The organism is Arthrobacter sp. Soil764 (assembly GCF_001428075.1).
GTDB lineage: Bacteria > Actinomycetota > Actinomycetes > Actinomycetales > Micrococcaceae > Arthrobacter.
Window position 1 is genome coordinate 306 of record NZ_LMSI01000008.1, and the last position, 56,328, is coordinate 56,633.

The 56,328-nt window shown below is 65.4% G+C and carries 58 protein-coding genes (1 of these 58 cut by a window edge); 28 read left to right on the top strand and 30 right to left on the bottom strand.

The annotated features are described in order from the left end of the window. Positions 1-682: 682 nt before the first annotated feature. On the bottom strand, positions 683-1,402 hold the full coding sequence (locus ASG86_RS06620) for a PASTA domain-containing protein (RefSeq protein WP_200946181.1): 720 nt from the start codon (positions 1,400-1,402) through the stop codon (positions 683-685). 64 nt (positions 1,403-1,466) lie between these two features. Beyond that, positions 1,467-2,732: a GmrSD restriction endonuclease domain-containing protein gene (locus tag ASG86_RS06625; RefSeq protein ID WP_056331796.1), complete on the bottom strand. Its 1,266-nt coding sequence runs from the start codon at positions 2,730-2,732 to the stop codon at positions 1,467-1,469. A gap of 389 nt (positions 2,733-3,121) precedes the next feature. On the opposite strand from ASG86_RS06625, the gene ASG86_RS06630 reads away from it, so the two are divergent. Continuing rightward, the gene (locus ASG86_RS06630) at positions 3,122-3,514 is read left to right on the top strand and encodes a VOC family protein (protein ID WP_056331798.1); all 393 of its coding nucleotides are present in this window, start codon (positions 3,122-3,124) and stop codon (positions 3,512-3,514) included. A gap of 79 nt (positions 3,515-3,593) precedes the next feature. On the opposite strand, the gene ASG86_RS06635 is transcribed toward ASG86_RS06630, so the two are convergent. Genes ASG86_RS06635 through ASG86_RS06650 form a run of 4 tightly spaced genes read right to left on the bottom strand, consistent with a single transcriptional unit; the run spans position 3,594 to position 7,522 of the window. Continuing rightward, a complete protein-coding gene (locus tag ASG86_RS06635) occupies positions 3,594-4,613 on the bottom strand; it encodes a LacI family DNA-binding transcriptional regulator (RefSeq protein ID WP_056331800.1) in 1,020 nt (339 codons plus the stop codon). Between the two features lie 36 nt (positions 4,614-4,649). Continuing rightward, positions 4,650-5,381 carry a cupin domain-containing protein gene (locus ASG86_RS06640; RefSeq protein WP_056331801.1) on the bottom strand — a complete coding sequence of 244 codons (732 nt, stop codon included), beginning with the start codon at positions 5,379-5,381 and terminating at the stop codon, positions 4,650-4,652. 3 nt (positions 5,382-5,384) lie between these two features. Then, positions 5,385-6,365, bottom strand: coding sequence for a PmoA family protein (locus tag ASG86_RS06645; protein ID WP_056331803.1), 981 nt, complete (start codon positions 6,363-6,365; stop codon positions 5,385-5,387). Positions 6,366-6,391: 26 nt separating this feature from the next. Next, on the bottom strand, positions 6,392-7,522 hold the full coding sequence (locus ASG86_RS06650; RefSeq protein WP_056331806.1) for a Gfo/Idh/MocA family protein: 1,131 nt from the start codon (positions 7,520-7,522) through the stop codon (positions 6,392-6,394). Between the two features lie 263 nt (positions 7,523-7,785). Here ASG86_RS06650 and ASG86_RS06655 point away from each other — a divergent pair, with 263 nt between their 5' ends. Next, entirely contained in the window at positions 7,786-10,164 is a 2,379-nt protein-coding gene (locus tag ASG86_RS06655) for a glycoside hydrolase family 3 N-terminal domain-containing protein (RefSeq protein ID WP_056331808.1), read from the top strand. Here the strand turns inward: ASG86_RS06655 and ASG86_RS06660 are convergent. The 7 genes from ASG86_RS06660 to ASG86_RS06690 all read right to left on the bottom strand — a co-directional run bounded on the left by ASG86_RS06660 (position 10,161) and on the right by ASG86_RS06690 (position 18,002). Beyond that, positions 10,161-10,850 (bottom strand): DUF624 domain-containing protein, encoded by a 690-nt coding sequence (locus tag ASG86_RS06660; RefSeq protein ID WP_056331809.1) that lies wholly within the window; start codon positions 10,848-10,850, stop codon positions 10,161-10,163. The genes ASG86_RS06655 and ASG86_RS06660 overlap by 4 nt on opposite strands. A 49-nt stretch (positions 10,851-10,899) precedes the next feature. After that, positions 10,900-12,534: an ABC transporter substrate-binding protein gene (locus tag ASG86_RS06665; RefSeq protein WP_056331811.1), complete on the bottom strand. Its 1,635-nt coding sequence runs from the start codon at positions 12,532-12,534 to the stop codon at positions 10,900-10,902. A gap of 6 nt (positions 12,535-12,540) precedes the next feature. Next, positions 12,541-13,410: a carbohydrate ABC transporter permease gene (locus tag ASG86_RS06670; protein ID WP_235565120.1), complete on the bottom strand. Its 870-nt coding sequence runs from the start codon at positions 13,408-13,410 to the stop codon at positions 12,541-12,543. Between the two features lie 83 nt (positions 13,411-13,493). Continuing rightward, positions 13,494-14,474 (bottom strand): ABC transporter permease, encoded by a 981-nt coding sequence (locus tag ASG86_RS06675; protein WP_056331813.1) that lies wholly within the window; start codon positions 14,472-14,474, stop codon positions 13,494-13,496. Positions 14,475-14,483: 9 nt separating this feature from the next. Next, positions 14,484-16,538 (bottom strand): beta-galactosidase, encoded by a 2,055-nt coding sequence (locus ASG86_RS06680; RefSeq protein WP_235565118.1) that lies wholly within the window; start codon positions 16,536-16,538, stop codon positions 14,484-14,486. Positions 16,539-16,836: 298 nt separating this feature from the next. Further along, positions 16,837-17,439, bottom strand: coding sequence for an SOUL family heme-binding protein (locus ASG86_RS06685; protein WP_056331818.1), 603 nt, complete (start codon positions 17,437-17,439; stop codon positions 16,837-16,839). Positions 17,440-17,498: 59 nt separating this feature from the next. Then, the gene (locus ASG86_RS06690) at positions 17,499-18,002 is read right to left on the bottom strand and encodes a DUF3592 domain-containing protein (RefSeq protein WP_056331923.1); all 504 of its coding nucleotides are present in this window, start codon (positions 18,000-18,002) and stop codon (positions 17,499-17,501) included. Between the two features lie 134 nt (positions 18,003-18,136). On the opposite strand from ASG86_RS06690, the gene ASG86_RS06695 reads away from it, so the two are divergent. Together ASG86_RS06695 and ASG86_RS06700 are read left to right on the top strand one after the other, a co-directional pair. Next, complete coding sequence (locus ASG86_RS06695; protein WP_056331820.1) at positions 18,137-18,598, top strand: MarR family winged helix-turn-helix transcriptional regulator; 462 nt, start codon at positions 18,137-18,139, stop codon at positions 18,596-18,598. Further along, entirely contained in the window at positions 18,595-19,851 is a 1,257-nt protein-coding gene (locus ASG86_RS06700) for an MFS transporter (RefSeq protein ID WP_056331822.1), read from the top strand. Before ASG86_RS06695 ends, ASG86_RS06700 begins: the two co-directional genes overlap by 4 nt. A gap of 71 nt (positions 19,852-19,922) precedes the next feature. Here the strand turns inward: ASG86_RS06700 and ASG86_RS06705 are convergent, their stop codons facing one another. The 9 genes from ASG86_RS06705 to ASG86_RS06745 form a co-directional block, all read right to left on the bottom strand. Beyond that, entirely contained in the window at positions 19,923-20,165 is a 243-nt protein-coding gene (locus ASG86_RS06705) for a hypothetical protein (protein WP_056331823.1), read from the bottom strand. A gap of 104 nt (positions 20,166-20,269) precedes the next feature. Then, on the bottom strand, positions 20,270-20,623 hold the full coding sequence (locus tag ASG86_RS06710) for a cupin domain-containing protein (protein ID WP_056331825.1): 354 nt from the start codon (positions 20,621-20,623) through the stop codon (positions 20,270-20,272). 152 nt (positions 20,624-20,775) lie between these two features. Further along, complete coding sequence (locus ASG86_RS06715; RefSeq protein WP_056331924.1) at positions 20,776-21,165, bottom strand: VOC family protein; 390 nt, start codon at positions 21,163-21,165, stop codon at positions 20,776-20,778. Between the two features lie 242 nt (positions 21,166-21,407). Next, positions 21,408-21,731, bottom strand: a complete 324-nt coding sequence (locus ASG86_RS06720) for a hypothetical protein (protein WP_056331827.1) — start codon at positions 21,729-21,731, stop codon at positions 21,408-21,410. Between the two features lie 114 nt (positions 21,732-21,845). Next, positions 21,846-22,190 carry an iron chaperone gene (locus ASG86_RS06725; RefSeq protein ID WP_056331829.1) on the bottom strand — a complete coding sequence of 115 codons (345 nt, stop codon included), beginning with the start codon at positions 22,188-22,190 and terminating at the stop codon, positions 21,846-21,848. Positions 22,191-22,198: 8 nt separating this feature from the next. After that, the gene (locus ASG86_RS06730) at positions 22,199-22,666 is read right to left on the bottom strand and encodes an SRPBCC family protein (RefSeq protein ID WP_056331831.1); all 468 of its coding nucleotides are present in this window, start codon (positions 22,664-22,666) and stop codon (positions 22,199-22,201) included. 31 nt (positions 22,667-22,697) lie between these two features. Further along, entirely contained in the window at positions 22,698-23,615 is a 918-nt protein-coding gene (locus ASG86_RS06735; RefSeq protein WP_056331833.1) for a 2-hydroxyacid dehydrogenase, read from the bottom strand. Beyond that, positions 23,612-24,394, bottom strand: a complete 783-nt coding sequence (locus ASG86_RS06740; protein ID WP_056331835.1) for a DeoR/GlpR family DNA-binding transcription regulator — start codon at positions 24,392-24,394, stop codon at positions 23,612-23,614. Before ASG86_RS06740 ends, ASG86_RS06735 begins: the two co-directional genes overlap by 4 nt. A gap of 70 nt (positions 24,395-24,464) precedes the next feature. Further along, positions 24,465-25,607, bottom strand: coding sequence for a Gfo/Idh/MocA family protein (locus ASG86_RS06745; protein ID WP_056331838.1), 1,143 nt, complete (start codon positions 25,605-25,607; stop codon positions 24,465-24,467). 138 nt (positions 25,608-25,745) lie between these two features. Here ASG86_RS06745 and ASG86_RS06750 point away from each other — a divergent pair, with 138 nt between their 5' ends. The 12 genes from ASG86_RS06750 (at position 25,746) to ASG86_RS06805 (ending at position 38,056) form a co-directional block, all read left to right on the top strand. Then, positions 25,746-26,651 carry a carbohydrate kinase family protein gene (locus ASG86_RS06750; protein ID WP_056331840.1) on the top strand — a complete coding sequence of 302 codons (906 nt, stop codon included), beginning with the start codon at positions 25,746-25,748 and terminating at the stop codon, positions 26,649-26,651. 32 nt (positions 26,652-26,683) lie between these two features. Beyond that, positions 26,684-27,568, top strand: coding sequence for an aldolase (locus ASG86_RS06755; protein ID WP_056331842.1), 885 nt, complete (start codon positions 26,684-26,686; stop codon positions 27,566-27,568). Positions 27,569-27,657: 89 nt separating this feature from the next. Then, entirely contained in the window at positions 27,658-28,947 is a 1,290-nt protein-coding gene (locus ASG86_RS06760; protein WP_056331844.1) for an ABC transporter substrate-binding protein, read from the top strand. Continuing rightward, positions 28,944-29,900 carry a carbohydrate ABC transporter permease gene (locus ASG86_RS06765; protein WP_056331846.1) on the top strand — a complete coding sequence of 319 codons (957 nt, stop codon included), beginning with the start codon at positions 28,944-28,946 and terminating at the stop codon, positions 29,898-29,900. Before ASG86_RS06760 ends, ASG86_RS06765 begins: the two co-directional genes overlap by 4 nt. A 4-nt stretch (positions 29,901-29,904) precedes the next feature. Next, positions 29,905-30,720: a carbohydrate ABC transporter permease gene (locus ASG86_RS06770; protein ID WP_056331848.1), complete on the top strand. Its 816-nt coding sequence runs from the start codon at positions 29,905-29,907 to the stop codon at positions 30,718-30,720. A gap of 64 nt (positions 30,721-30,784) precedes the next feature. Beyond that, on the top strand, positions 30,785-32,224 hold the full coding sequence (locus tag ASG86_RS06775) for an NAD-dependent succinate-semialdehyde dehydrogenase (protein WP_056331850.1): 1,440 nt from the start codon (positions 30,785-30,787) through the stop codon (positions 32,222-32,224). Beyond that, positions 32,225-32,968, top strand: a complete 744-nt coding sequence (locus ASG86_RS06780) for a sulfite exporter TauE/SafE family protein (protein ID WP_056331852.1) — start codon at positions 32,225-32,227, stop codon at positions 32,966-32,968. A gap of 38 nt (positions 32,969-33,006) precedes the next feature. Then, a complete protein-coding gene (locus ASG86_RS06785) occupies positions 33,007-34,281 on the top strand; it encodes an AGE family epimerase/isomerase (RefSeq protein ID WP_056331855.1) in 1,275 nt (424 codons plus the stop codon). A gap of 219 nt (positions 34,282-34,500) precedes the next feature. Further along, entirely contained in the window at positions 34,501-35,742 is a 1,242-nt protein-coding gene (locus tag ASG86_RS06790) for an MFS transporter (RefSeq protein ID WP_056331857.1), read from the top strand. Positions 35,743-35,944: 202 nt separating this feature from the next. After that, positions 35,945-36,601, top strand: coding sequence for a hypothetical protein (locus tag ASG86_RS20485; protein ID WP_056331858.1), 657 nt, complete (start codon positions 35,945-35,947; stop codon positions 36,599-36,601). 97 nt (positions 36,602-36,698) lie between these two features. Beyond that, entirely contained in the window at positions 36,699-37,244 is a 546-nt protein-coding gene (locus tag ASG86_RS06800; RefSeq protein WP_056331926.1) for an RNA polymerase sigma factor, read from the top strand. Beyond that, positions 37,244-38,056, top strand: a complete 813-nt coding sequence (locus ASG86_RS06805) for a hypothetical protein (protein WP_056331860.1) — start codon at positions 37,244-37,246, stop codon at positions 38,054-38,056. Before ASG86_RS06800 ends, ASG86_RS06805 begins: the two co-directional genes overlap by 1 nt. Before the next feature lie 143 nt (positions 38,057-38,199). Here ASG86_RS06805 and ASG86_RS06810 read toward each other — a convergent pair whose 3' ends face one another. Then, positions 38,200-38,535 (bottom strand): cupin domain-containing protein, encoded by a 336-nt coding sequence (locus ASG86_RS06810; RefSeq protein WP_056331862.1) that lies wholly within the window; start codon positions 38,533-38,535, stop codon positions 38,200-38,202. Positions 38,536-38,683: 148 nt separating this feature from the next. Between ASG86_RS06810 and ASG86_RS06815 the strand changes: the two genes are divergently transcribed. Both ASG86_RS06815 and ASG86_RS06820 read left to right on the top strand, forming a co-directional pair. Next, on the top strand, positions 38,684-39,919 hold the full coding sequence (locus ASG86_RS06815) for a mechanosensitive ion channel family protein (protein WP_235565119.1): 1,236 nt from the start codon (positions 38,684-38,686) through the stop codon (positions 39,917-39,919). Between the two features lie 54 nt (positions 39,920-39,973). Then, positions 39,974-40,726, top strand: coding sequence for an ArsR/SmtB family transcription factor (locus tag ASG86_RS06820; RefSeq protein WP_056331864.1), 753 nt, complete (start codon positions 39,974-39,976; stop codon positions 40,724-40,726). A gap of 64 nt (positions 40,727-40,790) precedes the next feature. Here the strand turns inward: ASG86_RS06820 and ASG86_RS06825 are convergent, their stop codons facing one another. Both ASG86_RS06825 and ASG86_RS06830 read right to left on the bottom strand, forming a co-directional pair. Continuing rightward, on the bottom strand, positions 40,791-42,137 hold the full coding sequence (locus tag ASG86_RS06825) for an alpha-L-fucosidase (RefSeq protein WP_056331866.1): 1,347 nt from the start codon (positions 42,135-42,137) through the stop codon (positions 40,791-40,793). Between the two features lie 14 nt (positions 42,138-42,151). Further along, positions 42,152-42,919: a FadR/GntR family transcriptional regulator gene (locus ASG86_RS06830; RefSeq protein WP_056331869.1), complete on the bottom strand. Its 768-nt coding sequence runs from the start codon at positions 42,917-42,919 to the stop codon at positions 42,152-42,154. Positions 42,920-43,085: 166 nt separating this feature from the next. Between ASG86_RS06830 and ASG86_RS06835 the strand changes: the two genes are divergently transcribed. The 8 genes from ASG86_RS06835 to ASG86_RS06865 are packed head-to-tail and all read left to right on the top strand — an operon-like array spanning position 43,086 to position 49,075. After that, positions 43,086-43,514 carry an RbsD/FucU domain-containing protein gene (locus tag ASG86_RS06835; protein ID WP_056331871.1) on the top strand — a complete coding sequence of 143 codons (429 nt, stop codon included), beginning with the start codon at positions 43,086-43,088 and terminating at the stop codon, positions 43,512-43,514. A gap of 10 nt (positions 43,515-43,524) precedes the next feature. After that, complete coding sequence (locus ASG86_RS06840; RefSeq protein WP_082566700.1) at positions 43,525-44,400, top strand: amidohydrolase family protein; 876 nt, start codon at positions 43,525-43,527, stop codon at positions 44,398-44,400. Positions 44,401-44,402: 2 nt separating this feature from the next. Beyond that, complete coding sequence (locus tag ASG86_RS06845; protein ID WP_056331873.1) at positions 44,403-45,374, top strand: aldo/keto reductase; 972 nt, start codon at positions 44,403-44,405, stop codon at positions 45,372-45,374. Between the two features lie 42 nt (positions 45,375-45,416). Further along, positions 45,417-46,262 carry a fumarylacetoacetate hydrolase family protein gene (locus ASG86_RS06850; RefSeq protein WP_056331876.1) on the top strand — a complete coding sequence of 282 codons (846 nt, stop codon included), beginning with the start codon at positions 45,417-45,419 and terminating at the stop codon, positions 46,260-46,262. A gap of 27 nt (positions 46,263-46,289) precedes the next feature. After that, positions 46,290-47,048, top strand: a complete 759-nt coding sequence (locus ASG86_RS06855) for an SDR family NAD(P)-dependent oxidoreductase (RefSeq protein WP_056331878.1) — start codon at positions 46,290-46,292, stop codon at positions 47,046-47,048. A gap of 52 nt (positions 47,049-47,100) precedes the next feature. Next, positions 47,101-48,396 (top strand): hemolysin family protein, encoded by a 1,296-nt coding sequence (locus tag ASG86_RS06860; protein ID WP_056331880.1) that lies wholly within the window; start codon positions 47,101-47,103, stop codon positions 48,394-48,396. A gap of 25 nt (positions 48,397-48,421) precedes the next feature. Further along, positions 48,422-48,592, top strand: a complete 171-nt coding sequence (locus ASG86_RS20090; RefSeq protein ID WP_200946183.1) for a hypothetical protein — start codon at positions 48,422-48,424, stop codon at positions 48,590-48,592. A 30-nt stretch (positions 48,593-48,622) separates the two neighbouring features. Next, the gene (locus ASG86_RS06865; protein WP_056331883.1) at positions 48,623-49,075 is read left to right on the top strand and encodes a hypothetical protein; all 453 of its coding nucleotides are present in this window, start codon (positions 48,623-48,625) and stop codon (positions 49,073-49,075) included. Between the two features lie 15 nt (positions 49,076-49,090). Here ASG86_RS06865 and ASG86_RS06870 read toward each other — a convergent pair whose 3' ends face one another. The 5 genes from ASG86_RS06870 to fdhA all read right to left on the bottom strand — a co-directional run bounded on the left by ASG86_RS06870 (position 49,091) and on the right by fdhA (position 54,110). Then, positions 49,091-49,834, bottom strand: coding sequence for a dienelactone hydrolase family protein (locus tag ASG86_RS06870; RefSeq protein WP_056331885.1), 744 nt, complete (start codon positions 49,832-49,834; stop codon positions 49,091-49,093). A 64-nt stretch (positions 49,835-49,898) separates the two neighbouring features. After that, a complete protein-coding gene (locus ASG86_RS06875; RefSeq protein ID WP_056331888.1) occupies positions 49,899-51,260 on the bottom strand; it encodes an MFS transporter in 1,362 nt (453 codons plus the stop codon). Positions 51,261-51,329: 69 nt separating this feature from the next. Next, a complete protein-coding gene (locus ASG86_RS06880; RefSeq protein WP_056331890.1) occupies positions 51,330-52,280 on the bottom strand; it encodes a serine hydrolase in 951 nt (316 codons plus the stop codon). A gap of 145 nt (positions 52,281-52,425) precedes the next feature. After that, on the bottom strand, positions 52,426-52,779 hold the full coding sequence (locus ASG86_RS06885) for a GNAT family N-acetyltransferase (protein WP_056331892.1): 354 nt from the start codon (positions 52,777-52,779) through the stop codon (positions 52,426-52,428). A 113-nt stretch (positions 52,780-52,892) separates the two neighbouring features. Continuing rightward, positions 52,893-54,110 carry a formaldehyde dehydrogenase, glutathione-independent gene (gene fdhA / locus ASG86_RS06890; protein WP_056331894.1) on the bottom strand — a complete coding sequence of 406 codons (1,218 nt, stop codon included), beginning with the start codon at positions 54,108-54,110 and terminating at the stop codon, positions 52,893-52,895. Between the two features lie 314 nt (positions 54,111-54,424). Here fdhA and ASG86_RS06895 point away from each other — a divergent pair, with 314 nt between their 5' ends. Together ASG86_RS06895 and ASG86_RS06900 are read left to right on the top strand one after the other, a co-directional pair. Further along, a complete protein-coding gene (locus ASG86_RS06895; protein WP_056331897.1) occupies positions 54,425-55,399 on the top strand; it encodes an aldo/keto reductase in 975 nt (324 codons plus the stop codon). 206 nt (positions 55,400-55,605) lie between these two features. Then, positions 55,606-56,328, top strand: partial view of a RecQ family ATP-dependent DNA helicase gene (locus ASG86_RS06900; RefSeq protein WP_056331899.1) — the beginning only. It continues 984 nt past the right edge of the window; 723 of the gene's 1,707 nt are visible here — the first part of the coding sequence; it begins with the start codon at positions 55,606-55,608; its stop codon lies off the right edge, out of view.

Below are 56,328 nucleotides of genomic sequence, written 5' to 3' on the forward strand. Positions count from 1 at the left end.
AAAATCGGTATCAACAAACTTGGCACACTATTGAGTTCTCAAACAACAGACACACCCGGCACCACCCAAACATTCCGTTCAGGATCGCTCCGGAGCAACTTTTCAAACTTACCCGGTTTCAAGGAGCTTCGCAAATCAGCGTTTCCGCGATCATCTCTGCTCTGGAACCGGCCCCACCCACGTCCGGCACGCCAAGAGGCGAACCATTTTCAGGCTGTTCGGTAAGGGGTTTGGCCGCTATCTTTCCGCTTCAGCGGCGGCGACTCAGAAAACAATACCCGCCCCCACGTCCGGCACGCCAAGAGGCGAACCATTTTCAGGCTGTTCGGTAAGGGGTTTGGCCGCTATCTTTCCGCTTCAGCGGCGGCGACTCAGAAAACAATACCCGCACACAACCCCCACCGCAAATCGACCTTTGGGGACAAAAAATCCGCGGAATTCCGGGCAGGAACGGCCACTACGGCACTCATGCCGCCTCCCGCCGTCGTAATTCCGTTCTGTGTGCTGCAACACAGAACGCCTGGCCCACGTTTCCCTCTCCAAATGCTGTCCCGCAGCAGCTTTTAAACCAGACGAGCCGCGGACACCTCACAGAAGGAGGCACCGCGGCTCGTCCTATTGCCCGTGCCTGTGACGCAGCGTTCAGACTCAACGGACTACTGCAGCCAGCAGGGCGTTTCGGCTATTTGGCAATGCCGCCGTGCCTGCTGCAAGCGCCCTGACGTGTAGTCCCAGGCCAAACATAGCCGTCGTTGCAGATGATGGCGCCACCGCTGTTGGGCACGGCAGGCGCGGGCGCTGGTGCCGGCGCTGCCTGCTGGGCAGCCGCTTGATCAGCAGCAAGTTTCGCAGCAGCGTCCCGCGCAGCCTGGTCAGCTGCAGCCTTCGCGGCGGCGGCCTGATCCGCAGCGGCTTTATCCGCTGCGGCCTTCTCAGCGGCAGCCTTCGCCGCGCCCGCCTGATCGGCTGCAGCCTTCTCAGCCGCAATCTTGGCAGCTGCCGCCTTTTCGGCAGCTGCCTTCTCGGCGGCCACGTCGTCCAGGTTCTTGACGTCCAGATGCACGGTAGTGCCCTTCGCTGCCCGTGCACCGTTGGCAGGATCTTGGGAGATCACCTGCCAGTTCTTCTTGACCATGATCGACTTGCCGTGGGCGGAGTCCACAGCATCAACCTTGAACCCGAGCTTTTCCAGCTGCTCCGTCGCCTTGTCCAGGGTCAGGCCGGTTACGCCGGGAACGGCAACATTCTCGGCAACCGCAGCCACAGGGGTTGCGGCTGCGGTCGCTGTGGTCTGGGTTGCCGCCTGCTGGCCCCCGCAGCCTGTCAGCAGGACGCCGGCCAGCACAGCCAGAGCCAGCGTCTTGTTCATCCTGGTACGTGCAGGACTGGAATTTACTTTCATGATTCCCCCTAGGAATGCGTGATGGTGTTAAAAGTGCGTCCGGAGAATCCGGGCAAGGGTGGGCTTATTCGCAGGCGATGCCGTCGGAGTCCCGGTCCAGGGCGGGCCGGTAGCCGGGCTGGCCGGCGAAAAGGGGTGCCGCTCCAGCAGCTCTCGCCGCGGTGCAGTTGGCGTAGTAAGCGGCGGCAGGTGCGGGTGCAATGGGAGCAGGTGCCACTGGAGCCGGCGCGACGGGCGCAGGTGCAACGGGTGCAGCTGGAGCAGGAGCGAACGGTGCGGGAGCAGGAGCGACCGGTGCGGGAGCAGGTGCCGGTTCAGCCACGGCCGGTGCTGGAGCCGGAGCCTGCTGGTTTGTCGGGGCCAACTGCCCGGAGCAATCGCCGAGGATGCGCGCCATCGCGTCGTGCTCCGCCTGCGTGACCCACAGCCCGTATGTTGCTTTCACCGAGATTTGCCGGGCCACGTACTCGCACCGGAAGGCCTTGTTCGGTGGCAGCCAGGTGGCTGCGTCGCCGTCGCCCTTTTGCTGGTTGGTGGGCCCGTCCGTGGCCTGCAGGTTCAGCGGATCGTTCGCAAACGCCGTCCGCTGCTCCGTGCTCAACTGCTGGGCGCCCTTTTGCCAGGCATCGCTCAGCGCCACCACATGGTCAATCTGGACAGCAGTGCTGGTACCCGAGCCCCGGACGAAACTGATGGTCTTGCCCGTGTAGGGATCGGTCAGGGTCCCCGTCTGAACCTTGCAGGGAACACTGTTCGTGTAGGTGATACCGGTGAGGTCGCGCTTGAGGATGTCGTTGCGGGTATCGCAGCCGTTCCGGTCCACGTCCGCCCACGCCTGGCCGAACTGCGCCCGGTCATAGCCGGTCTTCGGCGCCCGGCCCTTGATGGGAAGGGTGGCCAGCAGATCGATCGCTTTTGTCGCGTAAGCGGGCTGGGCGTTGGGCGCGGTGGCGGTGACGCCGGCCGCAAGAACGTAGGGGTTCTCCGGGTCGAGGGGCTCCGCCGTGCTGTCAGCGGTGGGAGTTGGCGTGGACGACGGCGATGCCTTCACTGTTGCGGTTGGGCTGGCTTTGGCGGGCGCTGCCTTGGCAGTGCTCTCCGCGGAGGCTGTCTCCAGGTCCGCACTCGCAACGTGCGGCAATGCGACAGCACCGGCAACGAAGAGGGCGAAGGAGGCGGCGATCGCGACGGCACCGGCCCTGCGTTTTGCCGGGAGCCAAGCCCAGGAACGCCGCCCTGTAAGCAGGACGTACAGGCCGGTGAGTGCACTCGAAATACCCAGGAACATCAGGGCTCCGCCGATTCCGCCGCTCAGAGATCCCAAGAGCATGAAGAGTGCGGTGAGGCCAGCAACGATAAACGTTGAAATGCGTGGTTTCCGCGGCGGCTTCGGTGCCGGCGCAGGCGGAACAAACCCCAAAAGGGTTTCGTAGTCGGACGTTCTTTCCCCATTTTCGAGGGGTCCCGATAACGGTCCCCCACATTTGCCGGGCCTGCTGCTTAGCCCGGCAAACTCATCGCCACGAGCCTATGGGCCAATGCAGGCTGAAAACGGGTATCCAATGCGTCCTCGGCCAACATTCAGCCAGTCTTGATGGGACCTTGAGGAAAGGGACGCAATAGGAGTTCTGTGCTTAACAATTTGCGGCATTTACAGCCCAAGACAGGTTTATCCGGCGGCCGTTCCCTTGGAGCAGGACGCAAAGATAAAGTGGCCGGATGCAGATGCGGCTCGAGGTTGTCCAGGTCCCGGTTTCCGACGTCGACAGGTCGAAAGCGTTCTATATAGAAAAACTCGGCTTCGTGCTGGACCACGACGTGGAGCACATTCCGGGCATGAGGGTGGTCCAGTTGACTCCTCCGGGTTCGGCCACGTCGGTGGTGATCGGCACCGGGATGACCACCATGGCACCGGGCAGCCTGGAGGGGCTGCAGCTGGTGGTCCCGGACATCACCGATGTCCGAACCGAACTGGTCCGGCGGGGCGCGGACATCAGCGAGATCCAGGACCTTGGCGGGGTCCTCTTCGCCTACTTCAGCGATCCGGACGGCAACCGCTGGGTCATGCAGGGCGCGACGCCGCCGGGTATCCGGGACGCGCACAAACCATAGAAGCTAATGGCAAAAGTGAGCGGGCGTCGTCGCAAACTCTGCCAAAAGTGAGCGGGCGCCGGAAACTGCGGGACTACTTTTAGGCCGGCGGCGCTGTGGAGCCCCGGACCACCAGCTCGGTGCCAAGTTCGATCCGCTGCGGCAGCTCCTCGTCCCCGTCCAGGTGCCGGAGCAGTGCCCGCATGGCGGTTTCGGCCATCTGCACTACCGGCTGCCTGATGGTGGTCAGCCCGGGCTCAATCCACTCGGCCGCGGGAATGTCGTCAAACCCAATGACGGACAGGTCCTCCGGAATGCGCAGACCGGCAGAGCGCGCAGCCCGGTAGGCACCGAGGGCCTGGTCGTCGTTGCCGGTGAAGATCGCCGTCGGACGGTCCGGCAGCTCCAGGAGCTTCCGCGTTGCCGCCTCACCCGCTTCAATGGAAAAGTCGCCGGGAACCATCAACGCCGGGTCCAGGGCAATGCCCGCGCGCCGCAGCGCCGAGATGTAGCCGTCCTCGCGTGCGCTGCTGCACTGCAGGTCCTCGCGGCCACCAATCATGGCGATCCGTTTGTGCCCCAGTTGCAGCAGGTGGTCCGTGGCCGAGTAGCCGCCCTCCCAGTTCGCCGCACCCACAGTCATCAGGTCCGGTCCGGGCTGGCCGACGGGATCGATCAGCACCACGGGGATTCCCAGCGATTTGACGCGCTGGATCTGCTTGGCATCCAGCTGGTAGACGGCCATGAGCAGTCCATCCGATTTCCGCTCCGCGAGGTTGGCCAGCCAGGGCCGAATGCGCGACCCATCCAGGTTCAGGCTGCTCACCACGGTTCCGTAGCCCGCGTCCTGTGCCACGCGTTCCACGCCCTCGATGATCTCCAGCGCCCACTCCGAGCCCAGTCCCGGAAACACCAGATCCACCAGGCCGGCTTTCTGCCTGCGCTTGGCGGGGCGGCGGGCATAATCGCGCCGTGCAATGATCTCCTCCACCCGGGCGCGGGTCTCGGCCGCCACATGCGCGTGCCCGTTCAGCACCTTGGACACAGTGGGAACCGAAACCCCGGCCTCACGGGCAATCTCACTGATCGTCGCGCGCCTGGTGTCCTGCTTGCTCACCACGGAAACCGCCCTTTCACCCGGGTCATGCGCCCGGTGCTAGTTATCGGAAAGTTCCCACGTCTGGATTCGGCCACACATGCCGTAGATTCTGCGGTTTTCCCGTTTTCCCATCGTAGTTCGCGCCTCCCCGAGATAGATACTTTCCGCTCTATCCAGGGAAGCCAGTTGCTGCCGGGTGGCCTCTGCCTGGCGTGCGGCTCCCGCTGCCAGCACGTCTGCCCAGGTCCCGGTCCTGTCCGAGACCAGACGGGCAGCCGCGATGTGGAAGTCCGCCAAGCCGGCCGGGCCGGAGGCCAGCACGGCTTGCTTCAGCGACCAGTAGCCTTCCAGGGCCAAATCACGACGGCGGCGTGCGGCTTCCTCCGCCGCGGCCAGTCCGGCGTCGGCGTCCTTGTGTTCCAACGCTGCTGCGCTCCGGTACGTTTCCGCGTCACGAAGGTATCCAGGCGGAAACGTCATCACGGCATCGCCGTGTTCGGGCAGCCCGGCATTCTGCATCACCACCAGGACTCGGAGATCGCCTGAATCGTTAATGGCGCGATGCACGGTTCCGGGGGTGAACCACAGCACCACCCCCGGTACCAGCGGCGTGGAGGTGAAGCCGCGCGAGTCCAGCGTCTCCAGCCGGCCGGCTCCTTGCAGCACCACGTACGCCTCGGTGGACGCAGTGTGCAGGTGCGGCGATCCGCCGGCGGCCCCGTCAGCGCCCGGCCAGTCATAGATGCTGATTTCGGAGAGCCCGGTGGCACCCGGAAAGGTGGAGCCCATGCCCTACGCCCAGCTGCGAAGTGCTGCCTGCGCAGCATCCGCAAGGGCCTGTGCGCGTTCTGCGTCCACGCCGCCGTCGGCAATCACCACGGCGTAGCGGTACGTCAACGGCGCCCCCTCGCGGAGGGACACCTCCTCACTGAAGAAAGGGGCCGAGCCCAGGCAGGCAAAGATGGACGACCTGGCAAACCACTGGTTGGGCGCGCCGGGGTTGGTACTGTCCTCTACGAACGCGATGGTGGAGGACCGGCAGGTGACGTCATGCTTGCCGGTGAAGGCGACCCACGGTGAGCGGGTGCCCATGAATTCGTCCGTACCGGCACCGTCCTGGTTGCGGAACCCGCCACCGGTGAAGGACCGGGGGCCGCGCCAGAAGAGGCCGCCATATCCGGCGTTGTGCCGGCCTTCCGTCGTGGGGCTGCCGATGCGGATCTCCTCGCCGGAGATGTTGCTCATCCTGGTTTCAAAGAGGATGGCGTAGGCCCCTTCGGTTTCGCTGCCGTCCGTCACAGGGTCTTCAAGCAGTTGGAGGCTGAACCGGCGGCTCTCGGCGATGACCGGATCCCCGTCCTGTGAGGTCCAGGTCAGGGATTCCGACGCCGTGATGCCGGCGCCGGACTGGTCGATGCCCGTAAAGGACCCGTGGGTCATGGCGCCGTTGTTGTCCAGGTTGGCGTACTCGGTGGCGCGTGTGTAGGTGGCACCGCCCCAGAAGTTGTGCGGGCCGACGTTGGGCAGCGCCCAGGAGAGTCCCTTATGCCAGACGTGGTCCCAGGGGCGTGAAATGGTCACCACATCCCCGCCCAGGGTAGTGAGCGGGTGGAAGAACGGGCGGGGGCTCTCGTACTGGTCATCAGTGGGCTTGTAGGTATAGGTGGCGACGGGCCGGCCGTTGGCACTGAAGGTGAGGGCCGTTCCGTCGTCGTCAAAGCTCAATTTGGCGGGGGACACGGAAGATCTGGCGGTCGACAGGGGGGTGCTCATGCTGATGGCTCCTTTGGGTGTGGTGTTCAGACAGCGGCGTCGACGGCGGGCCGGTTGAGGGCCGTGGAATCCAGGACCTTCGCGCCCAGCCCGTCCCCGTCCATTCCGCCGTAGAACGGGTGGCCGGAAACAATTTCGCCGCGGCGCACTGCCCGCCCTGTGAAGGCGGAAGCGTAAATGGCGGCTGCGAGCTCCAGGGTTTGCCGTGCCGACGCCGCGTCGCCCGGGAGTGGGCGGCCGGCGTCGAGCGCATCGTACATAGCCAGGAACTGGGCCGCGTGTCCGCTTCCGCGCTCCAAGGGCTTGCTGTTCCACGCCCGCGTGACCTGGTCCTCATGGCCGGGTGCCGCGGTGATGGTCCAATTGTCTGTGCTGTAGCCGTAGAGGTGGCTCAGTTCCACGGTGGCGAACTCGCAGTCGATCCGGATATCGGAGGTTTCCCGGGGTGAGAGCAGCGAGTTGATCATTGTGGCCACCGCGCCGTTGCCGAACCGGACAAGGGCGGCCGACAGATCCTCGGTGGAGGTGGCACGTGCCTGCCTGGCGGCGACGGCGGTCACTTCCTCCCAGGGCCCCAGCAGGTGCAGGAGCAGATCGAACTGGTGGATGCCGTGGCCCATGGTGGGTCCACCGCCCTCGGCGTTCCAGGTACCCCGCCAGGGCAGGTCCCAGTAGCTGTCCGGACGGTACCAAAGGGTATCGCATCGTGCCACCAGCGGTCGGCCGAAGTCAGTGCCGCCGATCAGCTGTTGGGCGGCGGTGGATGCGTCACCAAAGCGGTGTTGGAACACGCAGGAGAACTGCGCGCCGCCCTGAGTCTGGGCACTTTCCAGGCGGTCGAAATCCGCAAGGCTCAGTGCCGGGGGCTTCTCGGAGAGCACGTTGACGCCAGCTGCCAGGCACTGAAGGGCCTGGTCAATGTGGAGCATGGGCGGCGTGCAGAGGTGCACGATGTCCGGCTTGGCCTCGGTGAGCAGATCGGCCAGGGTGAGGTAGGTGGCGGGAATGCCGTGCTTCCCGGCGAAGGCGTCCAGCCGGCCCTGGTCCACGTCGCAGGCCGCCACGAGTTGTGCCCGGCCGTCCGTTCGGGCCAGGTTGTCCGCATGGACCGCCGCGATCCCGCCGGTTCCGACAATCGCCACTCTGTACGTCCGCATGTTCTCTCCGTCGTTGCAGTGAATGATGGTGGGCGGAAGGTGCCCGGCCCGTCCAGTGGCCTTGGCACTGGCTGACTTATTCGTTCAGGGTAGAAACTTTCCATGATGCTCTTGAAGTTTCCAAGGAACGTACAGGGCGCAATTGCCCGCCGTTGCTTCAACCGTAGGAGGCTCTTGACGAGCTAGTCAATGCTTTCAGGCCTAGAAACTAACAATTAGTTTCTGATACTTTCTTAGAAAGTCCTACGATCAGGAGAATGCCCGTGACCAGCGGTGCCGCCGAAAAGCACGCCATCCCCTCCCCCTCCGCGGGCAACAACCCCAGTGAGATCGCCGAGGGTCTTTCCGTCGATGATCTCGTCCGCCAGATGACCCTGGAGGAGAAGCTCGCCCAATTGGCAGGGGTGTGGGTCAACGCCTCCACGGACGGGGACTCCGTGGCGCCGCTGCAGAACGAGATGGCCGGCGATTCGCGCTCCTGGGAGGAGATGATCGCCTCGGGACTGGGGCAGATCACGCGCATGTACGGCACAGTTCCTTTGGAGCCAGCCGAGGGTGCCCGGCGGCTTGCCGCGGCGCAGGAACAGATCATGGCTGCCTCCCGTTTCCGGATCCCCGCCCAGGTGCATGAGGAATGCCTGGCCGGCTTGGCTGCATGGAAAGCCACCGCTTTCCCCGTCCCGCTGGCATGGGGCGCCACGTTCAACCCGTCGCTGGTGCGGCGGATGGCCGGGCTGATTGGTGAGCAGATGCGGGCGCTCGGAGTCCATCAGGGACTGGCTCCCGTGCTGGACGTTGTCCGCGACCTGCGCTGGGGCAGGGTGGAGGAAACCATCGGCGAGGACCCCTACCTGGTGGGCACGGTGGCCAGCGCCTATGTCTCCGGCCTGGAAGGGGCCGGGATTGTGGCCACGCTCAAGCACTTCGTTGGCTACTCTGCTTCCCGCGCCGGGCGCAACCATGCTCCAGTGTCCATGGGCCCGCGCGAGTTGGCGGACGTGATGCTCCCACCGTTCGAGATGGCGCTCAAACATGGCGGCGCCCGCTCCGTGATGCATGCCTACACGGACACCGACGGCATCCCTGCAGCCGCCAACCGGGCCCTGCTCACGTCGCTGCTGCGCGAGGAGTGGGGATTCGCCGGCACGGTGGTGGCGGACTACTTCGGCATCGCTTTCCTGAACGTCACCCACGGCGTGGCAGCCGATTCCGGTGAGGCAGCTGCCCTGGCCCTCACAGCCGGCGTCGACGTGGAGTTGCCAACGGTGAACTGTTACGGCAGGCCACTGCTGGAACGCGTGCGGTCCGGCGAGGTTTCCGAATCACTGGTGGACACCGCCCTTCGCCGCGTGCTGCGGCAGAAGCAGGAGGCCGGGCTGCTCGCACCGGATTTTGACCCCGCTCCCCCGGTCCTTGCATCCGGAGCCATCGACCTGGACCCGGCAAACAACCGCGTTTTGGCCCGCGAGATGGCTGCGCAGTCCCTGGTGCTGCTGACCAACAGGACGCACGACGGCGGCCCAACACTGCCGCTTCCGGCCGCGGCCACGGCGTCGCTTGGCGTGGTGGGGCCGCTGGCGGAAGATCCCTTCGCCATGCTGGGCTGCTACTCCTTTGACGCGCATGTGGGCGCGTCCCACCCGGACGTACCCATGGGCATTCGCGTTCCCACCGTGGCCGCGGCCGGCAGGGAACGCTTCGAAACGATGCACAGCGCTGCGACGGGCACCTGCGAGACCATCACCGACGAACAGATCGCGGAGGCCTGCGATGTCGCCGCCGCAGTGGACACCTGTGTGATCGTGGTGGGCGACAACGCTGGCCTCTTTGGCCGTGGCACATCCGGCGAGGGCAATGACGCAGCTGACCTTCAACTGCCTGGTGACCAGCACCGCATGCTTGACCAGGTGCTTTCCGCAGCCCAGGCTGCGGGCACACGGTCCGTCGTCGTGGTCCTCAGCGGCCGGCCGTACGCCCTGGGCGACTTCGCGGAACGGGCCGGCGCAATCATCCAGGGCTTCTTCCCTGGTGAGGAGGGAGCGGAAGCGCTTTGGGACGTCCTGACCGGGGCCGTGAACCCGTCCGGCAAACTGCCGGTTTCAGTACCTCGAACCTCCGGCGGACAGCCAGGCACCTACCTGCACAGCCGACTGGCCGGACCATCCGGTGTCAGCGCGCTGGACCCTTCGCCATTGTTCGGCTTTGGCCACGGCCTTTCCTACACCTCGTTCGAGTTCTCCGGCCACGCGGCCAGTGCGCCCACCATGTCCACCACGGATGCCGTCACGGTGGCACTTACGGTGACCAACACCGGCCCGGCCGACGGCGCTGAAGTGGTGCAACTGTACCTGGAGGACCCGGTGGGCGAGGTGGTGCGGCCGGTCCGCGAGCTGATTGGCTATGCCAGGGCGGAACTGGCTACCGGCGCATCAGCGCGGGTGGAGTTCACGGTGCACGCCGACCGAACGTCATTTACTGGAGTGGACTTGAAGCGGGTAGTCACCCCCGGCCTGGTGAAGCTGCACGTGGCCACGTCCAGCACCGAAGACATCCACACGCACGAGGTAATCCTGCAAGGCGGGCGCCGCGCGGTGGGTTACGGGCGGGAGATGCTGACGCCGGTGACGGTGACGCTGCACTAGGCAGCGGTGAACTTCTCCTCCACCAGCTTTAGCAGCGGGCGGGAGTTCAGGCACACCAGGAAAACCACCGTGCCGCCGACGACGGGGAGCAGGTACGCGGTGGTCATCAGCAGCAGGGTTGCGGCCAGGAAGAGGATGCCGGCGTTGCCCACGGAGACGCGTTTGCTTGCGCTGAAGCTGTACAGGGACAGACGGTAAAGGTCCCTGGTTCGGAACGAAAAGCGGGACAACAGCAGCAACGCGTTCAGGCCCGCGGTGGCCACGAGCAGTCCGAGGACCAGCAGCGCCAGCCGCAGGGCCGGTTCGACGGGATTGGCAGGCCCCAGAAAGGCGGGCAGCCCCGCCAGGTTGACGCCGACCACGGCCAGGACCAGCAGGTACGGCGTCCAGACCTTTACGGCCTGGCCGGCATTCATCCGGTAGCCCCGCAGGAAGTCCCGGTAGACCCCGGTCTCCTGGCCGGCCAGCAGCCGGTTGAACGCATACATGCATGCGGCCAGGGCCGGTCCCGCCGGGAGGAGGGCGACGACGGCCGGCCATGTCCCAACGAACGGCACCGCGAGCAGTGCCACCACCAGCAGTGCGTTGGCGAGCACCAGCAGGGCCGAGCCCATCATCACGCCGGCCACGGTGCCGGCCGCCCTGAACAGGGGGCCGGCACCGTACTCCGCCTTCTTCTGAACCACTGACTGCCTTTCGGTCACTGCTGACAGCCCGCGGCCGCCGTCGTACGCCCTACTTCTTATCGGCGTATGCCTTGTAGGCCTTGTTGGCCAACTCTACGTACTTGCCCATGCCCTTGCTGTCCAGCTCCTTGACGTAGGCGTCGAACTCGGAGAGGCTTCGCTGGCCCGTGATGAACTTCAGGGTGTTCTGCTTGACGTGGTCCTTCAGGGGCGTGAGGGTCAGTGTTGCCTGTTCCCGATCGGTGTCACTGAAGGGCACGGGAGGGGCAACGGGCCTGGGCTTCTTGCTCTTCATGGCCTTTTGGAATGCCAGCTCCTCCTCATTGAAGGTGGACTGGAGCAGGTCCGTGGTGCCGCCGTAGGCGAAGTTGCCGCCCGAAAAGCCGTAATCCACCCGCAGGTCCTTGGTTCCCGCCGGATTCAGGCCCTGGAAGTTGATGTCCTTGGCCAGGACGCGCTTGCCCCCTTCCTTGTTGTACGTGGTTCCCTGCACGCCCCACTTGGCGAACTCCTGGCCTTCGTCGCTGTAGAACAGCCAGTCGATGTACTGCATCAGCGCCACGAAGCTGTCCTTGTCCTTGACGGACGAGTTCAGCATGATGCCGTTTTCCAGCCGGGAGCCGCCGATGATGTCGCCGGCCGGGCCACCGGGCACCGTGATCTTGCGGACGGCGAAGTTGCCCTTGCCCAGGGACTGTTCCATTGACGTGCGGTACGTGATGATGTTTTGCGAGTTGGCGCTGATAACGAACGACTTTCCGGACGTGAACTTCTGGATAGCGGCGTCATCGGTCTGGGTGAAGCTTTCCGGGTCCATCAGGCCCTCTGAGACCAGGGAGTTGAAGTAGGTCACCAGGTCCTTGAACTGGCTGCTGCCGGCACCGAAGGCAAACTCTTTCTTGCCCTCATCGAAGGTCAGGCCGTCCACCAGGCCCCAGCCTGCGACGGTACCAAACGCGGTACCGGCAATGTTCAGCACGCTGTTGCCGTTGAACCGGTCGGAGAACGGCACCACGTCGGGATGGTTCTTCTTGAGTTTGCGCAGCACCTCACGGAACTCGTCCCAGGTCTTGGGCTCGGCAATGCCGTCCTTTTCCAGCACGTCGGTCCGGAAGGCCAGGGTGTAGTCCGGCCAGAGTTCCTCGTGCACGCCGGGCAGGACATAGTACTTGCCGTCCTGCTGGGTGAGGCCGGCAATCTCAGGTTCCAGCTTCCACTTCTTGATCTTGTCCTGGTAGTGCGGCATGAGGTCCACGTAGTCGCTGACCGGAAGGACGGCGCCGGAGGACACGTATGCGCTCTCCTGCCCCGGATAGGTCTTGGCGATGATCTCCGGTGCCTTGCCGGAGCTGATCAGCAGGCTGCGCTTCTGTTCGTAATCGCTGCTGGGGACGATGGTGGGTTCCAGTGTGACGTTGTTGTCGCTGGCCATCTTGCTGAACAGCAGCCAGTCCTTCTTGTACGGGTAGGTGGGCTGGTCACTGAACAGGAAGGTGAAGCTCAGCGGCGTCGTCGCCTTGAACGTATCCCCCAGCCCGAAGCTGTCCATCGCCCCATTGCGGGCCTTTGAGGTATCGGCCTTGGCGCCGGAATCGGAGTCACACCCCGCCATCACCAGGCCGAAGGCTGCGAGCGCGGACAGGCCGAGGAAGTCTCGTCTGCGGATCATGGGTTTTCCTTTCATAACGGGTTATTCCTTGACGGAGCCGAGCATGACGCCCGAAAAGAAGTACTTCTGGACAAACGGGTAGACGCAAAGGATGGGGATGACGGTGAGGACGATGGTGACCGACTGGATGTTCGCGGCGATCTGGCCCACGTTCTCCGCCGTGCCGCCGGCAGAGCCTGCAGTGGTGACGCCGGCAATCATGTTTCGGAGGTAGATGGTCACCGGAAACAGGTCCGGGTTGTCCAGGTAAAGGAACGCCTGGAACCAGGAGTTCCAGTTGGCTACTGCGTAAAACAGGACCATGGTGGCGACGATGGCCTTACTCAGGGGCAGGACCACCTTGAAAAGCACGCCGTACTGGGTGAGGCCGTCAATGGCCGCCGCTTCCTCCAGTTCCCGCGGCATGTTCTCGAAGAAGGACTTCATGATGAGCAGATTGAAGACGCTGATGGCATTGGGCAGCACCACGGCCCAGAGGGTGTCGCGCATACCCAGCGAGGTGATGAGCACATAGTTGGGGATCAGTCCGCCGTTGAAGAACATGGTGAACACCGCGATGCCGATGAACACGCTGCGGCCCTTCAGGTCCTTCTTGGCGATGGCGTAGGCGAAGCTGGTGGTGAGCACCATCGAGATGGCTGTTGCCACCACTGTGTACAGGACCGTGTTGCCGTAGTTCCGCCAGAATGTCGAGTCGGCCAGGATCAGCTGGTAGGTCTCGGTGTTGAAGCCCATGGGGAACAGGTTGACCTGGCCGGCGTTGATGAATCCCTCGCTGGAGAAGCTCTGCGCCAGGATGTTCAGGAACGGATACACAGTCAGGAACACCACCACCAGCAGGAAGGCCAGGTTCACCACCCGGAAAACCCGCATGCTGCGTGAAACCTTCATGTCTTTAACCAGGACCCCTGTGTCCTTTGGTGCTGCTTTCACGCCGGTTGCTTTCACGGCAGTCCCTTTCACAGTTGCCCCCTTCACCAGAGGCTCGTTCCTGCGAGCCGCTTGGAAATGGCGTTGGCGGAGAGAATCAGCGTGAGGCCGATGACGGATTCGAACATGCCGATCGCCGCCGCATAGCTGAAGTTGCTGGACTCCAGGCCCACCCGGTACAGGTAGGTGGAGATGACGTCGGAGGTCTCGTAGTTCAGCGGGTTGTAGATGAGCAGGATCTTTTCGAAGCCCACGGCCATGAACGTGCCGATGTTAAGGATCAGCAGGGTGATGATGGTGGGCCGGATGGCAGGCAGGGTCACATGCCAGGTCTGCTGCCAGCGGTTGGCGCCGTCGATCCGGGCCGCCTCATACAGGGACTCATCCACCCTGGTAAGGGCCGCCAGGTAGAGGATGGCGCCCCAGCCCATGGTCTGCCACACCTCGGAGCTGATGTACATGGGCCGGAACCAGGCGGCGTCCTGGGTGAAGTTCACCGTGGTGCCGAACACCGTGTTGGCGATCTGGTTCACCGTGCCTGTCATGGAGAAGTTCTGCAGGATCATGCCGGCAATGATCACCACGGACATGAAGTGCGGCAGGTATGCCACGGTCTGGACGAACTTCTTGAACTTCTGCGAGCGCAGTTCATTGAGCATCAGCGCGAAGATGATGGGCATGGGAAAGCAGAACAGCAGCGTCAGCACGCCCAGGATGATGGTGTTCTGGAACGCCTGCCAGAAGCTGGGATCGTTGATGAACAGGGTGACGTATTTCAGGCCCACCCATTTCTCGCCGAAGATGCTGCCGCCCGGCTGGAACTGCCGGAACGCAATGACGTTGCCGGCCATGGGCAGGTACCGGAAGATGGCGAAGTAGGCCAGCGGCAGCAGCACCAAGGTGTAGAGCCGCCAGTCCCGTTTGATGGCCAGCTTCCAGCCGCCGGGTTTGTTCCGCGGTTTGTTGGTTCCCGCGTCGGAGTCGGCGGAAACCGCCTCGGGAGGTACTTCCAATCGCATGGCCATGACTGCCTCCTACCGGCCGGTTTCTGCGGCTGCGTTGTTTGTGGGTGTTTCCTCCAGCACCAGGACGCCGTTGGCGGCGAGCTCCACCGTGCCGGTGACGTCCGCTCCGGTGAGCCGGTCCGTGCCGCCTGCCCCCACGTCCACCCTGGCGGGAGCGTCGTTGTGGTTCAGTACCAGCAGATAGCTGCGTCCGTGGCCGGCACGACGGCGGGCCTGCACTCCCAGCGGAGCGTCCAGTTCGGGACGGATCCCCGCAGCGCTCCGTTCGGCGTCGAGCAGTTCCGCCAGGAAAGTGCTGTCCACCCGGGCTGACAGGTACATGGCAGTGCCCGCGCCGAAGCTGTTGCGGGTAACAGCCGGCGCACCTTCCAGCCGGCCGGAGGCGTAGCTCGCAATAACGTCCGCAGTGGTGGTGTGCAGGTGCTCGGTCCAGTAATCCGCTGAGGCCATGCCGCCGTCGGCTGTTGAAAGCTTGACTGCCTCACCGTCACCGGCGAGCGGGTGCATCTCCTCGCTCCATGCCCCCAGGACCTTGCGCAGTGCGCCCGGGTAGCCGCCCAGGCGGATGGTGTTGTCCGGGTCCACGATGCCGGAGAGGTAGCTGGCCACCAAGCGGCCGCCGGCGGCAACATAGTCCTCAAACCGCTGCGCGGACTCGTCAGTCAGCAGGTACGACGCCGGCAGGACCACCAGAGGGTACTGGCTGAGGTCGCTCCTTGTGTTCACGAAGTCCACGGGGATATTGGCGTCGAAGAAGGGCCGGTAAAGGCGGAGGACTTCCTGGGCGTAGTTCAGGTCAGAGCGCGGGGAATTACCCAGTTCCAGGGCCCACCAGCAGTCCCAGTCGAAGACAAGGGCCACCTTGGCGCTGGAGCGGGTGCCTGTGATGCCGCCCACGCCCTTGAGTTCCTGGCCCAGTTCGCAGACTTCCCGGAAGATGCGCGTATTGGGTCCGGCGTGGTTGACCATGCCGGAGTGGAAACGCTCGGTGCCGCCCCTGGCCTGGCGCCATTGGAAGAAGAGGATGGCGTCGGCGCCCTGGGCGATGGCCTGGTAGGAGCCCAGCCGCATCTTGCCGGGGAGTTTGGAGACATTGACGGACCATTGGCTGACCGCGCCGGTGGCCTGTTCCATTACCAGCCAGGGCTGGCCTCCGCGAAGGGAACGCATCAGGTCGAAATTCAGGGCCGCAGCCACGTGGGCGTCTTCTTCGCGTGGGTCCGGATAGATGTCCAGGGCCGCGGCATCTTCCTCGGCAGCCCAGGCCCAGTAATCGTTGTTCTTGTAGAAGCGCATGAAGTTGGTGACGATCGGCAGGTCCGGCGTGTACCGGCGCAGGATGTCCCGTTCGGCCTTGTAATGCTCCAGCATGCTGTCCGAGGTGAAGCGGTGGTAATCCAGGCGGCGGGACGGGTTTGACCAGGTGCGGGGCTGGGCAGGGGCGTTGACCTGCGACCAGTGGGAGTAGCGCTGGCCCCACACATCGGTGCTCCAAGCGCGGTTCAGGTTTTCCAGGTCCCCGTATTTTGCCTGCAGCCATTCCCGGAAGGCGCGGTCTGCATGCGGGCCGTAAGACACCGGCCCATATTCATTGTTCACGTGCCACATGCACAGGGCCGGGTGGGCAGCGTAGCGCTCCCCCATCTTCTCCGCCATGGCCAGGGACTTTTCCCGATAGACAGGGTGGGAAACATCGAAGTGCTGCCGGGAGCCAAAACCAAAAGTGGCGCCGTCCGCCAGGACCGGCAGGATGTCCGGGTGCCCGGCGATCAGCCAGGCCGGCGGGACAGCGTCCGGAGTGGCAAGGTCCACCCCGATGCCGTTCGCGTGCAGCAGGTCCATGATCTCGTCCAGCCAGCCAAAGTCGTAGACGCCGTCCGCCGTTTCAAGACGGCTCCAGGAAAAGACGGCCAGCGTGACCAGGTTGACGCCCGCTTCCTTCATGAGCCGGACATCCTCGTCCCACACCTCGCGGGGCCACTGTTCGGGGTTGTAGTCGCCCCCATAGGCGATGCCGCCCAGCCGTTGGCGCAGGTGTTTGAGGCGGTGTTCCGAGGTACTCATGCTGCGCTCGCTGGTCATCATCGTCCTTTAGTTGGCATGTTGGCCGCGGACTCCACCAGTGCGACCTGCATCACACCAAGAAACTATCGTAAAGTTTCAGCAATAACAACAGAAACGTAAAAGTGGGAGGAGACTCCTAGGCGCAGGCGGTGGCAGATGAAGGCGCAGACCCGGCAACGCCAAAGGCCGCTGTAGGGGAATCGTGACATCGCAGACAGAGCTGACCTGCCACCAATCTTTCCGGACCAGTGAAGGAAAGTATCGGATTGAGGTGGGAAGAAGGCCCAGCTACCTCCCGCTAGGGGCGCGGAGCCGCTCCACCCGGTGCAGGTTCCAGCACATCCTGGACCACTTCGTTATGGCGCAGGAACCACGGCTTGAACGGCGGGTCGAAACGGGCGAACCTGGGCGCACCCACAGGAGTCAGCCCGGCCAGGATGAGCGCCGCCTGCAGTCCCTCGTTGCGCTTCTGGAAGGCCGCTGCGGACCCGCTGCCGGAGAAACCCAGCACTGCGGCAAGGGAACCCGGCACCGCACGTACCTTGACCTTGGGATCGGTTGGCACCGGAGCAGTCTCAGCGGTCACTCCAGCCGGAAGGACGAAGGCCACCGCGAATTCGGCGGGGGCCGAAGATCCGGGCAACGGGCCGCTCTGGATCACCGGGGCGGTCATGGCCAGCTTCTGCGGCCCCGGTTCCTGGAGCACCGGCGCGGTCATGGCCAGCTTCTGCCGGGCAGCGTTGCTGCCGCTGATGTAGTTAAAAAGATGCCGGAAGGCGGCATTGCCGGCGCGGTCAAAGTCGGCCGTGACCGTCACTTCGGCCACTGCATACTCCGGATACCACCGCAGTTCGAAATGCGGATAGCGCCGGATCAACTCATAGGGCTGCTGCTCGGTCATAGTGGACAGAGCCTACGCCCGCAAAGCCTGGGCGGCCAGACCGACAGGCCAGGACGGACTCAGGCCATTTGCTCCGATGCGGGTTTCCGGAACTTGGCGCGGAGGACGGCACTGCCAATCACAAACGTGAACAGGAGGCCGATCACACCGAAAATGACGGTCAGCACAACGCCCACACCGCGGAACCATACTCCGTCGCTCTCATAGCCAAGAACAATGGCCCGGCCGGGATCGTTTTCGGCATGGACCACCGTGACCCCGCCGCCCACTTCGGGATGCTGGTCATGGTCCACGGCCGCGAAGGCCTTGTGCGGCAAGCCGTCCGCCGTCGTAAATTCCACCTGAATCCTGCGCTTGGAAGCCTTGGTGACATCGTCGAAGTGGACGATCGTTCCGGCGGCCCGGGTGCCCGTCCGGGCAAGCTCCTCATCTGCATTGATCATGAAACTGCCCAGCCCGATCAGGATCGGGCCCAGGCAAAGGACCACAACGGTCACCGCAAGGTTCAGTTTCCCCTTCCAGGTCAGCCAGGGTTTACGGGTTCCAATTCTGCGCCCAGTCACGGCCCCATTCTGCCGGAACATGTTGCCAAACCCACTCTTCCAACTGTTGCCCAATGATAAGCAGGCGGACCATAATAGTTAGCAGAACTAATTAGCACTGCTAAGGAACGTCAGCAGGAGGCGCACCCGCATACATGTCCCCTACCCAAACGAAGAACAAGACAGCTGCAGACCCCACCGCCCCGGACACCCTCGCCATCGATCTCCGCACCGCCGTGATGCGCACCTCCCGCAGGCTCCGGGTCGAGGCAACCGGCGACATCATCACCCCCGGACAGTACACGGTCCTCGCCCTGCTGAACGGCAGCGGTCCCAGCACATTGCGCGCGCTCGCCAAAAGTGAGCACGTCCAGGCGCCGTCCATGACCAGGATCGTCAACGCCCTCGCCGACCAGGGCTTCGTCACCAGGAGCGCGGACCCCGACGACGGACGGCAGGTCCGCGTGGATATCACCGATGCGGGACGGGGGGTCCTCGCGGAAGCACGCAACCAGCGGACGGCCTGGCTGGCCCAGCGCGTGGCCGGGCTCAGTGAGGAAGACCGGTTCACCCTCAGCCGGGCGGCCCGCATCATGCAGGAAATGAGCGGCAAATGAGTGCGATGTTCCGGGCCCTCGAGAACCCCAACTACCGCATCTGGGCCGGCGGCGCGCTCGTCTCCAACATCGGCACCTGGATGCAGCGGGTGGCCCAGGACTGGCTGGTCCTGACCGTACTCACGGACCACTCGGGTGCCGCCGTCGGCCTCACCACGGGCCTGCAGTTCCTGCCCATGCTGCTGTTCGGCCCCTACGGCGGCGTGCTCGCCGACCGCTACCGGAAGCGCATCATCCTCATGTGGACGCAGCTGGCCATGGCCTTCACCGGCCTCGCCATCGGCCTCCTGGTGCTGACCGGCACGGCGCAACTGTGGCATGCGTACGTGGCGGCCTTCTGTTTGGGCATCGCCAGCGCCGTGGATGCGCCCGCGCGCCAGGCCTTTGTCTCTGAACTGGTGGGGCAGGAGAACATCTCCAACGCGGTGGCATTGAACTCCGCGTCCTTCAACACGGCCCGGCTCACGGGCCCCGCCATCGCGGGCGTACTCATCGCCTGGGTGGGGACCGGGCCCGTGTTCCTGCTGAACGCGGCGAGCTTCGCGGCCGTCCTGGTGTCGCTGTTCAGGATCCGCGTCACCCAGCCAGCCCCGGTGGCGAAGGGCGAACGGAACAAGCACCAGGTGGCCGAGGGTGTCCGTTATGTGCGCCGCAGGCCGGACCTGATGCTGATCATGGTCCTGGTGGGCATCCTGGGCGCGTTCGGCATGAACTTCCCCGTCATCAACTCACTGATGGCCACCACCGAGTTCCGCATGGGCCCGAGCGAATTCGGGATTCTGGGATCAATCATGGCGGTGGGCACCCTGGCCGGCGCCCTCCTGGCGGCACGCCGGTCCCGTCCACGGCTGAGGTTCCTGCTGGGCGGGGCGCTGGGGCTCGGTATTTTCACGATCCTGGGCAGCGTGGCACCCTCATTCTGGGTCTACGCCGGCATCCTGATACCCGTGGGGCTGGCATCGATCACGTTCCTGAACAGCTGCAACACCAGCATCCAGTTGTCCGTGGAGCCGGAGTTCCGGGGGCGCGTGCTGGCCCTGTACCTGGCCATCCTGCAGGGCGGCACCGCCCTGGGTTCGCCGCTGGTCGGTTGGATCGGAAGCCAGTTCGGCGCCCGTTGGTCCGTGGCCTGCGGTGGAATCATTGTGCTGCTGGCCGGCGTGGCGGCCGTTATTGCGGTCACCAGGCGGAACCGGCTCACCCTGTTGGGCGCGTTGCGGATGGCGCTGGGACGCCGCGAACCCGCCGTCTGACATGGGCCCGGGTGCCTGTTTTTGGCCGTGGGCCGGTCCCCCAACATCCCGCATCGCCGGCCCACGGCGGTCTAGTCGCCTGGGGCGGGCGGAAGCGCCGAGCGGCGCGTGAGTTCATCCTCGACGAGGCACCGGAGGGCGTAGGACTGGTCCGGTTCCAGGGAGACATCACAGTCTTCGAGTGCGTGCCGCAGCAGGAGCAGATCGGCGGCCGGAACGAGGGGCCAGCGGCGGAAGGCATGGAACACCCTGCCCTGTGCGGGGGCGCCGGGACGAATGGACCCGGCAGGTGGTCGGTCAGCAGCGGTGTCCATCGTCAGCTCCCATGAGTAACTTGCCAGCTGACTGCTCAACCACGGGTATGGACAAGATACCCGGAACAAAACCGTTAGGCCACCGGTTTCTACAACCCGTGGATTTATGACGGAGGCTTGTTGACGATGTCCACGGAGATTTCCACCGCCGGAACTTCTCCCCTGTTCTCCAACCAGTGGGAAGTGTTCCGATCCTCGGGCCAGCCCACTCCGGGCCCGTATTCCCGGGTCTGGCCATCACGGTGGTCGGTGATGGTTCCCTGCAGGATATAGACGGTGCCGGGGCGCCCCACGTGGTTGTGGAGGGGACCGAAGACTCCGCCGGGATCGATCGTCACCATCCGCATCCGCAACTGCCGGCCTTCCATCCCTTCAATCTCGCCGTCAAGGTCGACCGTCGCCAGCACCTCCACTGAGACGCCTTTTGTCTCCGGCGCCGCTTCCTCCTCCATACCCATGCCTTTGCCTTCCTTTTAAGGCCGCTTACGACGGCGGCGCCGGCCCGCCGCTGCCACGCACCCGGGTGCGGGGTGCTTGGGCGGCAAGTGCCGGCGTCGTCCTTCTGCTGTGCTGCCAGGTGATTGAGTGTGCGCCTGTCTCCGGTGGCCGGCTACGTGACGGGGATGGAGGAAATGTTCAGGATGTTGCCCTCGCTGTCGAGGAACCACGCACCCTTCCCCATGCCTTCCATCGTCGCGATGCCGTTCTCGGTTTTGAGCCCCGGCATGTCGTACTCCTCAAAGACGACGCCGCGGCTGCGCAGCTCTTCCACTTCCCGTTCCACGTCTTCGGCGCCCCAGCCCATCTGCGTGTTCTTCGCCGAACCGGCATTGTCCGTCCGGTAGAGCAGGAACCCGGTACCGTTGCCGCACTGGTAAACCAGGTTGTCGTTGTCAATGGTCTGGGTGGGTTCGAGGCCCAGCTTGTCCCGGTAGAACTCCCTTGCCCTGTCAATGTCCTTTGCGGGCAGTACGGGCATGACTTGCAGATCCTTGAGCATGACGGACTCTCCTTGTGCATTAATGGCGTTGCTCTCCCCCTGAAACAGTCCGGCCGTGCCCCGCCGGGCCTCGTGGCCGTCCTTCCCGCCGATTGCCGGGGCGGCCGCCTGGAACCCCTGCTTCCGCCGTGGCACAGGACAGCGGCGGGAAGTTCCCGAAGTCTACGAGGCCATTATGGAACCGAATGCGCCGGGGCGAAATAGGGGAATATTTGACCGTCACCGGGCTGCTGCCGGTGCGGTTATTTCCGGGCCACCCGCAGCGCTTTACGTATCGCAGCACCGGCCACTGAGACCAGGGGGACGAGGCATACCAGCGTGGCGATGGTGTTGGGGCGGAAAGTGGCGTGGCCATTAACCGTCCGGTACACACCCAGCGGCACAACGAAGCCGCCGCCACCGCCGCCGGATGCCCCCTGCTCCGATTCCGTGCCGCCGCCGAAGCCGAAGGACACCAGGGCCACGGGCACGATTTCCTCCCCGCCCAGGTTCAGTGGCGGGCCGTATGCGCGGGCGACGCCCATGTTCTTGAAGGAGTCTGCAAGGGACGCAAGAGTGTCAGCCATGGCAACAGGCTAGGCATGCGGGCACCGCGCGGGAAGGACCATAGGTCCCGCCTGAGGCACCCCTGTTGGGAGGTGGCCGTGTCCGGATGGTGCGTGCCGCCGTCGTCCCTTGTCCTACGTGCGGATTTCCGCAATCCGCCACCGGACGATGTCCGCCAGCACGTCGTCGGGCACGAGGTGGTCCGCTGTGAAGCGGATGGTTCCCTTGGACAGCGAGTACCCGTCGAGCCGGCCCGCCACTGCCTCCACCACTGCTGAGGAGAACGGAAAGATCGAGAGGTGCTTTGCCGTGGCTATGGCGGCCACCAGCGGTTTGCCGTCGAGCTTGAGGGCGGGCATGCCGTAGCTCATGCCCTCCGTGGCGTCGGGAGCCAGGGTCCGCGCAAGCTCCACCACGTGCTGCAGGCAGCTGCGGTCCGGTTCCTCAATATGGGCCAGCGCCTGGTCCACAGCGCCCACCGGAGGCCTCAGCTCTTCCTGGCCGCGACTGTGGAAGCCAACGCCGAGAGTCCCCGTTCGAAGTCGGCGCCCACCATTTTGTCCATGTTCATGAACAGCGCGAACACCCTGCCCAGGCCCTTGTTCTCCCCGGTCATCCGCCAGGTCACTTCAGTGCCTCCCGGGGCAGGGGTGAAGCTGAACGTGGTGGGGTTCAGCGCCTTGAACGGCCTGGTGAACTGCAGCCGGATCCGGACCAGGCTCGAAGGCACCGATTCCTCGATCTCCATGGTGCCGCTGCCCGCCTTGCGGTTGCCGCTCCACTCATACCCGGCCCCCGTCCCGGATTCACTGCCAAAGTAACGGCGGCTCATGCCCGGATCGATGACCTCCCACGGGGACCATGCGGTCCATTCGTGGAAGTTGTTGACCAGTGGAAAGATCTCTTCGGCGGCGGCAGGGATGACGGCAGTGCGGCGGACTTCAAAGGTGGACATGGGCCAAGCATAGGGGCGGGAGCCGCTGCCGTTAAGGGAGGACCACGTTCACCGGGTCCTTGCCCTCGAGCAGCAGCCCGATCTGCTTCCGGAGCAGCCGGACCATCCGGGGGAACATGGCAGAGCTGGCGCCGCCCACGTGCGGGGTGATCAGCACGCCGGGGGTGGTCCACAAGGGGTGGTCAGCGGGCAGCGGCTCCGGATCGGTGACGTCCAGGGCTGCCCGGAGGCGTCCGCTTGACGTCTCTGCCAGCAACGCTCCGGTGTCCGCTACCGGCCCACGGGCAACGTTGACCAGCAGGGCGCCGTCCGGCATGGCAGCCAGGAACTTCGCGTCCACCAGTTGCTGGGTGTCGTCGCTCAACGGGACGCTGACCACCACGATCTCGTGCAGCGGCAGCTGCTCGTAGAGCGAGTCGATCCCGAGGATGGCGCCGCGCTCATCGTCGCGGGCGCGGCTGGCCATCCGGGTGACCTCGGTTTCAAACGGCAGGAGCCGGGCCTCGATGGCCTTGCCCACTCCCCCGTAGCCCACCAGCAGCACGCGCCGGTCGGCCAGGCTGGGCCGCTGGCTGTTGTCCCATGCGCCGGTTTGCTGGTTCCGGACAAAGTCAGGGATACCGCGCTGGGAAGCGACCATCATGCCCACGGCGAGCTCCGCCGTGGACGTCTCATGGACTCCCGCCGCGTTGGCGAAGGTGACGCCTTGGGGCAACACCGCGGCGACGCCGTCGTACCCGATGGACTGGCTCTGCACCAGCCCGACGTCGACGCCCTCCAGCGCGGAGAGCGCCGACGGTTTGCCCATGTAGCCGGGGACCACCAGGTCCAGCCGGCGTTCCGGCGGCGGCCCGGTCAGGTCCCAGAGAACAAAGTCGACGCCGTCCATCGGGGCCAGTGCGTCCAGCAGGTTTTGGGCGGGCAGGCAGACGCGCAGGCGGATAGTCATGCGGCCACCATCAGCTTGACGTTGGCGGCCCTCAAGGCATTCTCGATTTCCTGCGGCGGCGGCGCATCCGTCACCAAGACGTCGACGGCATCGAAACCCGCCAGCCGCGCCAGTGCGTACCGCAGCATCTTCTGATGGGTTGCCACCACCACCACCTGTTCGGCTGAATTCATAAGGGCGATCTTAGTGGCGCGCTCCACGTCACGCTCAATATAGAACGCCTCGTCATGGATGCCGCTGACGCCGATGAAGGCTGTCTTGGCACGGAGGCCGGCGGCGGCGCTGATGGTCATGGGGCCGTTAAACGCCTGGCTGTCCAGCAGCAGCTCCCCGCCCAGGCAGATAGTGCGTGCCGCCGTTAGCTGCAGGCAGCGCTGGATGGCGGGCGCGGAGTGCGTGATGACAGTGCCGGTAAAGGACGTGGGCAGTTCCTGCGCGATCTGGTAGGTGGTGGTGCCGGCGTCGAGGATGATGGCATCCCGCTCGCCGACCAGCGATAGACAGGCCCGGGCCACCCGCAGCTTGGCCTCCGCGTCCTCCCGGACGCGTGCAGCGAAGTTTGCGTTCTGGCCGTGCCCGTCCACAGCACTGACGCCCCCGTGGACCACCCGGGCCAGCCCGCGCTTGGACAGGACCCGGGTGTCCCTCCGCACCGTCATGTCGGAGACCGCGAACGTCTCCGCCAGGTCGTTGGTGGAAATGAACCCCCTGCGACCGAGTTCATCCAGGATGGTGCGCTGGCGGGGCGTCAGCGGAGCCTCTTCATGTGTGGTGCTCATCGGCCGTTCTCCCTCCCCAATACGCCGGGCAGGAGCCTGGCGGGATGTTGCAATTCCAACACGTATCTTCTTATGAACGTACCCCGACGGCGGCATTACCCAACTCCACGGGACGTCCTTCCGTAATAGAACGTTCGGCAGCGAGGCCCATGCGGACCGACTGCAGGCCGTCCGCCACGGTGACCTCCACCGGACCTTCACCCAGGATGGCCTTCCGGAAGCCCAGGTGCTCATAGTAGGTGGAGCCGTGGTGCGCGCCGGCCGCCAGGACAGCCTCATCCACCGGAACGTCATGCTTTTCGGGGCCCAGCGGGGACCGTGGGCTGAATTCCACAGTTGCCTCAGTCTCGTCTCCGGGAATCCAGTGATTGGCAGCTACCGGGATGAGGGTTTCAATCTTGGCAGCGTCCCCCACAACGGAGATCCGTTCCTGGAACTTGGATCCTTCGGCAAACATGGACAGCTCCAGCATGGCCCTGCGACCGCCCTTGAAGTCAACGATGACGTAGGCGTTGTCCACCATGTCCGAAACCCGTCCGTCATAGACCTCGTCCATATGGTTAACATCGTGGCCGCCGCTGGCATAAACCCGCACCGGCTCGTCCTGCAGGATCAGCCGCATCAGGTCGAAGAAGTGGCAGCATTTTTCAACCAATGTGCCGCCGGTCCGCTCTGCGAAGCGGTTCCAGGCGTCCACCTTGTGCAGGAACGGGAAGCGGTGTTCCACGATGGAGAGCATATGGATGTTGCCAAGCCTGCCGCCGTGGGCCGCCTGGATGATCTCCTGCACCGGCGGCATATACCGGTACTCCATGGCAACCCATACTGGTGCGGAGTAGTTGGCGGCCAGCACCTCAAGTTCGTCTGCCTGCTCCGCGCTGGTGCACACGGGCTTCTCCACGAGCACGGGCAGGTTGGTTCCGCTGGCGAAAATGTCCTTGAGGATGCCCAGGTGGGTGTCGTTGGGGCTGGCGATCACGAGGGCGTCCACCAGCCCTGATGCCAGCAGTTCCTGATGGGAAGGAAATGTCCGGACCTCATAGCCGATCTCCTTCACCGTCTCATCCAGGGACGACGACGTGGGATCCGACACTGCGGTGATCCGGCTTCCCGGGATCAGGGCAAGGTTCCGGACATGTTCACGGGCCATATGGCCGGCTCCGATGAGGCCGTACCGGATTGTCCGTACTGATTCCGCAGTAGGCAATGACATGAGCTGCTCCGTTTCTCTACGTTGAGTGGGGGGACCGCGGCGTTGCATCCCAAACACAACTATACAGAAAGTGTTGTTTTTCCAACATGCTATGTGTATATTTCTTCAGTACCAGCCGCAACTACAACGAGGTGGAACGTGCCCCAACCGTCAACTGGACCCCTGCTCTTCGTAGGCTGCGCCACCCTTGACTCCATCGCCCTGGTGCAGGACTACCCGGCGGCGGACAGCCGCACTGTCGCCACGGACTTTGCGGCGGCGGGCGGCGGCCCCGCAGCCACCGCAGCCGTCGCGGCGGCCCGGGCAGGCGCCAACACTGCCTTCGCCGGCGTCCTCGGCACTGATGAGGAGGGTGACCGCATCATCGCCGGACTCGAGGCCGAGGGCGTGGACACCTCCGCCGTCATCCGCGATCCCGGCGTCAAAACCGGCGCCAGCGTGATCATCGTCAGCAGGGCCACCGAAAGCCGGTCCATCGTCACCCGGCCGGTGCCGCCGGTCAGCTTTCCCAAGGACAGCCGATTCCGGGAGCTGCTCGAATCCGCGGCCTGGGTCCACACGGACCACCTGGGCTGGAACGCGGTGGCTGGTGCCGGCACCGCCGCCCTGAACATCAGCGTGGACGCCGGCAACCCCATCCCTTCCTTCAGCCCCCGGGGCGTCGCACTCTACGTGCCCACCATCGAAAGGCTCGCCGCCGAGTACGGCACGGACCTCTCCCCCGCGGCGCTCCTGGGCAAAGCGGTCGACGACGGTGCTTCCGCCGTCGTCGCCACCGCCGGCGCAGACGGCGCCTGGGTCCTGGAACGGGGCGGCGAACCCGTCCACGTGCCCGCCACGCCGGCAGAGATCGTTTCCACCCTCGGCGCCGGCGACGTCTACCACGGCGCCCTGTTGGCCGCAGTCGCCGCCGGGCTTCCCCTGGTGGAAGCTGCGGCGTTTGCCGGACGCACCGCCGCCGCCTCCTGCGCCGGGCTGGACGGCCGCTCGGCCATCCCGCACCAGGCCGTCACCTCCGAACTTGCCACCAACCAACCTGCCTAGCCCCAATACCAGCCAGCTGAAAGAAGCAGCCCATGAGCCACACCGACCTTTCCCCCCTGCAGCGCCCCTCAGGCGCCTTCGCGATGCTCGCCGTGGACCAGCGCGAAGCCATGCGCAACATGTTCGCCGAGCACACGGACAAGCCCGTTACCGACCAGGACCTGCAGGACTTCAAGCTGGAGGCCGCACGCATCCTCAGCCCCTACGCCTCGGGAATCCTCATCGACCGGCAGTTCGCCCTTGACCAGGCCATCGAGGCCGGCGTCGTGGACCCGGGCTGCGGACTCATCGCTTCCGCGGACCACTTCGAATCCGCGCACGGCGAGCTGGTGGGCGAGGTGACCATCGACCGCCTGGTGGAGCCGCACAAGTACAAGGCCCTCGGCGCCAAGGCCCTGAAGCTGCTGGTGCTGTACCGCCCCGACGAGCCCGCCGAGGGCCGGGTGGCCATGGTCCGCGAATTCGTGGAGAGCTGCCGGTCCGCCGGGCTGATCAGCATCATCGAACCCGTCTCCCGCAAGCCCCTTGCCGGCGGCGACTTCGACTGGAACGCCGGCATCCTCGCCGCTGCCAAGGAACTGGGCAGCCTGGGCGCCGACCTCTACAAAGCCGAGGTCCCCTTCAAGGGCCAGGCCTCCGAAGCAGAGGTCCGCGCCGCGTGCGCCGAACTGACCAAGGCCATCGACGGACCCTGGGTGGTCCTGTCCTCGGGTGTCCCCGAAGACGTCTTCCCGGACGCCGTCCGGTGGGCCTGCCTGGAAGGTGCCAGCGGCTTCCTCTCCGGGCGCGCCGTGTGGGCCTCCTGCATCGGCGCCCCCGACGTCGTCGAATCCCTCTCCACGGACGCCGTCCGCCGGCTGCAGCGCCTCTGCGCCGTGGTGGACGACGTCGTCTCCAGCCAACGGACGCACGCCTAGGCGCGGTTGGAGCGCCGAAGCGTCGCCGGGGCAACCCCTCTCCGCAGCAAGCAAACAAGGCACAGCAAACACTCAACGAGGAGAATATTGTGAGTCAGATTTCACGCAGGCAGGCCATGGCCGTTCTCGGCGCCCTGGGCTTCGGCGCCACCGCGGCGGCGTGCGCCGGGCCCGGCGGTTCCACCGCACCCGGAGGAGCCAGCGGACCGGCTGCCCCGTCCACCGGCGCCGTCACCGGCAAGGTCTCCTTCGCGCACTGGCGCGGCGAGGACAAGGCCGTGTTTGACGAACTCATTAAGCGCTTCGCAGCAAAGCACAGCGGCGTGGAGGTGGCGCAGGACATCTCCACCTCCAACGACTACAACGCCCAGGCCCTGCAGAAGCTGCGCGGCGGCTCCATCGGCGACGCCTTCGCCACCTTCCGCGGCGCCCAGTTCAAGAACTTCACCGAAGCCGGGATCTACACCGAACTCAAGGACAGCCAGGCGGTGAAGAACTACCAGAAGGGCCTGCTCTCCGCCGGACAGAACGGGGACAGCCAGCTGGGCCTGCCCTACCAGGTGGTGTTCCCGATGCCCATGGCCAACGTTGATCTCTTCGACAAGGCCGGCGCCGAGATTGCCCCCAAGAACTGGGACGCCTTCCTGGGCATGTGCGAGAAGCTCGCCTCCGCCGGCGTCATCCCCATCTCCTGGCCCGGCGGCGACGTGGGAAACGGCGGCCAGCTGTTCAACTGCATGATCGCCAACAACGCGCCGGTGGACGACATGTGCGCCCAGATCGAGCAGGGCAAGCTCAAGGTGACCGACGACTGGTTCATCAAGATGCTGAACCAGTACAAGGACCTGGTCCCGTACCTGCAGCCCAACGCCACCGGCACCGCGGTGGAGCCGGCACAGAACCTGTTCTCGCAGGGCAAGGCCGCCATGCTGGCCACCGGTTCGTACCACATCGCCGCGGTCCGCGGACTAGGTGCCAAATTCCCCATCGACCTGGTGTTCCCCAACACCACTTCCGACGGCAAGGGCAAGTACGAGGGCGCCTACAACGCCACCTTCATCCTGGGCGTCAACTCGGCCAGCAAGAACCAGGCCGCCGCGGCAGCGTGGATCGATTTCCTCTCCGAGCCCGAGAACGCCGGCTACTACGCCAACCAAACGGCCCAGCACGTGTCCGTGGACAAGGTGGAGTACACCAACCCGGACCTGAAGCGGCTGAGCCCCTGGCTGCAGAAGAAGACCGCCCTCGCGGCACGGTTCCAGTTCAACAACCTGGACGTCCGGAATGCGGTGGAGGCCAGCGCAACGGCCGTCATCTCCGGCACCAGCCCGGAGCAGGCAGCCGCAGCCGCCCAGAAGATTGTTGACGAACGGCTATGAGCATCCATCCGGGAACCGCTGCCAAGGGCAAGGCACCGGAGAGCCCAACTCCCGCCAACACGGCCAAGGTGCGCCGCCGCTCCCCCACCCGGGTGAATCCGGCCCTGTACCTGTTCCCGTTGCCTGCCGTCGCCGTCGTCGCCTTCTTCCTGGTGATGCCCACGCTGCAGGCCTTCCAGTACGCGATCACGGATTGGAACGGCTTCTCGGCGGCGTTCAACTACGTGGGGCTGGACAACTTCATCCGGGCGTTCACCAAGGACTCGCTGTTCACCAACGCGCTGACCAACAACCTGAAGTTCGTGCTGCTGGTGGTGATCGCGCAGACGATCTTCTCACTGATCCTCGCTCTGCTCCTGACGAAGAATTCCCGTGGCAGCATCCTGCTCCGCGCCCTGTTCTTCTTCCCCACCATCCTGTCCTCGGTGTCGGTGGCCTTCATCTGGAAGTTCATCTACGATCCCAACTTCGGCCTGGCCAACACGGTCCTCAAGACGGTGGGTGTGGACGGCGGCTCCTACCTTGGTAACGACGCCCAGGCTCTCTATTGGGTCGCTGTCACCCAGGTGTGGTTCCATTCCGGCCAAATGATGGTGGTCTACATCGCGGGGCTGCAGGCCATCCCGCGCGAACTCTATGAAGCAGCGGAAATGGACGGCGCCAACAAGTGGCAGCAGTTCAAGTCCATCACCTGGCCGTTCGTGGCCCCTGCCACGTCCATCGTGGTGGCCTACACCACGGTGCAGTCGTTCAAGGCGTTCGACCTGATCCTGGGCATCGCGGGAAACCCGCCCAAGAGCTCCCTGGACATCCTCTCCACCCGCATTTACAGCACCTTTGCCAACTCGGAGTTCGGCTACGCCGCCGCCCAGTCGATCATCTTCATGGCGATGATCGCCCTGGTCACCTGGCTGCAGCGCCGCTTGCTCCGGCTGACCCCGAAGGGGGAATAGCAGCATGCTCGCCTCAATAAGCCGCCGCGCCATCCTGGCGATCTACGCGGTCATCATCATCGTTCCGCTGACCGTGGTGGCCTTCGGCAGCTTCAAGACCACGCAGGAACTGTTCGCCGGGCCGTTCAGCCTCCCGCACTCCATCGCCCCGGACAACTTCGCGGAGGTGGTGGGCGGCCAGAACCTGGGCTCGTCCTTCATGAACAGTGTGATTGTCACGGCCGTCTCCGTGCCGCTCACCCTGTTCCTGGCCAGCCTGGCCGGCTACGCCGTGTCCCGGCTGAAGGGGTTCATGTCCTGGGCCATCTTCGGTTTCCTGGTCCTCGGGATGGCCATCCCGGCGCAAGCCAACATGGTGCCGCTGTACGTGCTCTTCGGCAGGTTAGGCCTGCTGGACAACCTGGGCGGCCTGATCCTGGCCAATGTGGTGTCCACCTTGCCCATCGCAGTGTTCATCCTGGGCGGGTTCATGCGGACACTGCCCAAGGAACTCTACGAAGCATCCTCCATTGACGGCAGCGGGCCGTGGAAGACCTACGCCTCCATTGCCCTTCCGCTCTCCGCCCCCTCCATCGCGGCCGCCGCGATCTTCCTGTTCGTCATCCACTGGAACGAGCTGCTGTACCCGCTGCTGTTCATCCAGACTCCCGGCAACCGCACCCTGCCGCTCGCGCTGCTGAGCTTCCAGGGCGAATTCCAGACCAACTACCCGCTCCTGTTCGCCGGCGTCATCCTGGCGTCCCTGCCCGTGGTGGTGGCCTACGTCTTCCTGCAGCGCTACTTTGTGGCAGGCATCACCGCCGGGGCGAGCAAGGGATGAGTACGACGACGACGGGCGGCTGCGCGGGTGGCCGCGCCCTCCCAGCCAACGAAAGGCACCATTCATGAACCTCAAATCGGCCCGGCACCTTATTAACGGCAGCTGGCATACCGCCGGAACCGCCAAGGACGTGACTGATCCTGGCAACGGCAGCACCGTGGGCGAGGTGGCGTGGGGCACCGCCGGGGATGCCACGCAGGCGGCCGATGCCGCGGCGGAGGCCTTCGGCCCGTGGTCACGCACCACCGTCCGCAACCGGGCGGACCTGCTCCGCAACGCCGCCGACCTCCTGGCGGAACGCCGCGACGAACTCGCGCACACACTGGCACTGGAAGCCGGCAAGCGGCTCCCGGAGGCACAGGGCGAGGTGGATTTCTCGGTGGAGTATTTCCGCTGGTTCGCGGAGGAAGCCCGCCGGGCCACCGGCACCCTCAGCCCGCCCGAGCTGCAGGGCCGCCGGCACCTGAGCACCCGCAAACCCATCGGTGTGGCCCTCAGCCTCACGCCCTGGAACTTCCCGGTCTCCATCCAGGCCCGGAAGCTCGCCGCCATGCTGGCTGCTGGCTGCACCGTGGTGGGCAGGGTGTCCGAGAAGGCTCCGCTGGCCGCCACAGGACTGTTCGAGGTCCTGCACGACGCAGGGTTCCCCGCCGGTGTGGTGAACCTGGTCCACGGTCCCTCCCGTGAGATCACCGGGGCATTGATGTCCCACCCTGCGGTCCGGGCCGTCAGCTTCACCGGCTCCACCGGAGTCGGCAGGCAGATCATGGCGTCAGCCTCGGAGCGCGTGGTCCGGCCCCTGCTGGAACTGGGCGGCAACGCACCCTTCATCGTGTTCGAGGACGCCGACCTGGACGCGGCCGTCGAAGGCGCCATCCTGGGCCGGCTGCGCAACACCGGCCAGTCCTGCGTGGCCGCCAACCGGTTCCTGGTCCAGGACAGCATCGCGGACGAGTTCGCGCAGAAGCTCGGCGCACGCTTTGACGCGATGAGCATCGGCCACGGCGTTCCCGACGCCGGTGCACCGGTTCCGGACCTCGGCCCGGTCATCGACGCCGAAAGGGTGTCCGCCGTTCAGGCACTGGTGGACGACGCCCTGGAACGCGGCGCCCGCCAGGTCACCCAGCGGACTGCAGTACCTGGCAAAGGCGCCTTCATGGCACCCACACTGCTCGCCGACGTCCCGGACGACGCACCATTGGTGACCGATGAAGTGTTCGGCCCGGCGGCCGGCGTCGTCACCTTCTCCTCGGAGGAAGAGGCAATCAGGAAGGCCAACGCCACAGAGATGGGCCTGGCCGCCTACGTGTGGAGCAGCAGCCCCAAGCGCGGCTGGGACATCCCGGAGCGGCTCGACGCCGGCATCGTCGGCGTGAACGACCCCTTGCCGTCGGTTGCCTTCGCCCCCATGGGCGGCGCCAAGCAATCGGGCCTGGGCCGGGAGGGATCAAGCCTGGGCCTCGAAGAGTTCGAGGAGGTCCAGTACGTGGCCTGGAGGCCGTAAATGCTGACCACCGGGCTGGTGCTGGGCGCCGTCGTCATGGGCGCCGGGATGCAGCGCGTCACCGGCATGGGTTTCGCGCTGGTGGCCGCCCCCTTCCTGGTCCTGCTGCTGGGCCCGGTGGAGGGGGTGGTGCTGGTGAACGTGTGCGGCGCCGTCACTGCGGGAGCCATCATCTTCCGTGTGGTTCGGGACATTGACTGGAAGCGGTACTTGCTGCTCGCGGCCTCGGCCCTGCTGGGGATCATCCCGGCGGCGATCCTGATCCGCCTCATACCGCCGGCCATCCTGGAGATCTCCATCGGGGTGATCCTCGCCGTCGGCCTGACCGTCCTGCTGGTCCTGAAATCCGCCACCCTGCCGGAGCGCCGCCGCTACCTCTTCACCGCCGGCGGCCTCAGCGGGTTCATGAACACGGCGGCAGGCGTGGGCGGGCCGGCCGTCAGCATGTACTCCATTGCCACGCGGTGGCAGCACAAATCCTTCGCGGCCACCATGCAGCCGTACTTCTTCACCATCGGCACGTTCTCCCTGGTCTCGAAGGCGATCACCGCTCCCGCCTCGTTCCCGGCGCTGCCGTTGGCCATGTGGATCGCCGTCGCCGTCGCCTGCCTGGCCGGCCTGGTACTTGGTGACCTCGCCTCAAAGCACGTCCCCGCCCGCGCCGCCCAGATCCTCCTGATCGTCCTGGCGTATCTGGGCGCGGCAGCCACCATCATCCGCGGCGTATCCGACGCCATCGGCTGACCTGACATTTTGCACCTTCACCAGAAAGAGGACATGACATGACCTGGCTCGACAGTGCCGCCCACGCACGATGGCTCGAGGTAGAAACCGACCGGCTCATCAATTTCGCCGCAGCCTCGAAGGTCCCCACGGGATTCGGCTGGCTCGACAACTACGGCAAGGTGTTCGCCGACAAGCCGACGCACCTCTGGATCACCGCACGGATGACCCACAGCTTCGCCGTCGCCGCACTGATGGGCCGGCCGGGCGCTGCACTCCTGGTGGACCACGGCATCGCGGCGCTCAACGGAGCCCTCCACGATGATGAGTTCGGCGGCTGGTACGCCGAGGTGGACGGGAACGGTCCCGTGAATGACACGAAGTCCGGCTACCAGCACTCCTTCGTGCTCCTCGCTGCCGCCAGCGCCGTCGCCGCGGGCCGCCCCGGCGCCCGGGAACTGCTGGACGAGGCGCTGCGGATCGCCGACACGAAATTCTGGGACCACGGGGCCAACATGTGCTTCGACTCCTGGAACCGCGACTTCACCGAAACCGAGGCCTACCGCGGCGGCAACGCCAGCATGCACTCAGTGGAGGCGTACCTGATCGTCGCCGACGTGACCGGGGAGAACCGCTGGCTGGAACGCGCCCTGCACATCGCCGAGGTGCTCATCCACGACTTCGCCCGCAACAACAACTACCGGGTGTTTGAGCACTTCGACCCGGAGTGGAACCCCATGCCGGAGTACAACACCGACGACCGGGCCAGCCAGTTCCGCGCCTACGGCGGAACCCCCGGCCACTGGGTCGAGTGGGCGCGCCTGCTCCTCCACCTCCGCGCCGGGCTCGAGGCCCGCGGCCTGGACGTCCCGGCATGGTTGCTGGAGGACGCCCGCGGCCTGTTCGACGCCGCCATCCGCGACGCGTGGGAACCTGACGGCCACCGTGGCTTCGTGTACACGGTGGACTGGGAAGGCAAGCCGGTTGTCACCACCCGCATCCGCTGGGTGCCCGCCGAGGCCATCGGGGGCGCTGCCGCCCTCTACATCGCCACCGGCGAGACAAAGTATGCGGACTGGTACGAGCGGATCTGGGACCACGCCCGCGACTGGTTCATCGACTACGAGCACGGATCCTGGAAGCAGGAACTCGACGAGAACGGCAACGTCACCTCCACCGTCTGGTCCGGCAAGGCGGACATCTACCACCTGTGGCACTGTTTGGTGGTCCCGCGCCTTCCGCTGGCGCCCGGCCTGGCCCCAGCAGTCGCAGCCGGACTGCTGGACGCGCGCCTTAACCAGACACAGCGGGTCAACGAGGCTATCAGCCGCTGATTCCGTCCGGCCAGGTTCGTACACGGACACCGACTTCGGCCGCCGGTAGGAGATCCTTTACAAGGGGCGGTTCGGGGACCGTGCGGTGGCTCCGCACGGCAGGAGCAGGGCGTCTGTCATGTCCGTGACAGACCCAACGATCCGGTAAATTTAAGGGAGGAATTGTCAGGCGAGCAGCGCCGCATTCCACCCCTCCCCCTTGAATGGATCCTCACCCCCATGTCCTCCGCGACTTCCGCGCCCGTGCCTGCCCGTTTTCCGTATGCCGCGATGGCGGTCCTTGCCACCATCGCTTTTACTGCCATCACCACTGAACTCCTGCCGTCCGGCCTGCTGCCCCAGATCAGCACCGGTTTGGGGGTCTCCGAGCCGGTGGCCGGCTACCTTGCCGCCGCCTACGCCGCCGTCATCGTGGTCACGGTGGTTCCGGCTGCCCGCCTGTTGGGAAAGATTCCCCGGCACGCCCTGCTGGTGGGCCTAGTCCTGACCTTCGCACTCAGCAATGCCATGGTGGGACTGGCACCGGATTTCACCTCGGCGATGATCGCGCGCCTGGTGGGTGGCCTGGCACATGGGCTGCTGTGGACAACCATGGCGCCGTTTGTCTCCCGGGTGGTCCCGGCGGACAAGGTGGGCAAAGCCCTGGCGATCGTGTTCAGCGGCAACAGCCTGGGCCTGGCCATCGGCGCCCCCGTTGGTACGGCTTTGGGCGGGTTCCTCGGCTGGCGCGCAGCGTTCCTGGTGCTCGCCGGGTTCGGGGTGGTCCTGACCGTGCTTGCATTCTGGCTGCTCCCCCGCGTCCGGCGCATTTCGGATGCCGCCCGGCCGTCACTGCGCAAGGCCATCGGCCAGCCGGGTGTGAAACCAGTGGCCATCGCCTGGCCGCTGCTGGTCCTGGCCCACTTCGCGCTGTTTACCTACATCGCCCCCTTCATCCGCGAGGCCGCGTTGCCGGACTACGCCATCAGCCTCTCCCTCACGGTGCTGGGCGGGTCCGGGTTGCTGGGCATTTGGATTGCGGGACTCACCGTGGATTCCCGGCCGCGCCGTTCATTGCTGATCACGACGGCGGCCATCGCCGCGTCGATGTTCCTCCTGCCTTTCGCGGTGGGGAACCTGCCCCTGGCCCTGGTCTTGATGACCATTTGGGGGGCCGGCCTGGGCGCGATCGGTATCTACAACCAGTCGGCGATCCTCCGGGCCGGCGGCGAGTACAGCGAGGCTGCGAACGGGCTCACCGTCCTGACCATCCAGTTGGGCATCACCATCGGCGCGCTGTACGGTTCGGCGGCGCTGGTGGTGGGCGGCCCGCTGCTGGTCCCGGCCGCGGCCGCGATACCGGTGGTTGCCGCGTTTGTGATTACGCTCGCCGGGAAGCGGTACGCGTACCCGCCGGGCCCCCGCGAACGCATCTGGCTGGAGCCTCGTCCCATCAAGGAAAGCGTCAAGGACCGGGCTTGATTCCTGAATCGATTGCTCCGTAGATGCCGTTTTCACGCCCCAAAACGGCATCTACGGAGCAGTCGATGAACCCTGTGATGACAAGCTAGTCAAAAGTTTGTCGCAAACCCGTAACCTTTGTGACCTCAGTTTCGATCCACTAAGTGCGGGGATAACCCGCCGAGTTGATACCAAACGAAAGAGTTCGTCAACGGAGGGTCTCATGTCTTTCTTCACTGTCTCAGGCAACAAGCTCGCCATGACTGTGCTGGCAGCAGGAGCTTTGGCGGTGGGCGGCACGGGCGTAGCCGCCATGGCAGAGTCGCTGCCGGACACACCGTCCGTCCTTGCGGAAACGGAATCGCCGTCGCCAAGCCCCACGGCAACGGAAACCGAATCCCCCGAGCCAACTCCTACGGAAACCGAAACCGAGGCGCCGGAACCTACGCCAACGGAAACGGAGACAGAAGCGCCGGAGCCTACGCCAACGGAAACAGAAACGGAGTCACCAGAGCCGGCCCCCACGGAAACGGCTGACCCCGAACCTTCGCCCACGTCCACGGCCGCGGGACCTGACGCCACCGGCCCTGCAGCCTTCGGCCTTTGCAATGCCTTCACCAATGGCGGCTTGAGCACCACGTCCACGGCCTACACCGCCCTGGTCCAGGCTGCGGGCGGGGAGGACGGCGTTGGTGCCTACTGCGCCACTGTTGCGGCTCCCGGAGACGAGGACGCCGAGGACGGCGACTCCCCTGTTACGGCAGGGCAGGACCAGCAACAGCAGCTGGTAAAAGAGCAGCGCCAGGGCGCAACCTCATCCAACGGCGCCGGACACCAGGCCGGTACCAGCGCCAAGCACTCCAACAACGGCCAGCGGTAGCTGTCGTATGGCGCTGCTGCCCCGGGACGCGCTCACCGTCCCGGCGCAGCAGCCAATGTGGAGAGCGTTCCAGGGAAATCTGCCGCAGGGGGGGCGGATGCAAAGGATTGAGCACGAGGCAGAGCCGTCAGGAAAGACGGACGACAGCATCTTTTGTGCTGCTTACCGCGAATTCTCGCCTGGGGTGCTCAGCTACCTGCGCTCACGTGGCGTTGAGGACCCCGAGGCTCTGACCCAGGAGGTCTTTCTGGCCCTTGTCCCGCAGCTCGGGGACGTGCGCGGCGGGATGAAGGGCCTCAAGTCCCTGGTCTTCTCCATCGCCCATGCCCGCTACGTTGACGAGCACAGGCGAAGGCTGAAGACGCCACACACCACGGACTACGACCCTGATCAGGACCCGCGCTGCAGCAGTTCGGCCGAGGACGACCTGCTGGCGGTGGAAAGCTCGGGCAATGTTAAAGCCTTGCTGAGTGATTTGCAGCAGGACCAGCAGGATGTGATCACGCTGAGGATCGTGGCGGACCTTTCCGTTGAGACGACGGCGGAGATCATGGGCAAGACCGCGGGTGCCATCAAACAACTGCAGCGCCGGGCCCTCTGCCGCCTCCGCAAGCTCTGTACCCCGTTACGGGAGGACCGGTAATGACGACTGAAGACAAGGCCCGGCAGAAGTACCGGCTCGAGGACGAACAGTCCGTCGAGGCCCTGCTGGCCGAGGCAGGCTTCCCGGACGACGCGGGACTTCGGGAACTGTTGCTGCAGCTGCGGACGCTCAGGGTTTCCGAAGTCCCCGCTCCGTCAGCCGAGCTTGCCGCACATCTGGGTGAGTCCGAAACGGCCGACGTGATCTGTTTGGAACCGGGCAAGCCCCGGAAGAAGAAGTACGTCGTCATCACTACGCTCGCCGTGGCTGCTTCCTTCGGTATTGCCGGCGGCGCCGCGGCCGGAAACGAAAACGTCCGCCGTGAAGCCGGGGAAAGCGTCAGTGCCGTCATGGGCTGGTTCTCGCCTCCGGCCCCTGCGACTCCTGCACCCACCCTTCCCGCCGAAGCACCAATGCCCGGGCCCGCTGTCATACCCGCTCCCGCGTCGGACGTACCCACTGCTGCGCTGACCCACGGGCCTTTGCCTGCTCCTCCTTCGGCACCCGCCCAGTCCACCGACCGGATTGCTGCCGAACCTCCGGAGACACACGAACCGGCCGCTGATTCACCTGAAGTTCCCTCGGATGGCCTGACCGGGATGCCGGCAGATGCTGGCCACGGAGGTGAGCCTGGCGCCAAGGCCCCCGGACAACGCGGCGGTGTCGCCCCTCCTAATGCGGGCGGGCCGGCCATCCCCGGCAGCGATGCCGCCGAACCCAAGGCCAGCGGCAAAGAGGTGGCAGAACGCCCCGACACGACTGCCGAATCGCCCACGCCCAGGGCCAAAACAAAACCCGGCCCGGCACGTTGATCCGCAGGCATTCAGAACGACCGCAGGACTTCCGAACGAAAGCCGGCAGCCGCCGTCGAACTTTATGCGCAATACGTCATCGAGTGCTCCGTAACTGTCGTTTTCAGGGTCCAAAACGACCAATATGGAGCAATCGATGGGACTTAGTCGCGGTACTTGGCCACCGTGAACAGGAAGGTGGAGTCCTCCTCCGCGTGAAGACTGTGCAGGCCGGGCGGGACGATGAGCAGGTCGCCCACCTTGCCCTGCCAGGATTCACCGCCGGCGCGAAGGCTCACGCAGCCCTGGATCACGAACACGGTGGCGTCCCCCGGATTCTGGTGCTCACTCAGTTGGGTTCCGGCCGTCATGGCCATCACCGTCTGGCGAAGGATCTTCTCGTGGCCGCCGTACACAGTGTCCGCAGCCCTGCCGTTGGTGGAGCCGATGGCGGCCTCGAGCTGCTGCCGGGCCAGCGCATCGATCGATATCTTCTGCATGGGCCCAAGGCTACTCACCAGCGGCAACCTTGGCGACAGGGTCGCCACTGGCAGCTGGCTCTGAGTGCGCGCGGCCCAGCCAGTGTGGCGGCACACCACAGCCCTGTCGATTTCGAAGGCCGGTAACAGGCTTGGTAAAGGTTAAGGAATGCTAGACGTCCTGAATCCCGCCCTGCCCTTCATCGCCACTGTCCTTGCCGTCGTGGCCGGACTGGCGCTGTCCTGGCTGCTCCGCAAGGTCGTCCTGAAGCTGAACCGGAAACGGCCAGAGCTGCAGGCCACGTCCCGGGTGGCGCGCCGGCCGCTGCGCCTGGCACTGTGCCTGGCGGGCGTCCGTACCGCGCTGGGGCTTACGGCCGGCAGCGAAAGCTGGCACCCCGGCGTCGACCACCTCCTGTTGATTGCCCTCATAGGTGCGGTGGCCTGGCTGGCCATCGCGGTGCTGCTCATCGTGGAAGCCGTGGTGCTGACCCGGCACAGCGTGGACGTGGCGGACAACCGGCGGGCACGGCGGCTGCGTACACAGATGATCCTGGCCCGCCGGATCGCTGTGGCGCTGGTGGTGGTGCTCGCCGCCGGCACCGCGATGCTGACCTTCCCGGCCATCCAGGCGCTCGGTGCCGGACTGCTGGCGTCAGCCGGCGTCATCTCGATCGTTGCCGGCCTTGCCGCGCAGACGTCCCTGGTGAACGTCTTCGCCGGCATGCAGCTGGCTTTCACGGACGCCATCCGGGTGGATGACGTGGTGGTGGTGCAGAAAGAGTGGGGCCGGATCGAGGAAATCACGCTCACCTACGTGGTGGTGCATCTCTGGGATGACCGCCGTCTGATCCTGCCGTCCACCTACTTCACCACCACGCCTTTCGAGAACTGGACCCGCCGCCAGTCCGAGGTGATGGGCACCGTGGAGTTCGACCTCGACTGGCGTGCCCCGGTGGAGGACATGCGCACCGAACTGCGCCGCGTCCTGGCTGATACCGAGCTGTGGGACGAGCGCGTGGGCGTCCTGCAGATCACCGACGCCACGGGCGGTTTTGTCCGCGTCCGGATCCTGGTCAGCGCGGCGGACAGCGCCGCGCTCTTCGATCTGCGCTGCCTGGTCCGCGAATCCATGGTCACGTTCCTGCAGCAGCACCATCCGGAAGCCCTGCCCCACCAGCGCTGGGAGCAGGCAACGGACGACGCCGGCACCGCCAACCGGCGCAGGGCACCACTGCGCGGGCTGGGTTCGCCCTCCGCCGGCGGCGCGCATCCCCCCGCAGATCCGCACGAATCGCAGTTGTTTACCGGGTCAATTGAGGCGGTGGAGCGGTCCCGGGCGTTCATCGGACCGGGCGAAGAGGTCTTTGAGGAGCGGGACAGAAACCTCGCGTCGCGCAACTGATCCGACAGCGCAAACCCTTGTTATGTGACCTTTTAGTCACCTATCATTGCTGTCATGGACGACGTGTTCAAGGCACTCTCCGACCCCACCCGGCGGGACCTGCTCGACGAGCTGTTCCGCGAGGACGGCCAGACCTTGAGCGCCCTTGAATCACGGTTCGACATGACCCGCTTCGGGATCGCCAAGCACCTCCGCATCCTGGAGGACGCAGGCTTGGTGGTGACCCGCCGTCGGGGCCGGGAAAAGCTGCACTTCCTGAATCCGGTCCCCATCCGCCTGGTCCACGACCGCTGGGTCAGCAAATATGCAGAACCATGGGCCGCTGCCCTCAGCGACCTCAAATCCAGATTGGAAAGTCCCATGGAAAAGATCTTCGAGATTTACATCAAGACCACGCCCGAACGGCTCTGGGAAGCCATCACGGACAGCGACATCCGCAGCAAGTACCAGTTCGGCAACACCCTCGAGGCCGACTGGTCCCCCGGCGGCCGGTTCGTGATGAACAACCCGAAGGCGGGTGCACCGCTGGGCGAAGGCGAAAACCTGGAGGTGGACCCGCCCCGCCGCCTGGTCCAGACCATGCGGGCCCTTTGGGGCGAGGACGTCAAGGCCGAGGGCACCTCCACCATCACGTGGGAGATCGAACCGGTAGGCGATTCCTGCCACCTCACCGTCACCCACAGCGACCTGCGCGAGGGCGCCAACGAACAGCTCTACGGCGGCTGGCCGATGATCCTCTCCGGCCTGAAGACCTGGCTGGAAACCGGCGAAAAGCTCACCACGCCCGGCTCACTGATGTACACCTAAGGCTCCTCCATGAAAGGTTCGACGGCGGCGGGTGCTGTCCGCCGCCGTCGAACCTCTGGTGTGACTACCGGCGCGGAATGCGCACGATCACCGGTCCCGGGCGCTCCGGGTCCAGGGCCACTTTCAGTTCCTGGCCGTCAAGACTCAGGCTGCCCCCGGCACCCTCGACCGACGCTCCGGCTGCTGGTAGCCCCTCCCCGCTGAGCCGCAGCACGGCTTCATGCCCCGCGCTGAGCGAATCAACAAAGGCAACCACCTCAGAACCGCGGTCCACCCAGCGGACCCATGTATCGCCCTGGTCCGTGGCCGCAGCGCCCTCCAGCGGGCGGGCACCCACGAGGTACTGCTTTGCGGTTGCCATCCAGTGGCCAAGGTCGGTCAGGGCCTGGCGCTGGATCTCGGGGATGGTTCCGTCCGCCCGCGGCCCGACATTGAGCAGGAAGTGGCCGCCCCGGGAAACGACGTCCGTCAGGTGCCGGGCCAACTGGCTTCCGGACAGCGACTGCTCCGGACCCTCCACCTGGTTGTAGCCGAAGGAGAATCCGATGCCCCTGCAGTTCTCCCACTCGGATTCGGCCTCGTTCTCCCTGGCCGCTTCGTACTCGCTGGTGGCGTAGTCCTTATGGGTGGCGCCCCAACGGTCGTTCACCACGCCGTCCGGAACCGCTGCGTAGAACTGTTCAAAGAGGGTTCCAAGCCCGTGCTCGCCAAAGTGCTTGCCGGCGTCGGGCCATTCAATGTCGTTCCACAGGACGTGCGGGCGGTACTTGTCCACCAGGTCCACCACATGGTTGTAGGCGTATTCGGCGTAGCCGGCGTCCTTGGGGCGGGAAGTGTCATGGACGCTTTCGCTGGTGACGTGCGGCGGGAAGGGCCGCACATGCCAGTCCAGGCCGCCGGAATAATACAGGCCCAGCTTCAGGCCCTTGTCATCCACGGCCCGGGCGATCTCGCCGATCAGGTCCCTGCGGGGACCACGGTGAACCGTGTTCCGCTCCCCTGTTCCCGGAGCATCCCAGAGCGCGATGCCGTCATGGTGCTTGGTTGTGGGAACCACGTAATCGGCCCCGGCGAATTTGAACAGCTCCACCCAGTCCGCCGGATCGAACTGTTCTGCTTTCCACTGGTCCAGGAAGGCGTCGTAGTCCTCGCCGCCGAACACCTCCCGGTGGTGCTGCTGGGCAGGGCTGCCGTCGATGCGGATGGTGTTGTAGTACCACTCTGCGTAGGGGTTGTGGGTAAACCATTCGCGGTCCTCGATGGTGCCCAGGGCCCCGATGGGTTCGGCCCAGGCGGGAACGGAGTAGGCGCCCCAGTGGATGAAGATGCCGAACGGTGCATTTTGGAACCATTCGGGAACGGGCCGGGACAACTTGCTCCAGTCTTCCGGGGTGGCTAAAGGCTTGGTCATCAGATCACTCCAATTCATTGGTTCGGAACGTTCGGCGCGGTGGAAGGACCGCTGAAGGATGACGTGTGATCAGGGAGGGCCGAGATGTAGTCCTCCACGGCATAGAGGTGGTTTGCCATGCGGGTCCTGGCCCTGTCGGCGTTATGCTGCCGCAGAGCCTCCAGGATTCCCAGATGCTCCCGATGGGTGGCCAGCAGTCCTTCGTTGTCATGGATTGAACGCCACATTCGGCCGCGGATCGTGTTCGTGGATACTGTCTCGATCAGCGCTGACAGCACGTGGTTCCTTGAGGCCTCCGCGATAAGCCGGTGAAATTCGATGTCACACTGCATGGCGCCGGCATGGTCGATGGGTGAGGCGTGAATGGCCGCACTCGCCCGCGCCAATATATTTTCGGCCTGATCAAGCTGCGAGCTGTCGATACACACCGCCGCCGCCGCTGCAGCTTCCGTTTCAAGGGCCCGGCGGACGGTGTGCACCTGATTCGCCCGCTCCCCATCCTGCAGACCAACCCAGAATTCCATGGCGGAGAGGAGCGCGGACGGCTCCAGCCGGGTCACGAAGGTACCGGCCCCCTGCCTGGTTTCCAGGATGCCCATGGTGGACAATGCCCGCACGCCTTCCCGAAGGGAGCCCCTGGAAACCTGCAATTCCGCTGCCAGGTCCTTTTCTACAGGCAACCGGTCGCCCGGCCGCAGCCGGCGCGAGGACAGCATCTGTTTCACTCCTGAAATCACGACATCTGTCTGGGACATCGTCCCATGGGGATTGCCATTGCCCATGGCGGCCGCCTTTCCTAGTGCTCCTTCACGTGAGACCGCTGGCATAAGCCTCTTTCATCAGATGTATGTCCTGTTCAGTACTTCTCCTGCCTATACTGTCATCGAATACCTCGAAATACATCAGATGAATGACACCACAGGCCAAGAAAAGGGTAGGTGAACAGGCATGATCAACTACACGCTCACCCACCCGGGCCTGCTGGCGGCCCTCGCTGAATCCGGGCACGGCTCGCAGATTCTCCTGGCGGACGCCAACTACCCGCACAACACCGGCGCTCCCGCCGCCGCCCGGCGGATCGCACTGAACCTGAGGCCTGGCCTGCTGACCATCGACCAGATTCTGGAGGTGCTGATCGACGCCGTTCCGCTCGAGGCAGCCGCAGTCATGACGCCTCCGGACGGAAACTGGTCAGAGGCAGTCAAAGGCTACGAAAGCGCACTGGGCACGGGAATTCCGATTACTTCCCACCAGCGCTTCGATTTCTATGACACTGCGCGGTCGCCGAACGTCGCCGTCGTCATCGCAAGTGGGGACACCCGGCACTACGCCAACTTGCTGCTGACCATCGGGGTCCGGCCAGACGGAACAGCATGAGGGCCGGCAATTGCTTCAGTCAGTAGACTCACACGTCCACGTCTGGGACCCCGCCGTGCTCAGCTACGACTGGTTGACCGGGGTTCCCGGACTGAACCGGGCCTTCCTTCCACACCAACTTCCGCACATGCCCGGGACACGGGCCGTGTTTGTGCAGGCCGATTGCCGTGATGACCAGGCGCTGAAGGAAGTGGACTGGGTGGCCAGCCTCGGGGACACCTGGCCGGAGTTGGCGGCGGTTGTGGCTTTTGCCCCCATTCACCGCGGGGATGCCGTGTCCCGTGACCTTGCGGAGCTCCGTCAGCGGCCCCTGGTCCGCGGAGTGCGCCAGCTGTTCCAGGACAGGGAGGCCGGTTTCATGCTGACAGCGGAAACACTTGCCGGAGCGCGCCAGGCAGGAAGGGCCGGATTTACCTTTGACGCCTGCGTCCGCTCGTCCCAACTTTCGGAACTTGCAGCATTTGCTGCCCGGGTACCGGAGCTGGACATCGTCCTGGACCACATGGGCAAGCCACCCATTGCGGCCGGTGAACTCAGCGAATGGAGCAGTGCGATGCGTGGACTGGCAAAGCAGTCCAACGTCGTCGTAAAAATCTCGGGGGCGGGCGCGGAAGCTGACCCGACGCGTCCGGTTGCCCCGCAGGCCCTGCCTTTCATTCGGGAAACCCTGAACCTCTTTGGGGCCGGGCGGTGCATGATCGGCAGCGACTGGCCAGTCTCGCTCACGGAACCGGCGGAGTACCAGGACTGGATCGCCACCGTGGAGCAGGCAATGGCCGGTGCATCAGCCAGCGAGCTCGAAAGCGTCGCACAGGGAACCGCAGTTCGGGTCTACCGGCTGGAGGCTGTTCGAGGTCCGGCAAACCAGGAAGAGGAAAAGGACTAATCATGCAATCAGAGACCCACACCATCCCCGGCACCACCGTGCGTCTTCCCGTCCTAGGATTCGGCGGCGCCCCCATCGGCAATCTGTACCGGCAAGTGCCGGAGCAGGAGGCGGTCGACGCCGTCAACACAGCCTGGGAGGGTGGCGTCCGGTACTTCGATACAGCCCCGCACTACGGGCTGGGACTTTCCGAACGGCGCCTTGGAAAAGCCCTCGCGGGCCGGGAGCGCGACAGCTACGTGCTCAGCACCAAGGTGGGGCGCCTGCTCCGGCCCAATCCGTCCCCACAAGGAAAGGACAGTGAGGGGTTCGACGTTCCCGACGATCTGGCCCGTGTCCGTGACTACTCCCGGGACGGCGTCCTGCGCTCCATAGAGGAAAGCCTCCAGCGGCTCGGGACCGACCGGATCGACGTCGTCTACATCCACGACCCGGACGACTACTGGACCGAAGCAGTGGAGGGTGCCGCGCCGACACTGTCCGCGCTGCGCGACCAGGGTGTGATCGGTGCCTGGGGCGCAGGCATGAACCAAGCCGAAATGCTCACCCGTTTCGTCACCGACACGGACATCGATGTGGTCATGCTGGCCGGCCGGTACACGCTGCTCGAACAGGGAGCGGCACGGGAACTGCTGCCGGCGTGCCTGGAGCGGGAAGTGGGAGTGGTGAACGTGGGGGTCTTCAATTCCGGGCTGTTATCCAAGGAACGGCCGGCCGCGAACGCCACCTACAACTACGCACCGGCCCCGCAGGAGCTGCTGGAGCGGGCGAACCTGCTGGCGGACATCTGCGAATCACACGGAACCACACTCCCCGCGGCCGCCCTCAAGTACCCGTACCAGCACCCCGCCGTGACAAGCGTGGTCCTGGGCATGCGGACGCCGGAACAGGTGAAGCAGAACCTCGATCTGGCATCGCAGGCCGTCCCGGACCAGCTATGGGCCGATCTTCGGGACCGCGGCCTGATCACGTGACTCTCGAGAACCAACAACACCCCAATTAACGAAAGAAGAACCATGCAATTTGCGCGCATCGGCGACCCGGGCAAGGAAGTGCCCGCCCTGCTGCATGAAAAGAAGTACTACTCCCTTGAACAGGTGGCGGCGGACATCGACGCCGGTTTCTGGGAGTCCGACGGGCCGGGGCGCGCAGCGGCGGCGCTTGCCGCCGGGGAACTTGCAGAAATTGACATTGACGGTGCCCGGATCGGCGCTCCGATCGCCAGGCCGTCATCGGTCGTCTGCGTGGGCATGAACTATGCGGCGCACGCGGCCGAATCAGGGTCCGCTCCCCCATCGGTGCCCATTATCTTCCACAAGGCCCCCAACACCGTGGCCGGACCGTTCGATGCAGTGGCGATCCCCCGCGGTTCCACCAAGACGGACTGGGAGGTGGAACTGGGAGTGGTCATTGGACGGCGGGCTTCCTATCTCGAATCCCCTGAACAGGCCCACGACCACATCGCCGGCTTTGTCACCGTCAACGACCTTTCCGAGCGAACATTCCAGCTGGAGGTATCCGGCGGCCAGTGGTCCAAGGGAAAGAGCTGCGCCGGTTTCTGCCCCACCGGCCCCTATCTGGTCACTCCGGATGAGGTGGATGCCGGGGACCTTCAGTTGCGGAGCTGGGTCAACGGCGGCATCCGCCAGGACTCCTCCACCCGCGACCTGATCTTTGGGGTGGACCAGGTGATCTATGACCTCAGCCAGTACCTGGTCCTTGAGCCCGGAGACCTGATCTGCACCGGCACTCCGGAGGGAGTGGCCTTGTCCGGGCGCTTCCCCTATCTGAAGGCCGGGGACGTCGTCGAAATTGAAGTAGCGGGCCTCGGCCGCCAGCGCCAGGAATTCTTCCAGGGCTAGCGAGCCCAACCACGAAAGGACCAGACAATGGAGTTTGCGGGACTCAAGGCAATCGTCACCGGAGGAGCCTCCGGGATAGGGGCTGCTACGGCCCAGCTGCTGCAGGAGCGCGGTGCCGTCGTCGCCGTTCTGGACCTCCGCCCCGAACAAGCGCCGGAAGGGGTCGCGGCAATCCAATGCGACGTCTCCGACGACGGCTCTGTCCGCCGGGCGGTGCAGGAGGCTGCAGAGCGCCTGGGCGGGATCGACGTCGTGGCCAACAACGCCGGAGTGGGTGCGCAGGGCACCATTGAATCGAACGACGACGACGAGTGGCACCGCGTGTTCGATATCAACGTGCTGGGAATGGTTCGCGTCTCACGGGCCGCCCTGCCGTACCTGCGCCAGTCTTCCCACGCTGCCATCGTCAACACCTGCTCCGTCGCGGCCACCGCAGGACTCCCGCAGCGGGCCCTTTACAGCGCCACCAAGGGTGCCGTGCTGTCGCTCACCCTGGCCATGGCTGCCGACCACCTGCAGGAAGGGATCAGGGTCAACTGCGTAAACCCGGGCACCGCTGACACTCCGTGGATCGGCCGGTTGCTGTCCGCCGCGGCGGACCCGGAGGCAGAGCGTGCTGCGCTGGAGGCGCGCCAGCCGCACGGCCGGCTGGTGTGCCCGGAGGAGGTGGCCGCTGCGATCGTGTACCTGGCCAGTCCCCTCGCCGGGTCCACTACCGGCGTGGACCTTGCAGTCGATGGGGGCATGCAGGCACTCCGGCTGCGGCCCCGCTCAGCAGCCTCCTGACGCCGGGACCTGGGAACGCGCCAGCGGTTCCGTGGCTGGGTAAGGTCGTGTCATGGACAGCGGCGCCCTGCTTAATATCGCTTTGGTTCTCGGTTTCGTGCTGCTGGGCGGGGTGTTCGCGGCGGCGGAGATAGCACTGGTATCCCTGCGCGAGAGCCAGGTGCGCCGCATCGAGAGATCCGGCGACACCGGCGCCCGCACCGCCGCCCTTGCCCGCAACCCCAACCGCTTCCTCTCCGCGGTGCAGATTGGCGTGACCCTGTCCGGCTTCTTCTCGGCCGCCTATGGCGCCTCGGCGATCGCGCCCGCCGTCGTGCCCCTCCTCGAAGCCATCGGGTTGGGCTCGGCGGCCGGGCCCGCGTCCGTCATCGGCATGACCCTGCTGGTTGCTTATCTTTCCCTGGTTCTGGGCGAACTCGCCCCAAAGAGGCTGGCGCTGCAAAGGCCCGTTGCGTTCACCAGAATCCTGGCCCCGCCGCTGATTGCCCTCTCGGGTGTCATGCGGCCGGTCATCTGGCTCCTGTCCGTGTCGACAGACGCGGTGGTCAGGCTCTTCGGCGGCGACCCGCGCATCAAGCGGGAAGGCATCAGTTCCGAAGAGCTTTGGGACCTGGTGGCGGAGAACGAACTCCTCGAAGAGAGCAGCCGGACCATCCTCGCCGACGTGTTCGGCGCCGGCGACCGGACGCTGCAGGAGGTGATGCGGCCCCGCACAGAGGTGACGTTCATCGACGGAGCGCTGACCATTGCCGAGGCCCGAAGGATGGTCCGGGACGGGCCGTATTCGCGCTTCCCGGTCATCGGGCGGAGCCCTGACGACGTCCTGGGCTTCGTCCACATCCGCGACCTGATGCCCCGGGACCAGGCACAGGACCAGGCACCTGTGAGAGATATCGCCCGGGAGATCCTGCCGCTGCCCGGGACCAACCGTGTGCTTCCGTCGCTTTCCCGGATGCGCAAGACCAACCAGCACATCGCCCTGGTGGTGGATGAGTACGGCGGCACTGACGGCGTGGTCACGCTCGAGGACCTGGTGGAGGAACTGGTGGGCGAGATCTACGACGAATACGACACGGGCGCCGAGCACGAGGACCGCGTCAATGTGGCCAACGGAACCATCGATGTGGACGGCGGCCTGATCCTGCAGGAGTTCAAGGCCGCCGCCGGTATCGCGCTCGCTGAGGGCCACTACGAAACGGTGGCGGGGTTCATGATGGACCGCCTGGGCAGGCTCCCGCAGGCGGGTGACCGGGTGCAGATCCCCGGATACGTCCTGACTGTCCTCAGCATGGACCGGCTGCGGATCGCCCGGGTCAGGGTCACACCGGTCTCTGACCAGCCAGGCTGAGGCGGACGACGGCGGCACCTGGCGGGTGGAGGCAGGGAACCTGCTGACCTGCGAACGCAGCCCCGGCTTCCTTGTGGCGCTTGCCAGGGGAAGTGAACCGGTGAAGCTGCCGCCCGGCGTCGTCCTGTTCAGCGCCTTCCCGCTGGAAAAGGAGGGGTGGCTGCAGCCGGACAACGCCGTGTGGCTGCGGCTGTAGCTGCGGCCGCTTCAGGGGACCAACGGCTCTATGGCGGGGGTTGGGGCAGCGGCCACACTGGAGCTTCCCACCCACCGGCAGGCAGGACAGACCATCATGTTCACCAAACGCACCACCCTCATCGGCGCCGCCCTGGCGCTAGGCATTGCAGCCGTCGCGGCGCCCGCACAGGCCGCCAGCAGCGGCGGCGCGGAAGTCGACAGGACAAGCGATTGCCAGGACAATCAAAAGTTGTGCCAAACGGTCCAGACTCCGAGCGGCATCCGTTCCAGCTCAACCTTCAGCAACTGGGTCGATACAGATCCGAGCGACGGGACCACAACCCGGACGCGCATGAGCTCCCACAGCCTCGAGAAGGACGGTATATCCATCGAAGTGGGCCTGCATTACGCGCAAACCATCGGCGGATGCACGGACCGGGAGGACAGCCAGCAAGTCAGGAACGGCCGCGGGTACAACCACGAGGTCTACCACTGCCCGTGACCGCCCGGTGGGAGCCTACGCGCTAAGACTCCGGTCGAGGAATGCGAGGGTACGCCTCCATGAGTCTTCGGCGGCCTCAGCGTTGTAGGTGTACCTGTTGGTGTCGTTGAAAAAGGCGTGGCCCGTTCCGGGATACACGACGGCTTCGAAATCCACCCCGGCGGCCCGCATCCGCTGCTTCAGGCCGGGCAGTTCCTCCATGAGCGCGCTGTCCTGCCCGCCGTAAAAAGCCAGGACGGGGCAGTTGACGGCACGCAGCTCGGCGTCGTTGAATTCGGCGTGGCCGTAGAAGGGAACAGCGGCCCGGAGCCTGGGTTCGGCAACGGCCAGCGAAAAGGTGTAGGTGCCGCCCAGGCAGAAGCCCGTGGCGGCCACCCGCCCCGCCAGACCCGGCACGCCTTCCAGATGGTCGAAACACACACGCAGGGCCGCCACGGCGTGCTTGGCGTACTCCGGTGAGCGCATCGGCGCCATATGCTTCCGCAGGCGCGGCTGGGCAATGCTGCGTTGTTGGGGGTCGAAGGCGGCCTCCCGCAGCTCCCCGCTGAGATCGGCCACGCCCCCGGCTCCGGAGAGCAGGTCCGGCGCCACCGCCATATGGCCTTCCGCTGCGAAACGGTCTGCCACATCCTTGGTATGCCGGACCAGGCCCCACACTTCATGGACCACCACCAGCCCGCCCTTGGGAGGTCCGGCCGGTTCACTGACATACGCCTGGACGGACGTTCCGGCGTTACCCAGAGCCATCATGTTTCCCATGTGGCCAGCATGGCACGGGCGCCGCACGCTTTATAGGGGTTTCCCCACGCTTCCCGGGAGCGGACTACGCCTTCTGCGGCCGCCAGAACACAGAGATTCCGAACGTCACGGCACAGAGCACCAGCATGGCCAGCACCATCCGCATCCAGCTGTCCTGGTGCACGCCGCCGGACGCGAACACGCCGATCATCACGGTGGCGGTAATCGCCCCCACGTAACGGCAGGTCTGGTAGATCCCGGCAGCCACCCCGCGGTCCTGCGGCCGGGTGGACACGAACATGCCCTGGTTGGAGGCGATGCTGACCGTGCCGTACGGGATGCCCATCAGCGCGGTCAGCACCACCACGACGGGGATGGCCAGCGTGCCGGTCAGCAGCCACATGAGTGCCGCCACCACGGTCAAAAGGACGACGCCGGCAAGCAGCACCCGCCGGACGCCGAACCTTCCCATGGCGGAGACTGCCCATGGGGTTGCCACCACGGACATGCCCGCCAGGGGCAGCATCAGCAGGCCCACCACGCCGGGATCGTAGCCGCCGGCTTCCTGCAGCAGCTGGGGAAGGCCGAAAAAGACGAAGTAGTAGACGCTGCTGAACACGGCGAAGGCCAGGTACATCAGCATCAGCGGCCTGTTCCGGCCCAGCAGCCGCAGGTCCAGGAAAGGTCTGGCGAAGCGCAGCTCCCGCCACGCAAACAGTGCCGCGATGACGGTCCCGCCGGCCAGCATCACCCAGCGGTAGTCCGGGGCCACGTTCAGGGCCGCCATCATGACCAGCAGGAGCGCGCCGATGAACCCGGCGATGCCCGGGACGTCCGAGTCCCGCACCAGTTCCGCGACGCTGCCCCGTTCCCGGACCTTGTCCGGCGGCGCAGCCTTGCGCACAATCAGCAATGCCGCGAGTGACAGCGGGACGTTGATCAGGAACAGCGACTCCCATCCCACGAAGCCCACCAGCAGGCCGCCGACCACCGGGCCTACCGCGGCTGCAGACGTGTTGGCCATCTGCAGGCGGCCCAGCGGGCGGGCTGAATCCACCTTGGCCTGGTGCGCCAAGGCGCCCACCATCACCACGGCACTGGGATATGCGGTGGCTGTTCCCAGCGCCATCACCGCCCGTGCCACGCAGAGCAGCGCGAAGTTCGGGGCCAGTGGAGCCAGGGCGCAGGTGATGGCCACCAGCCCCATGCCCAGCATGAACATCCGGCGCGGCCCGAACCGGTCGGCGAGCCTGCCCATCACCGGCTGCCCGGCCGCGGAGGCCAGGTAGAAGGAGGTGACCACCCAGGTGACGGCAGCGACGTCGAGTCCGAAGTCGGCGCGCAGCACCACCAGGGCCACGGCGATCATGGAGGAGTTCAGCGGGTTCAGTGCCGTGCCCAGGCTGAGGCCGGCGACGGCCAGGGCAGTCCGGGGGTTGTTGCTCACGGTAACAGTCTGGCCTAAAGCCTCCGCCGGAGGCGACTTGGCGGGTTTCCCGCTTCGCCGTGGCGGGCGTTACTTGCCCGCCAACACCACCGGGAACAGGGCGTCCTCCACGGCGCGGGTCAGATCCCGGATCACCTGGGCCTGGCGCTCATCCGGAGCACCGTCAGGGTTCTCCGTGTAGATGACCAGCGCGAACGTCGAACCGCGGTAGCTCAGGAGTGCGGCGTCATGCAGTTCCCCGGACACTTCCCCGTACTTGTGATGGACGTCCACGCCGGCCCTTGAGCCGGCCGGAATGAGGTCTTCGTTATTGGTGTCCCGCATATAGCTGAGCAGCTCCGCCGTATTGTCCTTGTCCAGGAGCTCTCCCGCATAGAGCTTCTTCAGGATCAGGGCCATGTCCGCGGCCGTCAGGAGATTTTGTTCGGGATCATACGTGACGCCGATCGAGTCCGCGTAGGCGATCAACTCCGGATAGCCCACGGCGTCCATCAGCAGCAGCCAGGAGTCGTTGTTGCTGTCATTGACCATGGCCTTGAGTTGGAACGCGGCGTCGTAGTCGCCCATGGCATCATCCAGGCTCGCCTGCCCGTTTTCCACCAGGTGGTAGTAGGCTGCGGCGGTGAGGATCTTCGCCGTGCTGGCAGCAGTGAACGTGTCCCCGTCGCCGAAGGTCCGTTCCGCACCGCCGGACACGTCGGCGAGCGCCAGTCCTATCCTGTATTCGTCCGCCTCACTGAGGATGTTGTCCACGCTGTCCTGCAACGACGGCGGAGCTGCCGCCACCGGCGACGCGGGGATGGCCGGCTGGGTGGGGACCACTGCGCCCATCAGCGGCACAGACCGAACCACGGCCAGGGTGATGGTGCCGACGATGACCAGCACCACCGCAAGGGCCAGGACCAGCAGCCTTCTGTGGCCCCGCTTTCTGCTGGACGTTGGCTTGCCTGAAGACGGCGTGCCCGGCGGCGGCAAGGGAGCACCGCGGCCCGGCTTGGGCACCACGGGGTGCACGGACATACAAGGGCTCCTGTCGCGCCTCGGCAATCAAAAACACCGTCAGCGCGGCGATGAACCGCGCTGATAGATGCTGATTAAATCACCGGAGGTTGGGAGCTTCCTGAAGGCTTGCGGAGTGTTCCGAAAGCCTGTTTTGAGGATGTGCTCAGCTGCGGGTACGGGCGGCCAGTGCGGTGTCCAGGAATTCCAGGTGGGCCTGTGTCACGGGCACTGCGCTGGCCGAATATTCAGGGTGCTTAACCAGGAATTTCTTGATGAACGGGCACACCGGGATGATGCCGCTCCCGGCGTCCACCGTACTGTCCAGGGCAGCCGTGGCCAGTACGCCGGCCAGGCCCTGCCCGCCGTATTCCTCGTTGATCACCGTGTGGTAGAAGATCCGCTGTGGCGACTCCCCGCCGTCGTACTCCTTGTACGCCGCCTTGCCAATCACATTGCCGGCGTCGAGGATCTCGAAGCGTTCGCGCCCGGGGTTGTGGCGGACGGTGATGTCACTCAAGGGAACTCCTTCGTTTGCGGGGTTGTGCTGCCCGTGCAAAGCCTAACCCGGCACGGGCAGCACTTATTTCCGCAAACGATGGTTCCCCGGCGGCGTCCCCGTCCGCCGTCCTGTCAGCTCAGGTAGCCGTTGGGATTCAGGACGTACTTGGTGGCTGCGCCGGCGTCGAACTCCGCGTAGCCCTTCGGTGCCTCCTCCAACGGAATAGCCTTGGCATTGACGTTCTTGGCGATGTTGACCTTGTCATTCAGGATGGCCATCATCAGCTGCCGGTTGTACTTCATGACCGGGCACTGGCCCGTGGTGAAGCTCAGCGACTTCGCCCAGCCGGTGCCAAGGCTCAGGCTCAGTGACCCCTTCTTGGCGGCCTCGTCGATGCCACCCGGATCGCCTGTCACGTACAGCCCGGGGATACCGAGCGCGCCGCCTGCCGCGGTGATGTCCATCAGCGAGTTCAGCACGGTGGCGGGTGCTTCTTCGGCGTCCTTGCCATGCCCGTGTCCCCGTGCCTCAAAGCCCACCGCGTCCACGCCGCAGTCCACCTCAGGCACGCCGAGGATCTGCTCGATCTGCTCCGCCGGGCCTCCCTTGGTAAGGTCCACCGTCTCGCAGCCGAAGCTGCGCGCCCTCGCCAGCCGTTCCTCGTTAAGGTCGCCCACAATCACGACGGCGGCACCCAGCAAGTGTGCGCTCGTCGCCGCTGCGAGGCCCACGGGACCAGCCCCGGCGACGTAAACAGTGGAGCCCACGCCCACGCCCGCGGACACGGCGCCGTGGAACCCGGTGGGGAAGATGTCCGAGAGCATGGCCAGGTCCAGGATCTTCTCCATGGCCCGGTCCTTGTCCGGGAACTTCAGCAGGTTCCAGTCCGCATAGGGCACCAGCACGTAGTTGGCCTGGCCGCCCACCCAGCCGCCCATGTCCACGTAGCCGTAGGCGCTGCCCGGGCGGTCCGGATTCACGTTGAGGCAGATGCCTGTCTTGCGTTCCTTGCAGTTCCGGCAGCGTCCGCAGGCGATGTTGAACGGCACGGAGCAGAGGTCACCCACCTTGATGAACTCGACGTCACGGCCCACCTCCACCACTTCGCCGGTGATCTCGTGGCCCAGCACCAGGTTGGGCGGAGCAGTGGTGCGCCCACGGACCATGTGCTGGTCCGATCCGCAAATGTTGGTGGCCACCGTTTTGAGGATCACTCCATGGTTGACCGGGCGTCCCACATTCGCGGGGTTGACGCCTGGCCCGTCCTTGAGCTCAAACGTCGGATAGTCAATATCGATTACTTCCACCTTGCCGGCTTCTTTGTAGGCAACGGCTTTGTTCCCTGTCATCTATCGCTCCTGTAGTCAGGCGTCCGGTGGGACGGCCGTGATCTGGGTAGGTGAGACATCCCGCGTGGGAACAGTGCTGGCCCTTGGGTTTTTGGAGATTTAGCGCGGTCAGGTACCGGTTCCCGGGTGGGGATCCGCCCAGTCTAGGGAGGGCCCCTGACAACGGTCTAGGGGTAGGAAGCCCCTTGTTTAGGGGAGCATTCCATAGGGGAAACGGTTATTGTGGCCTACGCGGCAGCAACCGGCTCCCGCTGTTCTGGAAACGCACCCAGGTGGGCCGGTTCCACGGTACGTTCCACCGTTGAGGAGAACCCATGAAAACGCGCACTCTTGGACAACTGACAGTGTCTTCCCTGGGCCTTGGCTGCATGGGCATGAGCGAGTTTTACGGCGACGGCGATGAGCAGGAGTCGATGGCCACCATCCACGAGTTCCTCGACGCCGGCGGATCCCTGCTGGACACGGCGGACATGTACGGCCCCTTCACCAACGAAAAGCTGGTGGGCCGCGCCATCGCCGGCCGCCGCGGAGATGTTGTCCTGGCCACCAAGTTCGGAAATGAACGCCGCGAAGACGGTTCCTGGGTTGGCATCAACGGCCGCCCCGAATATGTCAGGTCCGCCTGCGACGCCAGCCTCCAGCGGCTGGGCGTGGACCACATCGATCTGTACTACCAGCACCGGGTGGACAGGGCCGTCCCTATCGAGGACACCGTTGGCGCCATGGCCGAACTGGTCCAGGCCGGGAAGGTCCGGTACCTGGGCCTGTCCGAGGCGGCCGCGGACACCATCCGCCGGGCCCACGCAGTACACGCCATCACAGCCCTGCAGACCGAATATTCGCTGTGGGAGCGGGAGCCTGAAACCAAGGTGTTCCCGGTACTCGCCGAACTGGGCATCGGTTTTGTGCCCTACAGCCCGCTGGGCCGGGGTTTCCTCACCGGCCAGATCCGCAGCGTGGACGATTTCGCCGAGGACGACTTCAGGCGGCGCTCTCCCCGTTTCCAGGGGGAAAACTTCACCCGCAACCTGGAACTCGTGGACCGGGTCAAGGAGCTGGCCGACCAAAAACAGTGCACTCCCGGCCAGCTGGCCCTGGCCTGGCTGCTGGCGCAGGGCGAGCATATTGTCCCGATCCCGGGCACCAAGAAGCGTGAACGGCTGCGGGAAAACCTGGGTGCCGTGGATGTGGAGCTCAGGGAGGACGAGCTGCAACAGCTGGACCAGCTGGCACCGACAGGGGCCGTTGCCGGCGCGCGCTACCCGGATATGTCCCCCATCGACACGTAGGCGCCCGATCCTCGCCTTATGGACAAAACCCCGTCGCACGCCGAGGGGAAAAGTCCTCACGGCGGGGAGTTGCCAGCACTCCAAGGTTGCGGCGGCGGGGAGTTGCCAGCACCCCAAGGTTGCGACGGCCGGGCGGGGCTGGCGTAGGGTGGTTGCTACGGCTGAAGCAAGCGGCCCCAGTTTTCGTCTGTGCGGAGCCACTTTTCATGTCCGACGAACCAGCCCTTCGGGCCCTTGCTGAATCTCCCTTCTCCCTGCCCCACCTGCGGGACGGCCAATTAGCAGGCATGGCAGCCCTTTCGGACGGCCGCGACGTCCTCGCCGTCATGCCCACCGGATACGGCAAGTCCGCCATCTACCAAATCGCTGCCCTGCACCTGCACAACACAAGGGGACGTCCCGCCGTCGTGGTTTCACCGCTAATTGCCCTCCAGGAGGACCAGCTGGACGGCCTGGCCCATGTCCTGGGGCCTGGTGCGGCGGTGGCCATCAACTCCTCGCACAGCGACACCGACGTCGAGGCTTCCTGGCAGGGCGTTGAGGACGGCAGGGCGGTGTTCCTTTTCCTCGCCCCCGAACAGCTGGCCAAGCAAGCCACCGTGGACCGGATCAAAGCCCTGGACATCTCACTGTTCGTGGTGGACGAGGCCCATTGCGTTTCCTCCTGGGGCCACGACTTCCGGCCCGATTATCTGGCCTTGGGTAATGTCCGGGAGCAGTTGGGGAACCCTCCCGTGGGTGCGTTGACCGCCACCGCCTCCCCGCCGGTCAGGGACGAGATCGTGGAGCGGCTGGGCATGAAGGACGCCCTGGTCCTGGTCCACGGCTTCGACCGGCCCAACATCAGCTTGGACGTGGTCCGGCACCATGAGGACAAGGGCAAGCGCAAGGCGGTGCTCGCCCAGGTAGCGGACCTGGCCGGGGAGGGG

Coding starts and splice junctions, on each gene's coding strand:
- ASG86_RS20485 (WP_056331858.1), top strand. CDS start 35,945: ATGTCTTTCTTCACTGTCTCAGGCAACAAGCTCGCCATGACTGTGCTG.
- ASG86_RS06775 (WP_056331850.1), top strand. CDS start 30,785: ATGAACCTCAAATCGGCCCGGCACCTTATTAACGGCAGCTGGCATACC.
- ASG86_RS06740 (WP_056331835.1), bottom strand. CDS start 24,394: ATGAGCACCACACATGAAGAGGCTCCGCTGACGCCCCGCCAGCGCACC.
- ASG86_RS06720 (WP_056331827.1), bottom strand. CDS start 21,731: ATGGCTGACACTCTTGCGTCCCTTGCAGACTCCTTCAAGAACATGGGC.
- ASG86_RS06805 (WP_056331860.1), top strand. CDS start 37,244: ATGACGACTGAAGACAAGGCCCGGCAGAAGTACCGGCTCGAGGACGAA.
- ASG86_RS06820 (WP_056331864.1), top strand. CDS start 39,974: ATGGACGACGTGTTCAAGGCACTCTCCGACCCCACCCGGCGGGACCTG.
- ASG86_RS06625 (WP_056331796.1), bottom strand. CDS start 2,732: ATGCTCTTGGGATCTCTGAGCGGCGGAATCGGCGGAGCCCTGATGTTC.
- ASG86_RS06645 (WP_056331803.1), bottom strand. CDS start 6,365: ATGAGCACCCCCCTGTCGACCGCCAGATCTTCCGTGTCCCCCGCCAAA.
- ASG86_RS06695 (WP_056331820.1), top strand. CDS start 18,137: ATGTCCCCTACCCAAACGAAGAACAAGACAGCTGCAGACCCCACCGCC.
- ASG86_RS06630 (WP_056331798.1), top strand. CDS start 3,122: ATGCAGATGCGGCTCGAGGTTGTCCAGGTCCCGGTTTCCGACGTCGAC.
- ASG86_RS06790 (WP_056331857.1), top strand. CDS start 34,501: ATGTCCTCCGCGACTTCCGCGCCCGTGCCTGCCCGTTTTCCGTATGCC.
- ASG86_RS06780 (WP_056331852.1), top strand. CDS start 32,225: ATGCTGACCACCGGGCTGGTGCTGGGCGCCGTCGTCATGGGCGCCGGG.
- ASG86_RS06715 (WP_056331924.1), bottom strand. CDS start 21,165: ATGCTCAAGGATCTGCAAGTCATGCCCGTACTGCCCGCAAAGGACATT.
- ASG86_RS06710 (WP_056331825.1), bottom strand. CDS start 20,623: ATGGGTATGGAGGAGGAAGCGGCGCCGGAGACAAAAGGCGTCTCAGTG.
- ASG86_RS06745 (WP_056331838.1), bottom strand. CDS start 25,607: ATGTCATTGCCTACTGCGGAATCAGTACGGACAATCCGGTACGGCCTC.
- ASG86_RS06670 (WP_235565120.1), bottom strand. CDS start 13,410: ATGAAGGTTTCACGCAGCATGCGGGTTTTCCGGGTGGTGAACCTGGCC.
- ASG86_RS06850 (WP_056331876.1), top strand. CDS start 45,417: ATGCAATTTGCGCGCATCGGCGACCCGGGCAAGGAAGTGCCCGCCCTG.
- ASG86_RS06860 (WP_056331880.1), top strand. CDS start 47,101: ATGGACAGCGGCGCCCTGCTTAATATCGCTTTGGTTCTCGGTTTCGTG.
- ASG86_RS06825 (WP_056331866.1), bottom strand. CDS start 42,137: ATGACCAAGCCTTTAGCCACCCCGGAAGACTGGAGCAAGTTGTCCCGG.
- ASG86_RS06650 (WP_056331806.1), bottom strand. CDS start 7,522: ATGCGGACGTACAGAGTGGCGATTGTCGGAACCGGCGGGATCGCGGCG.
- ASG86_RS06735 (WP_056331833.1), bottom strand. CDS start 23,615: ATGACTATCCGCCTGCGCGTCTGCCTGCCCGCCCAAAACCTGCTGGAC.
- ASG86_RS06845 (WP_056331873.1), top strand. CDS start 44,403: ATGCAATCAGAGACCCACACCATCCCCGGCACCACCGTGCGTCTTCCC.
- ASG86_RS06685 (WP_056331818.1), bottom strand. CDS start 17,439: ATGACCGAGCAGCAGCCCTATGAGTTGATCCGGCGCTATCCGCATTTC.
- ASG86_RS06785 (WP_056331855.1), top strand. CDS start 33,007: ATGACCTGGCTCGACAGTGCCGCCCACGCACGATGGCTCGAGGTAGAA.
- ASG86_RS06830 (WP_056331869.1), bottom strand. CDS start 42,919: ATGGGCAATGGCAATCCCCATGGGACGATGTCCCAGACAGATGTCGTG.
- ASG86_RS06880 (WP_056331890.1), bottom strand. CDS start 52,280: ATGTCCGTGCACCCCGTGGTGCCCAAGCCGGGCCGCGGTGCTCCCTTG.
- ASG86_RS06895 (WP_056331897.1), top strand. CDS start 54,425: ATGAAAACGCGCACTCTTGGACAACTGACAGTGTCTTCCCTGGGCCTT.
- ASG86_RS06700 (WP_056331822.1), top strand. CDS start 18,595: ATGAGTGCGATGTTCCGGGCCCTCGAGAACCCCAACTACCGCATCTGG.
- fdhA (WP_056331894.1), bottom strand. CDS start 54,110: ATGACAGGGAACAAAGCCGTTGCCTACAAAGAAGCCGGCAAGGTGGAA.
- ASG86_RS06675 (WP_056331813.1), bottom strand. CDS start 14,474: ATGGCCATGCGATTGGAAGTACCTCCCGAGGCGGTTTCCGCCGACTCC.
- ASG86_RS06620 (WP_200946181.1), bottom strand. CDS start 1,402: ATGAAAGTAAATTCCAGTCCTGCACGTACCAGGATGAACAAGACGCTG.
- ASG86_RS06665 (WP_056331811.1), bottom strand. CDS start 12,534: ATGAAAGGAAAACCCATGATCCGCAGACGAGACTTCCTCGGCCTGTCC.
- ASG86_RS06680 (WP_235565118.1), bottom strand. CDS start 16,538: ATGAGTACCTCGGAACACCGCCTCAAACACCTGCGCCAACGGCTGGGC.
- ASG86_RS06640 (WP_056331801.1), bottom strand. CDS start 5,381: ATGGGCTCCACCTTTCCGGGTGCCACCGGGCTCTCCGAAATCAGCATC.
- ASG86_RS06855 (WP_056331878.1), top strand. CDS start 46,290: ATGGAGTTTGCGGGACTCAAGGCAATCGTCACCGGAGGAGCCTCCGGG.
- ASG86_RS06800 (WP_056331926.1), top strand. CDS start 36,699: ATGCAAAGGATTGAGCACGAGGCAGAGCCGTCAGGAAAGACGGACGAC.
- ASG86_RS06815 (WP_235565119.1), top strand. CDS start 38,684: ATGCTAGACGTCCTGAATCCCGCCCTGCCCTTCATCGCCACTGTCCTT.
- ASG86_RS06865 (WP_056331883.1), top strand. CDS start 48,623: ATGGCGGGGGTTGGGGCAGCGGCCACACTGGAGCTTCCCACCCACCGG.
- ASG86_RS06705 (WP_056331823.1), bottom strand. CDS start 20,165: ATGGACACCGCTGCTGACCGACCACCTGCCGGGTCCATTCGTCCCGGC.
- ASG86_RS06765 (WP_056331846.1), top strand. CDS start 28,944: ATGAGCATCCATCCGGGAACCGCTGCCAAGGGCAAGGCACCGGAGAGC.
- ASG86_RS06870 (WP_056331885.1), bottom strand. CDS start 49,834: ATGGGAAACATGATGGCTCTGGGTAACGCCGGAACGTCCGTCCAGGCG.
- ASG86_RS06810 (WP_056331862.1), bottom strand. CDS start 38,535: ATGCAGAAGATATCGATCGATGCGCTGGCCCGGCAGCAGCTCGAGGCC.
- ASG86_RS06835 (WP_056331871.1), top strand. CDS start 43,086: ATGATCAACTACACGCTCACCCACCCGGGCCTGCTGGCGGCCCTCGCT.
- ASG86_RS06770 (WP_056331848.1), top strand. CDS start 29,905: ATGCTCGCCTCAATAAGCCGCCGCGCCATCCTGGCGATCTACGCGGTC.
- ASG86_RS06755 (WP_056331842.1), top strand. CDS start 26,684: ATGAGCCACACCGACCTTTCCCCCCTGCAGCGCCCCTCAGGCGCCTTC.
- ASG86_RS06730 (WP_056331831.1), bottom strand. CDS start 22,666: ATGTCCACCTTTGAAGTCCGCCGCACTGCCGTCATCCCTGCCGCCGCC.